Here is a 57671-nt window from a genome sequence, read left to right on the forward strand (position 1 = left end):
GAATAACGCTTGCTTACTATGACCGGAAAAGCCGTAGTATTATCCGGATAGACTAGGAAAGTGTTACCTATGTTCCCGGTCTGAAGTGTTACCTATGTATCCGGTCGTACATGCGCTCGCCCGGGCTACACTGAAACGCGTAGCCCGGCCAAGCGCAGCGCCGCTAACCCACCAGCGCCTTATCTTTGGCCAACATAAACGGCCGCAAATACCCCACGGCGTTGGACAGCGGCAATACGTCATCGCTCAACGCAATATTCAACGTCTCGCGGATATACGCTCGCCGCGCCTCAATGCGTGCCCACAGCGCCGGATACGCCTGCGCTATCTGCTGGCGCAACGCGGCATCGGCCAGCGCAATGCTCTCTTCTGCACTCGTCCCGGTATACCCCGGCACCGACGGAATAATATCAATCTGCATCACCATGCCGCTTTTCAGCGTTTCGACCGAGCCTGAATAAACCGGCGAAGACATCCACTCTTCATCGGCGCTCAAATGCCCCGGATTAAGATGCCAGCCGTACTGCGCTTTTGGCAGCACGCGTTCGACTAAATCGTACAGCTCGCCGCCCGGCATCCCGACCTTAATTTGCTCAAGCCACGCTGCCACCGCACCAAAATAGGGCTTCACCACCCGGTCCAGATAATCCCGCTGGTTTTCCGGCAGCTCGCTTTCCTCGGCAATCACAAAGCCAGTGCGGCTGGAAAGCCCGCCCTTAAACCCGGTGGTCATCGACAGCGGCTGGCCGCGTTCGACTTTTTTCCACGAAGGGTAGAGGTTTGCTTTCTCGAAGCGTTGCCCGGCTGCCGCGATGGTGACGACTGACGGTGCCTGCCCCTCGGCGGCGAGCAGGGCGCCCAGCTCCACTTCACGAACGCCCGGTTCAACGGCGTCCAGCGCCGCCAGCATGCAGCGGGAGGCGAGGTTGGCACCGTATTCGTAATGGGCAATTTCGTTGGCGTTATTGACCGTTCTCGCCCCTTTATCACCGCGAATAAACAAATGCGCGGCGTTGACCAGATCGGCATGGGTACTCTGTTTTATCGCTTCGACGATAAACCACGGCAGGTCAAACAGCTTCGCGTTATCGCTCCCGACGGTGGAAAACATCTTCCAGCCCACCAGCCCGACCTTGGACATCGCGCTCAGTCCGGTTTCGCTGAACAACTGCGCCAGCGACTTTTCGTTGTCCATAGGCTGATTAGGCAGCGAGAACAGCGGGCAGTGCTTTAGCGTCACCGGAATACGCGAATGAGCCGCCATCTTCAGGTTTTCGTTGCCGAGAATGGCGGTGGCGTGCCCGGATTTGTGCAGCACCAGAAGCCCCTCTTCAAAGCGCGGAATAAACCCGGTCAGGTACTCAAAGTTACCGCCGTGCTCTTTGTCGGCGTAAATCACCAGCGCATCAAAGCGTTCTTCCTGCATCCGTTCGAGCAGCTTGTTTTTACGCTCGAGCAGGGTGGCATCGGTCAGCGTGACCGGCGGCACGTCGCTGAAACCGCACGGCGGCTGGATGGTCTTTAGCTTAATATCCCTTGAATTCATCATTCACCTCCTGATGTGTTGACTGGCAGTGGAAAGCGGCATACTAAGACGTTACCATAGCGCCTCTTTTTTTTCCGGATAACGATATGCGTGTTTTACTGGCACCGATGGAAGGCGTGCTCGACTCGCTCGTTCGCGAGCTGCTGACCGAAGTGAATGATTATGATCTATGCATCACCGAATTTTTGCGCGTGGTGGATCAGCTGCTGCCGGTAAAATCGTTCCAGAAACTCTGCCCGGAGCTGCATAACGAAAGCCGCACGCCTTCCGGTACCCGTGTGCGCATTCAGCTTCTGGGGCAATACCCGCAGTGGTTGGCGGAGAACGCTGCCCGTGCGGTGGAGCTCGGCTCCTGGGGCGTAGACCTCAACTGCGGCTGCCCATCGAAAACGGTAAACGGTAGCGGCGGCGGCGCGACGTTGCTGAAAGACCCGGAGCTTATCTATCAGGGCGCGAAAGCGATGCGCGAAGCGGTACCCGCGCACCTGCCGGTCACGGTAAAAGTGCGTCTGGGCTGGGACAGCGGCGCGCGTCAGTTTGAAATCGCTGATGCGGTGCAGCAGGCGGGGGCGACCGAGCTTGCCGTTCACGGGCGCACCAAAGAAGATGGCTACAAGGCCGAGCGCATCAACTGGCAGGCGATTGCCGAGATTCGCCAGCGGCTCTCCATTCCCGTTATCGCCAACGGCGAAATCTGGGACTATGAAAGCGCACAGGCCTGCATGGCCGTCACCGGCTGCGACGCGGTGATGATCGGTCGCGGGGCGCTGAACGTGCCGAACCTCAGCCGGGTCATCAAATATAACGAACCACGTTTGCCCTGGCCGCAGGTGGTGGATCTGCTCAAGAAATATACCCATCTGGAAAAGCAGGGCGACACCGGGCTCTATCACGTGGCGCGTATCAAGCAGTGGCTGGGCTATCTGCGCAAAGAATATGCCGAAGCCACCGAACTGTTCACCGCCGTGCGCGCGCTACAGGAATCGAAGCTGATTGCCCGGGCGATAAACGACTGGCAGGCATAAAGTATCCGATCTGCATCACAATTTTCCGTTTGCTCCATTGAGCTTACGGCAGTGAAAATGAAATACTTCTTCTCGATTGTTACTGCTTCGGCAGGCAAAACCTGATGTTCTGGCTCCTGTCAGAAGTCAGGTTTTTTTGTTTCTGGGGTTCATAAATGCAGATCGCCAAAGTTCTTAATAATAATGTGGTGGTGGTTCTGGATGAACACCGGCGTGAGCAGGTTGTGATGGGGCGAGGGCTAGCCTTTCAGAAACGCGTCGGCGACTCATTGGATGAGACGAAAATCGAGAAAATTTTTGCCCTGCAAAGCGACGAGCTGTTAGGGCGTTTAAGTGAATTACTCAGTCAGATCCCGCTTGAGGTGATGACCACCTGCGACCGGATTATCGAACGGGCGCGCGAGCGGCTTGGCAGGCTACAGGAGAGCGTCTACATCACGCTAACCGACCACTGCCACTTTGCCATTGAACGGCAAAAAAAGGGCGTGGCGCTGCGCAATGTGCTGTTGTGGGACATTAAGCGGCTCTACCCGAAAGAGTTTTCGCTGGGGCAAGAAGCGCGGGCGCTGATTGAAAAGCGGCTCGGCGTGGCGCTGGCGGAAGATGAGGCCGGGTTTATCGCCCTGCATCTGGTGACGGCGCAGCTCAACAGCGAAATGCCGGAGGTGATGCACGTCACTCGGGTAATGCAGGAAATTTTGCAGTTGGTGAAGTATCAACTGCGGCTGGAGTACAACGAAGAGTCGCTAAGCTACCAGCGCTTTGTCACCCACCTGAAGTTTTTCGCCCAGCGGATGCTGACGCGAACGGTGGTGGAAGATGACGATGCTGAGCTGCACGGCGCGGTGAAAGACAACTACGCGAAAGCGTGGAAGTGTGCGGAAACCGTGGCGGTGCATTTGCAAAAAAGTTATCAGCGGTCGCTGACGACGGAAGAAATTATGTTTCTCGCCATTCATATCGAACGGGTGAGAAAAGAGGGGCGTTAATCCCCAAAGCACAATGGGATTGTTACTGCATAATGCAGGCAAAACCCGAGCGCGGTGCCATCTGGCGTCGTTCTCGGGTTTTTTTGTTTTTATATACTCGGTCAAGGAATTCAGCATGAAATATCAGGAACTCGCGCAGGATATTCTCCGCCACGTAGGCGGCAAGGAGAATATAGTGAGTCTGGTTCACTGCGCAACGCGACTGCGTTTTAAGCTTAAAGAGAGCGGCAAAGCAGACGCCGAGGCGCTGAAGGCGAACCCCGGCGTCATTATGGTGGTCGAAAGCGGCGGTCAGTTTCAGGTGGTGATCGGCAACCACGTCCATGACGTCTGGCTGGCGGTACGCGAGGCCGCAGGGATAACCGACGATAGCGAACCGGTGGCTGATAAAGGCGAGAAAACCTCGGTACTGGGCCAGATTATTGATGTGGTCTCCGGCATTTTTGCCCCGTTTATCGGGGTGATGGCGGCAACCGGTCTGCTGAAAGGGCTGCTGGCGCTGGCGGTGGCGTGCGGCTGGCTGGATACCGAGCAGGCGACCTACAAAATCTGGTTTGCGGCAAGCGACTCGCTGTTCTTCTTTTTCCCGCTGTTTCTCGGCTACACCGCGGGGAAAAAGTTTGGCGGCAATCCGTTTATCTCCATGGTTATCGGTGGGGCGCTAACCCATCCACTGATGATTCAGGCCTTTGAGGCAGCGCAGACGCCGGGAGCAAGTGCGGAGTATTTTCTCGGTATACCGGTCACCTTTATCAATTACAGTTCGTCGGTTATTCCCATCATTCTTGCCTCATGGGTAAGTTGCTGGATTGAACGGCGCAGTAACGCGCTGCTGCCGTCGGCGATGAAGAACTTTTTTACCCCCGCTATCTGCCTTGCCATCGTGGTGCCGCTGACGTTTCTGGCTATCGGGCCAGTTGCCACCTGGCTTAGCGTGATGCTGGCAAACGGCTACCAGGCGATTTATGTCGTCGCGCCATGGCTGGCGGGGGCTGCATTGGGCGGGTTGTGGCAGGTCTGCGTGATCTTCGGTCTGCACTGGGGATTGGTGCCACTGATGATCAATAACCTGAACGTGCTGGGCCACGATTCGATGCTGCCGATTATTCTGCCAGCGGTGTTGGCGCAGGTAGGGGCGGTGCTGGGGATTTTCCTCGCCACCCGCGATGTGCGCCAGAAAGTGCTGGCGGGGTCTGCATTTTCAGCCGGGCTTTTTGGTATCACTGAACCGGCGATTTATGGCCTGACGCTGCCGCTGCGTCGTCCGTTTATCTTTGGCTGCGTCTCGGGTGCCCTCGGCGGTGCAATTACCGCCTTTAGTTACAGCGCGACGTATTCTTTTGGCCTGCCGAATATCTTCTTCCCGGCGCAGATGATCCCGGCAAGCGGCATTGACGCCAGCGTTTGGGGCGGGCTGATCGGTACGGCGGTGGCCTTTATCCTCTCCGGCACGTTAACCTTCTTCTTCGGAATGCCTCGGCAGGCCGCAGAGCCCACCTCGGTGGCAAAGGCGTCAGAAAACGACGTGCTGGCGCCGATGACCGGTACCGTTCTGGCATTGGAAAATGTACCGGATAGCACCTTCGCGAGCGGACTGCTCGGCAAAGGGGTAGCGATAATTCCGAGCGAAGGCAAAGTGATTGCGCCGTTCAACGGTGAGGTCGCCTCGATTTTCCAAACCAAACACGCCATTGGTCTTGAGAGCGACAGCGGCATTGAGCTGCTGATCCACGTGGGCATTGATACCGTCAAGCTGGACGGCGTGCCGTTCACCGCTCACGTGAAAGAGGGGGATAAGGTGCAGGCGGGGGATCTGCTGCTCACCTTCGATCGTCAGGCCATTCTGGACGCCGGTTACGACCTGGCGACGCCAATTATTATCAGCAACAGCGACGATTACCCGGGGCTGGAAACCGTTGCAGGCAGTTCGGTTAGCGCCGGTCAGCCGCTGTTGACCATTACGCATTAATCACAGGAGAGAGAGATGAAAGCATTCCCGAAGGCGTTTTATTGGGGCGGCGCAACCGCAGCGAACCAGGTCGAAGGGGCATATCTGGAGGACGGCAAAGGATTGTCCACCTCGGATGTGCAGCCGCAGGGCGTTTTTGGCGATGTGGTTGAACGCATCCCGGGCGATTCCGGTTTAAAAGATATCGCTATCGATTTTTATCATCGCTATCCAGAAGATATTTCGCTGTTCGCTGAGATGGGCTTTAACTGTCTGCGCGTGTCGATTGCCTGGACGCGCATTTTCCCGAACGGCGATGACGCTGCGCCAAACGAAGCGGGTCTGGCTTTTTATGACAAGCTGTTTGATGAAATGGCCAAGCACGACATCACGCCACTGGTGACGCTGTCTCACTACGAGATGCCGTGGGCGCTGGTGAAAAACTACGGCGGCTGGGGCAATCGTAAGGTGATTGGCTTCTTCGAGCGCTATGCACGTACGGTGTTCGATCGCTACAAAGGCAAGGTCAAACTGTGGCTGACCTTTAACGAAATCAATATGTCGCTGCACGCGCCGATGACCGGCGTGGGTCTGCCGAGCGACAGCAGTAAAGCTGAGATTTATCAGGCTATTCACCATCAGCTGGTGGCGAGTGCGCTGGCGGTGAAAGCCTGTCATGAGATTGTGCCGGAAGGGAAAATCGGCAACATGCTGCTGGGCGGCCTGATGTACCCACTCAGCTGCAAGCCGGAAGATATCTTCAAAACCCTGCAGGAGAACCGCGGCTGGCAGTTCTTCGGTGACGTGCAGGCGCGCGGGGCGTATCCAGGCTATATGCTGCGCTATTTCCGCGACAACGGTTTTACGCTGGAGATAACCGACGCCGACCGCGAAGCGCTGAAATCCACGGTCGATTTTATCTCGTTTAGCTACTACATGACCGGCTGCGTTACCGCTGACGAGGCGTTGAACCAGAAAGCGCGTGGCAACATTCTTAACATGGTGCCAAACCCGCATCTGGAAAGCTCGGAGTGGGGCTGGCAGATTGACCCGCTGGGGCTGCGCACGCTGCTGAACGTGCTGTGGGATCGCTATCAGAAGCCGCTGTTTATTGTCGAAAACGGCCTCGGCGCGAAGGACAAAGTCGAAGCCGATGGCAGCATCAACGATGACTACCGTATCAGCTACCTGAATGACCATCTGGTGCAGGCGCGGGAAGCGATTGAAGACGGCGTTGAACTGATGGGCTTCACCAGCTGGGGGCCGATTGACCTGGTCAGCGCCTCGAAGGCAGAACTCTCCAAGCGCTACGGATTTATCTATGTTGACCGCCACGACGATGGCACCGGTACGCTGGCGCGCAGCAAGAAAAAGAGCTTCGACTGGTATAAAGAGGTGATTGCGACCAACGGCGCAAGTTTGAAAGCGTAAGCGTTGGTGAATTGCCGGATGGCGCTTTGCTTATCCGGCCTACAAGCAATATCACTCTCCTGTAGGCCGGATAAGGCGCAGCCGCCATCCGGCACTCACCCTACTCACACTGGCTTACGCGCGCGCAGAATAAAAATCATCGGCCGTTCTTTCTCTTCATCCAGCGCCGGGTTGGCGGCAATCTGCGCGGCCGTTGGCCCCCATTCGTTGAGGCACTCAATGATGAAACCGGCGGCCACCAGCGCGTTAATCCAGCTACCCAGCGTCCGGTGTTGCTTCTTCACGCCGTCGGCAAACCAATTGCTGATACGCTCGCCTTCCTGCTGATAATGGCTAACTGGCCAGCTTTTCTGTCCCTGTTCATCCTCATGCCAACCCTGCTTGAGCGGGGCGGTATATATGGGATGTTCGGCGGAAAATAATAGCGTGCCGCCCGGCGTCAGGGCCTGATAAACGCAGGCGAGCAGCGGGGCAATATCGGGCAAATAGTGCAGCGCCAGCGAACTGTAGGCGACGTCATAGCTATTGGCGGCAAGCGTGAGGGTTTGCAAATCCTCGCAGCGATATTCAATCTCCGCGCTGTCGGTCATCTCCCGTGCGCGTTCCAGCATTCGACTGGAAAGATCCAGACCCGTAATCTGCGTTGCGCCCTGGTCACGCGCCCAGCGGCAAAACCAGCCGTAGCCGCAACCCAGATCCACCACGCGCTTACCTGCCAGCACGGGCATCATTTGCTCTATGGTGCCCCATTCCGGCGCTCCGTCGAGCCCTTTAACCGAACGATCGAGCGTCGCGTAACCGGCGAAGAAATCAGGGTTGTCATAAATGTTCTGACTCATTTCTACTCCATGAATTTTAATAATTTTTAACTGTCACTAAGTATGTCAAATTATGTTCTCACACGCTTTACTAAAAGGATTTAATCCATTTAAATTAATATAACCCTCCTACTTTTGTTACCTGACTTCTCAAATGAACTTAATTCTGAAAAAAAGCGTGCTGTCTGGCTTACCCCTGCTCATCGCGCTGGCTGGCTGTGCGCCGTCGCATGATATTGGCAGTCCTGTTAAACAGCAGGTTCCGGCCTCGAACGTTTCTACGGATCTCCCTGCGGCGGTCAAAAATGGCTGGCCGCAGAATAACTGGTGGCAGGGTTACCACGACGCGCAGCTCAATAGCTTAATTAGCCGCGCGCTGGCGAACGCTCCGGATATGCAGATTGCCGACCAGCGAATCAAACTTGCCGAAGCGCAGGCGCGTATGTCGAAGTCGTCTCTGGGCCCGGAAGTGGATTTCGGCGGGAATCTTGAGCGTCAGAAAATGTCCTCTGAAGGCCTGATGGGGCCATTTGCGACCGATACGGACGGCAACACCGGCCCGTGGTATACCAACGGGACTTTTGGCCTGACTGCCGGATGGGATCTCGACCTGTGGGGTAAAAACCGGGCGCAGGTGAAGGCGCGTATTGGTGAAGTGAAGGCGCAGGTTGCCGAGCGGGCGCAAACCCAGGAACTGCTCTCCAGCAGCGTGGCGCGCCTGTACTGGCAGTGGCAAACCGAAGCGGCAATCCACGGCGTGTTAGAGCAGGTGAAAAGCGAACAGAATAATATCGTGACCGTGGATACCGAGCTTTACCAGCACGGGCTGACCAACTCCGCCGAAGGGGCAGAAAACGATATTAACGTCAGCAAAACCGACCAGCAGTTGGCCGACGTTGCCGGCAACATGAAAGAGATTGAAGCGCGTTTGATGGCGCTGACCAACAGCCAGAGTCAGTCGTTGAATTTACGTAAAGTTGATTTGCCTGCCGTCGCCACTAAAATGCCAGCTCGCTTAGGCTATGACCTGCTGGCGCGTCGCCCGGATCTGCAGGAAGCGCATTGGTATATTGAAGCGTCACTCAGCGAGATCGACGCGGCAAAAGCGGCATTCTACCCGGACATTAACCTGATGGCTTTCCTGCAACAGGATGCGCTGCACTTAAGCGACCTGTTCCGTAGCTCTGCCAACCAGATGGGCGTAACCGCTGGTCTGACGCTGCCTATCTTCGATAGCGGCCGTCTGAATGCCAACCTGGATATCGCCAACGCGCAGAACAATCTCTCCATCGCTAAATACAATAAAGCGGTGGTGGATGCGGTAAACCAGGTAGCGAAAACCGCAAGCCAGGTCGAAACGTTGATGGAGAAAAACCAGCAACAACAGCAGGTTGAGAAAGATGCGCAGCGCGTGGTTACGCTGGCGCAGGCGCGGATGACCGCCGGGATCATTCCAGGTTCTAAGGTCAGCCTCGCCAAGCTGCCCGCCCTGCAGGAGCGCGTGAATGCGTTACGTCTGCACGGTCAGTGGCTGGATGCCAGCATTCAGCTGACCTCAGCCTTGGGTGGCGGCTATCTTCAGTCGGAAAAATAAGCACGATTAATATCTCATTCCCCTCGGCCTTTCAGATGCAGAGGGGAATGAAAAATAAATACCGGAATAAAATAGTATTAGCTATTAATATATTTTTCAAATATCTAAATTTTATGTTTATTAAAAATAAACAACCCCGCATTCATAAAAATGCATCACCGATCACGTATTGGTATTTAAATGCATGACACGTGATGTCTCACCCCCTAATATCGCCAGCCATAAAATTAATATTTTTATTGGATAGGTTTTTAATCGTTGTTTTTTATATTTGTCATTTCAATATTATAGCCAGTTCCTCACTGTTTTTGTTAACGAGAAAAATAGAGGACGATTGCGTGAAAAAATTAATAACCTTTGGGATGCTGGCATTAGCCAGCGCTTCTGCAGGCGCGGTAACGATTGACCTGCGCCATGAATATACCGACACCTCACAGGGGCAGAAGGATAGGGTGCTGATCTCACACCGTTTCGCTAACGGCTTTGGTTTTTCCGTTGAAGCGAAAACCAAGTCAGGCGGTGAACATTCAGATAAAGCATTTAATGATGTTGTAGATAATGGCGATGAATATGTTATTAGCTATCAATTTAACGCCATGCCAAATATAACCGTTCAGCCTGGGTTTGCTTTAGAAACCTCATCGTCGAAAGCAATCTATAAACCGTATCTTCGTGGGCAGTATAATTTCGAAGGGGGTTTTTACGTTGCCGCACGTTATCGCTATGAATATACCCGTGATACATCGAGTGCTAAAGATGATGAACATGTTAATCGTGGTGATCTATGGCTGGGATATAAAACCGGGGCGTGGACGTTTGAAGGAAACTATTTGTATAAGAAAAGCGAAGATTATAATCGTTACAATAACGGAAAAGATGACTATGAGCTGGATCTCAAAGTGGCCTACAGCATCGATAAAAACTGGAAGCCGTATGCGCAGATCGGTAACGTTTCTGTGAGCAGCGATGAAGACGATCGCCAGACACGCTATCGCGTCGGTGTGCAATATACGTTCTGATAAACCCTCGGTAGCCCGTCGCTCGGGCTACCTTCACCGTGCTTATTCCTGCGGTTTTTTCGCTTCCCGATGCTTCATCCACCAGCGAACGGCGATCACCAGCACGACGACCAGAACCAGCCAGATGAGATGCTTCAGATGCTTATCCAGATGGTGCAGCCATGGGCCAATCGCTTCGCCGCCCAGATAGCCGAGCGTGGTGAACAGCAACGCCCAGATTAACGCACCCAGAATATTCAGCGGCAGAAAGATCTTCGGCGGTAGCCCGCTGGCACCAATCAACAGCGGCCCAATGACCCTGAAGCCGTACATAAAACGGGTGCCAATCACGAAAAGATAGGGACGACTTTTAATCAGCCGCTGTGCCTTGCGAATGCGCGCCTGATGGCGTGAAAAACGCTTAAGCAGCCGCCCACCAAAGCGTCGACCAAGCAGGTAAAGCAGTTGGTCGCCAATCATGCCGCCTAGCGCCACAGAAATGACCACTAGCGGAAATTTTAACAGACCCTGATGTGCCACCACCCCGCCGAGCAGCGTAATGGTCTCGCCTTCCGCCATACTGCCGATAATCAGCGCGGCATAACCGTAGTGGGAAATCAGGTTATTGATATCCATGCAAACACTCACTCCTTACTGCCTCAATCCTTTAATCATACACCCTCACGCAAGAAGTGCGGCTGCGTCTATTTTTTGCGTTGTACATAAAACAATCTATTCATGTGAATTATACTTAGTACAACGTGGTACGAAGCCGTGCTGAGGAGGCGTTATGAACCATGTATGGGGACTCTTCTCCCACCCTGATAAAGAGATGCATGTTATTCGCAGTGAGAATGAATCTGTCTCTCACCACTATGTGCATCATGTGCTGGTGATGGCGGCCATTCCGGTGGTGTGCGCGTTTATCGGTACCACCCAGCTTGGCTGGAACTTTGGCGAAGGCACCGTGGTGCGGCTTTCGCTGATGACCGGGATTGGGCTGGCGATACTCTTCTACGCCCTTATGCTGGCGGGCGTAGCGGTGATGGGCCGGGTTATCTGGTGGATGGCGCGTAACTACCCGCAGCGTCCTTCACTCAAACGCTGTATGGTGTTTGCCGGTTATGTGGCGACGCCTATTTTCCTGAGCGGTATTGTTGCGCTCTATCCGCTGGTGTGGCTGTGCGCGCTGGTTGGGACGGTGGCGCTGTTCTATACCGGGTATCTGCTCTATGTCGGCATTCCCACTTTCCTCAATATTAACCGGGAAGAGGGGCTGAGTTTTGCCAGCTCCACTCTGGCGATTGGGGTGCTGGTGCTGGAAGTGCTGCTGGCGCTGACCGTGGTGCTGTGGGGCTACGGGTACAGGCTGTTTTAACCCGCTGAATGCATTGCTGATGTGAATATGAATTCCGTCAGCAATGCAGCATTTATTCACTATTCTTTTCTGGTAGATTCCGCGCACTCCGCGCTATGATGAGCCATTCCGCTTCGTACCCCTTAGGTACGAGGCGGTTGTCTATCATAATGTGCATAAATAACCGCCAGAATACTCACCATGCAGAAATTTCGCGTTTCCCTGCTCAGCCTTGCCCTTGTGCTGGCTGTGCCTTTTGCGCCTCAGGCGAGTGCAAAAACGGCTGTGACCGCCGTTGCCTCGCAGCCGGAAATTGCTTCCGGTAGCGCGATGATTGTTGATCTTGAAACGAACAAAGTTATTTACGCCAACCAGCCAGATCTGGTACGCCCGATGGCCTCTATCACCAAGCTAATGACGGCAATGGTGGTGCTGGACGCGCATTTGCCGCTGGATGAAATCCTGACTGTGGATATCAGCCACACGCCAGAGATGAAAGGGATTTACTCTCGCGTGCGCCTGAACAGCCAGATTAGCCGTAAAAATATGCTGCTGCTGGCGCTGATGTCTTCAGAAAACCGCGCGGCGGCGAGCCTGGCTCACCACTATCCGGGCGGCTATGACGCGTTTATCCGTGCGATGAACGCCAAGGCAAAATCGTTGGGGATGACCAACACCCGCTACGTTGAGCCAACCGGGCTGTCGATTCATAACGTCTCGACCGCACGCGACCTGACGAAGCTGTTGATTGCCACCAAACAGTACCCGCTGATTGGCCAGCTCAGCACCACCAAAGAAGATACCGCAACCTTCGTCCATCCGGCTTATACGCTGCCGTTCCGCAATACCAACCATCTGGTGTATCGCGACAACTGGAGCATTCAGCTGACCAAAACCGGCTTTACCAACGCCGCGGGTCACTGCCTGGTGATGCGCACCGTGATGAACAAACGTCCGGTGGCGATGGTGGTGATGGATGCATTCGGCAAATATACCCATTTCGCCGACGCTAGCCGTCTGCGCACCTGGATTGAAACCGGGAAGGTGATGCCGGTGCCTGCGGCAGCGCTGAGCTATAAAAAGCAGAAGGAAGCCCAGGTGGAAGGCGATATCGCCAGAGCCCAACGTAGCGGGCAGACCACCCAGGACGATTAATTATTCTGGCAGCGTCCAGTCACCATCGTTGAGTGGACGCTGCATAATTACCGTATCCCGCCAGTCACCCATCTTGTAGCCTACGCTACGCAATTGACCGACCACCTCGAAACCGTGCTTTTTATGCAGGCGCAGCGACCCGGTATTGTTATTGCCGTCGCCAATCACCGCCAGCAGTTGCCGCCACGGGCCTTGCTCACAAATGGCAATCAGCGCCGTTAGCAGGCTGCTGCCAATACCGTGTGCCGTCATGGTGCTGTCGACGTAGATAGACTCTTCAAGGGTATAACGATAGGCCGGACGAGGGCGATATGGGCTGGCATAGCAGTAGCCGACCACTTCACCGCGATACAGTGCGACTAGCCACGGCAGGCCCTGCTCTTGAATGCTGCGCATGCGTTCATGCATTTCATCAATGGATGGCGGCACTTCTTCAAACGAGGCGCGGCCATTAAGAACGTGCCAGGCATACAGCGCGGCAATGGCTTGTACATCGTCAGCCTGCGCGTGACGGATTTCAACATCGCCGTCGCGGGTGACATCAAGCGTAGACATCATTGTATTCCTTATAGTGTTCGGAGAACTCCCGGCGTCGCTGCGCTCGGCCGGGCTACGATTCGAATGCAGCCCGGCCGAGGCGTTCACGCCGACGCCGGGAAACTCACCAACGTCGTATCACACGTCGGTTTTTTCGCCCCAATACTTGAGCTTGCTGGTTTTCCCGATCCCCGGGTTCATGCTGTTGGTTGGATCGTTCTCGCGATAATGACGCTTCAGGTTCTCATCCGCTTCATACAGGTGCCCGACGTTATGCTCCGCTGGGTACTGTGCGCCGCGTTCACGCAGCAGTGCCAGCATCTGCTCTTTGACTTCGTGCGGGTCGACCCCTTTCTTAACGATGTAATCCTGGTGGAAAACGTAACACATAAAGTGCCCGTAATAGAGCTTATGCACCAGCTTGCTGTCGATTTCTGCCGGCAGATGCTCGAACCACTCGGTATCGTTACGGCGCAGCGCGATGTCCAGCGCCAGGATATCTTCCACGTCATCGGCGTGAACCGCCTGGTAGCGGATAGCCGCGCCCGCTGCCGCAAAGCGATGCAGGAACGCCTTGCTGCCTTCTTCCGGCGTGCAGACGAAGAAGTCGCCTTCCGCTTCTTTGAAGTATTCGGTAAGCCAGGCCTGCGCTTCATCAATGCCGTCGCCGGACATTTTCAGCAGCAGGTGATGTTCGTATTTATCGCGCCAGGTTTTCATGCGTTCCGGCAGATGAGCCGGGAAAGCGTGCCCCAGTTTTTGCATAAAGCGGTCGGTGAAGTGCGGCTTGAACAGCGACACTTTCTCCAGCATGGCGTCGGCACGGCCCTTCAGGGTGAAGAAGAACGGCATTTTGTCAGTACCGAGTTTATCGATCATCAGGAAGGTGTCTTTGCCGTACTGCTCGGCAATATCGTAGATATCGCGGTGCATGTACTCGCCCGCCACCGGCAGGTTTTTGAATTCGGCCAGGATATGGCGACGAATCTCGGTCAGCACGTCAGGTTGGTTGGTGCCGATGTAAAACACCTGCTGGCGTTTTTCCGCCGGGAAGGTGTCGAGACGCACCGCAAACACCGCCAGCTTGCCCGCGCAGCCGGAGGATTCAAACAGACGTTCCGGGTCGGCGTTGTATCGCGCTGGGGTATCGGCATTCACGTCGCGCACGCGGTTCACGTAGTCGTAGTCATGGGCGTGGCGACCATCGTGCTGCACATCACCGTCTTTGACGCGCTCGTCATCGAGCTTGCTGAGGATCTGCTCCGGCGTTTCGCCAAGGTCAATGCCCAGATGGTTGACCAGCGTCAGCTTGCCCTGTTCATCAATGCGCGCAAACAGCGACATTTCGGTATAGGCCGGGCCGCGCTGCACCAGCGAACCGCCGGAGTTATTGCAGATACCGCCAATCACCGAGGCGCCGATACAGGAAGAACCAATCACCGAGTGTGGCTCGCGACCGAGCGGCTTCAGCGCTTTTTCCAGTGAATAAAGCGTGGTGCCCGGCCACGCCAGCACCTGCTCGCCGTTATCCAGCAGGTGCAGCTTATCGAGGCGCAGGGTGCTGATGATGACGATATCGCGGTCGTAGTCGTTACCGCTTGGGGTTGAACCTTCGGTCAGGCCGGTGTTAGCGGCCTGCATCAGAATAATTTTGTCGGCGTTGACGCAGGCGTTCAGCACGCGCCATAACTCTAGCAGGGAGCCGGGGAAGACCACGGCCAGCGCGTCGCCGTGACCGGAACGAAAGCCTTTGCGATAGCGAGCGGTTTTAGCGGGGTCGGTCAGCAGGTGGGCGTGACCAACCAGGCGGGAGAGTTCGTTAATCAGCGCATTATTATCAGTTGTGGTTTGAGAAGACATTCTCCACTCCTTGTGGCGAGACAATTTTGTCGTTTCTAAGAATAGCGCTTTGTATGATCATTTGGTGAGTGAATGTTTCTAAAAATCAGAGAATAACCTTAGCTTTCTGTACCGCCGTCATTTAAGTTTATGGCAAACTGCGGTTTTTCATTGATGCTAGCCGCGCTACCCGGCATGGAATAAAGAGATCACAATAATATGAAATGGCTACTTTCTGTTGGCGTCGCCGTGAGTCTGGCGCTGCAACCCGCTCTGGCGGAGGATCTGTTCGGCAATCACCCACTCACGCCGCAGGCGCGTGATGCCTTTGTGACCGGTCTGCTCAAGAAGATGACGGTCGATGAAAAAATCGGTCAGCTGCGTCTGATTAGCGTCGGGCCGGACAACCCGAAAGAAGCCATTCGCGACATGATTAAAGAAGGGCAGGTTGGGGCGATTTTTAACACCGTCACCCGCCAGGATATCCGCGCCATGCAGGATCAGGTGATGTCGCTGAGCCGCCTGAAAATTCCACTGTTCTTCGCCTATGATGTGGTGCACGGTCAGCGTACCGTCTTCCCGATTAGCTTAGGCCTGGCCTCCACCTTCAACCTCGATGCGGTGAAAACCGTGGGCCGCATTTCTGCCTATGAAGCGGCGGACGACGGTCTGAATATGACCTGGGCGCCGATGGTCGACGTGTCCCGCGACCCTCGCTGGGGCCGTGCCTCCGAAGGCTTTGGCGAAGATACCTGGTTAACCTCCATCATGGGTGAAACCATGGTTGAAGCAATGCAGGGCAAAAGCCCGGCGGATCGCTACTCGGTGATGACCAGCGTGAAGCACTTCGCCGCCTACGGCGCGGTGGAAGGCGGTAAAGAGTACAACACCGTCGATATGAGCCCGCAGCGTCTGTTCAACGACTACATGCCGCCTTATAAAGCGGGGTTGGATGCCGGCAGCGGCGCGGTGATGATCGGCCTGAACTCGCTGAACGGTACCCCGGCCACCGCCGATGCCTGGCTGATGAAAGACGTGCTGCGCAAGCAGTGGGGCTTTAAAGGCATTACCGTTTCCGACCATGGGGCCATCAAAGAGCTGATTAAACACGGCGTAGCCTCCGACCCGGAAGATGCGGTACGCGTGGCGCTGAAGGCCGGCATCGACATGAGCATGAGCGACGAGTTCTACAGCAAATACCTGCCGGGGCTGATTAAGTCGGGTAAGGTGACGATGGCAGAACTCGATGATGCCACGCGCCACGTGCTGAACGTCAAATATGACATGGGTCTGTTTAACGACCCGTACAGCCACTTAGGGCCGAAAGATTCCGACCCGCAGGACACCAACGCCGAAAGCCGTCTGCACCGTGCCGAAGCGCGTGAAGTCGCACGCCAGAGCCTGGTGCTGCTGAAAAACCGTCTGGAAACGCTGCCGCTGAAGAAAAATGCTACCGTTGCCGTCGTTGGCCCGCTGGCCGATAGCCAGCGTGACGTGATGGGCAGTTGGTCTGCCGCGGGCGTGGCCGCGCAGTCCGTCACCGTGCTGACCGGCATTAAGAATGTGATGGGCAATGAAGGCAAGGTGGTTTATGCCAAAGGCGCTAACGTCACTAATGACAAAGGCATCGTCGACTTCCTGAACCTGTACGAAGAGGCGGTGAAGGTTGACCCGCGTTCGCCGCAGGCGATGATTGATGAAGCGGTCACCGCGGCAAAACAGTCCGATGTTGTCGTTGCCGTGGTCGGCGAAGCGCAGGGCATGGCGCACGAAGCCTCCAGCCGTACCGAGCTTTCCATCCCGAAAAGCCAGCAGGATCTGATTGCTGCGCTGAAAGCCACCGGCAAGCCGTTGGTCTTAGTGCTGATGAACGGCCGTCCGCTGACCCTGGTGAAAGAAGATCAGCAGGCTGACGCCATTCTGGAAACCTGGTTCGCCGGTACCGAAGGCGGCAACGCCATCGCCGACGTGCTGTTTGGCGACTACAACCCGTCCGGTAAGCTGCCGATGTCCTTTCCGCGCTCCGTCGGGCAGATTCCGCAGTACTACAGCCATCTGAATACCGGTCGCCCGTACAATGCCGACAAGCCGAACAAGTACACCTCGCGCTACTTCGATGAAGCGAACGGCCCGCTGTATCCGTTTGGCTATGGCCTGAGCTACACCACGTTCTCGGTTTCCGACGTGAAGCTGTCTGCGCCAACCATGAAAGCGGACGGCAGCGTGACCGCCAGTGTGCAGGTGACCAACACCGGCAAGCGTGAAGGGGCAACGGTTATCCAGATGTACCTGCAGGATGTCACCGCCTCGATGAGCCGCCCGATTAAACAACTGAAAGGGTTCGAGAAAGTAACGCTGAAGCCGGGCGAAACCCAGACCGTCAGCTTCCCGATTGACGTTAACGCGCTGAAGTTCTGGAACCAGCAGATGCAGTACGCAGCGGAGCCGGGCAAGTTTAACGTCTTTATCGGCGTGGATTCGGCGCGCGTGAAGCAGGGCGAGTTCGAACTGCTGTAAGACGAAGCCTGATGGCGCTGCGCTTATCAGGCCTACAACGTACCAGGTAGGCCTGATAAGGAGTAGCCGCCATCCGGCACGGGGGAGGGGGCAATCCCCCAACCCTGACTCCCGCACCGCTTTGTGATCCCCCTCCCAATTTATCCCCCATCTCTTCCCTATCTGCGTCAACCCACCGCTTTTCTCCCACCAAACTCAATCAATATGTGACCTCCGTCACTCATCAAACTCCACCGCTTCGCCATTTTGTGCGCTTGCTCAAAAGCGATGACCGGGGGCCATAACAGGCGTGATGCCATTCACTAATACGTAAAAAAGCCCGTATCTGCCCGGCGAGAGAATCGGCGCAAGCGCGTTAAATGCAGCTATCTCAACATTCGCAGGTAGCCACATGAAGATTTCATTGCATAACACCACACTCGACCGCAGCGGCAAGACCCCGCTTACCGCACAGCTTCAGCAGTTGATTGATGAAATCGACCGCGCCGGTGGCGGCACGCTGGTGGTCTCTCCGGGCGACTGGATGACCGGCACGCTGGTCCTGCCGTCAAACTTTACCCTGCATCTGGAAGCCGGGGCGCGCCTGCTGGCGAGCCCCGATGCGGCAGATTATCCGGCTGAACTGACGCAAACCGTCGCCGAACTTTCCCGCATGGCGCTGATTTATGCGCGCAACGCTCACCACATTACGCTCAGCGGTGAAGGCTGCCTGGCGGGCGGGGCCAGCGCCTGGTTCTCGCAGGATGCCGATGCTCAGGGCTACCGCCAGCCGAAAACCATGCGCCCGCGCATGCTGGTGCTGGAAGGTTGCCAGCAGGTACGCGTTCGCGACATCACCATCAGCGACTCGCCGATGTGGACCGCGCATCTGGTGAGCTGCAACCAGGTGTTTATTCAGAACCTGACCATTGATAACGATCTGGCGCTTTCCAACACCGACGCGCTGGATATTGATAGCTGCCAGCACGTGCACATCAGCGACAGCTACTTCAGCGCCGCTGATGACGGCATCTGCGTGAAAACCACCCGCAAGCCAGAAGAGCTCCAGCAGCCAACGCGCCACGTGGTGGTCAGCAACTGCCTGATCCGCTCAAAAAGCTGCGCCATCAAAATTGGCACCGAAACGTTCGCCGACATCAGCCATATCGCGGTGCACAACTGCTCAATCTTTGAGTCCAACCGCGGCATTGGCCTGGTCTCCCGCGACGGCGGGCGGTTCAGCCAGATGATCTTCAGCAACATTCTGTTCGACTGCCGCCACGGCCACCCGTGCCACTGGGGCAAAGCCGACCCGGTGTTTATCTCCGTACGCCACCGCGACCCGCAGGTGGAGCCGGGAAGGGTAGAAGACATTACCTTTAGCCAGCTCTCCGGAGTGAGCGAAGGCGCTATCAACCTGCACGCTGAAACGCCGGGCGATATCCGCCATGTCACTTTCAACGGGCTCTCATTGCAGCAGCTTGCTGGCCCGTCTGATGAGCAGGGCTGCTACGACATTCGCCCGCCGTGCAACCCGGCAAGCCCAACCGGCATGGGGCTCGACAACGCCTACCGCGTGAATCCGCAAACTGGCCGCGCCTGGGGCGTGGATGCCTACCCGGGCGGCCTGCCCGCGCTGTACGCCAACGGGGTGAGGGATCTCACCCTCAACGACCTGCGTATTCGCCGCCCGCAGCCGCTACCGCAGGGCTGGGGTGAGAGCGCCATCGTGCAGGAAAACGCCGACGCCTGATGCTATTTGACGACGGCGCGGCTTGCGGCCTTGCCGTCCTGTTCTGTTCAAGGGGATGGAAAATGATAAAAAAAGTGCGGGAGATAAAACTCCACAATTATATCTGTTACGGCCTGGCCGATGTTATCGGTTCAGGGGCTTTTACTCTGGTGAGCGCCTGGCTGCTGTTCTTCCTGACCACCTTCTGCGGCCTGACGCCAATTGAAGCGGGGTCACTGTTTGCCGTGGCGCGTATTGTCGATGTGATCATGTGTCCGTGCATGGGCTACATCTCCGATAACTTCCACAAAACGCGCCTCGGTCGCCGTTTTGGCCGTCGCCGTTTCTTCCTGCTGCTGAGCATTCCGCTGGTGGCGGTCTACAGCCTGCTGTGGGTACAGGGCTTCAACTACTGGATGTACCTGCTGGTCTATATCCTGTTTGAAATTGTCTACTCAATGATTTTGATTCCGTACGACACGCTGTCGGCCGAGATGACCAATGATTTTACCAAGCGCTCTAAGCTGACCAGCGCCCGTATGTACATCGCCCAGTTCGCGGGTTTCACCGCCGCGTTCCTGCCGGGCCGCCTGCTGGCATACTTTGGTTCTGATTCAGCAATTTCGTTCTTCTACGCCGGGGCGATTTTCACCGTCGCCTTTATGGTGGTTCTGTTCTTCGTCTACTTCGGCACCTGGGAACGTTCGCTGGAAGAGATTGAGCAGAGCGAACGCAGCGTTGAGACCGAAGAGAAGCAGCCGTTCGCTAAACGTCTCTTCGATATCTACTACGATTTTGTCTCCACCCTGAAAATCAAAACCTTCCGTTCACACCTGGGCATGTATCTGGGCGGTTCGGTGGCGCAGGATATCTTCAACTCCGTCTTTACCTATTTCGTGGTCTTTGCGCTGGCGACCTCATCCGTCGTGGCCAGTAACCTGCTGAGCGTGATTAACGGCCTGCAGTTCTTCGGCGTTGGCGTGGCTACCTGGCTGACCCTGCGTTACTCGCCGTCTCGGGCGTTTGCGACTCAGGCGCTGATGGCGCTGGTGGCGTTTGCCCTGTTTGCGGTGACGTATCTCTACGGCTCGACCAGCATGTCGATGCTGTATCTGGCGGCGGGCGTTGCTGGCCTTGCACGTGGCGGCATCTATTCCATTCCATGGAATAACTACACCTTCGTTGCCGATGTGGATGAGATTCTGACCTGTAACCGCCGTGAGGGGATCTTCGCGGGCTTTATGAGCCTGCTGCGTAAAGCCTCACAGGCGTTCTCCATCTTCCTCGTTGGCGTGGCGCTGCAAATGTCCGGCTTTATCACCGGTCACACCAGCCAGCCGCAGTCGGCTATCAATATGATTCTCGCCATCATGATTATTCTGCCGGTTCTGCTGACCCTGTGGGGCATCTGGTCTGCCTTCCAGTTCAAAGTGAACAGCCGCACCCATGCGGTGCTGAACGATGAAGTGGCGCGCCTGAAACAGGGCGGCAGCAAAGCGGCCGTCACGGCAGAGACCAAAGAGGTTATCGAAAGCCTGACCGGGATGCCGTACGACCATTGCTGGGGTGATAACACCGTGGGCCACGTCAACCGCAGTCTGCTGAAAGCCAGGCAGCATCAGTTAGCGCAGTTGAAAAACGCGTAAACACCAAACATAAGCACCCTGTAGCCCGGCCAGGCGAAGCGCCGCCGGGAAACAAACCGCACGTTCCCCAGCTACGGCTGGGACGTTTTTTTGGATAACGGAAATGACCGATCAAAGTTTATATATTCAACAGGGCATTTGGGCGCGCCTCGGCCTGCCGCGCGAGCTGGCGTGGGGATTCGTTGGCGTCTTCCTGTTTATTACCGGGGCAACTATCGAACAGAGCTGGCTGGCCTCGCTGCTGCAACAGCGCGGGCTTGATGCCGTACATATCAGCCTGCTGTCATCGGTCTTTGGCCTATGCGTGGCGGCCATCTCGTGGTTTTCCGGGATTGGCGCGGGCGTACTTGGCATTCGTCGCCTGATGTGGCTAGCGACGCTGCTCTATTTTATCGGCTCAGTCCCGTTTGTTTTCGTCGCGCTGCCGGACGGCAACTATCCGCTGATGATGGTGAGCTACGCGGTGCGCGGCATGGCCTATCCGTTGTTTGCCTACTCGTTTCTGGTGTGGATCAACCAGCGCTGCGAAAGTCGGATTCTCGGTCGCGCCGTCTCCTGGTTCTGGATTGCCTTTGGCGTCGGCATGACCATCGTTGGGCCGTGGTTCTCCGGCTTTATGATCCCTCGTCTCGGTGAAACCACCACTTTGCTCTCCGGCTTCATTTTCGTGCTGGCGGGCTGCGGCTGCGCGCTGCTCCTCAACCGCGACAAACCGCAGTGGCAGCAGGACGGTGCGGTAGGGCAGGCGCTGGCGGAAGGGATTATCGTGCTGGTGCGAGAACCGAAAATGCGCCTGGCGGTGGTGGTCAAAACCATCAACGATATTGGCAAGTTCTCGCTGGTTATCCTGATGCCGGTCTACCTGCCGCGCTTTGGCTTCAGCATTGAAGAGTGGCTCACCATCTGGGGCCTGGTGAACGTGGTGAACATCTTCGCCAGCTACTTCTTCGGTTGGCTGGGCGATACCATCGGCTGGCGTAACACCGTAGTCTGGTTTGCCGGTACGCTCTGCGGTGCGGCGGCGCTGGCGGTGTGCTATGCGCCGGTACTGTTTGGCCATAGCAGCGTGGCGATGGTTATCGCGCTGGCAATTTATGCCATCGGCCTTGGCGCATTCGGGCCGCTGAGCGCGTTGATTCCTTCGCTGCTGCCGGAAAATAAAGGTGCGGCGATCTCTTGTCTGAATCTCGGCTCGGGTCTCAGTAACTTTGTCGGGCCGTTTATTGTGACGCTGTGCGTGAATCCGCTGGGCGTAGAGGGCACGCTGTGGGTGATTGCGCTGCTGTATTTCGCAGCAAGCTTGCTGACGATCCCGTTAACGATTCCGAAAAAGGGGTGATTGCTGAGATTTCGTCTACGCTTTTTGCTTAAGCGCCTGTTATATCTCGCGCAAAAATAAGAGGAAAGCGTATGACGATTTCAAGGGGATGGACGGCATCATTGGTACTGGTGGCAGCGGTTGCGCTGCCGTTGCAGGCGGCTGAACCGGTAAAAGTAGGGTCAAAAATTGATACCGAAGGGGCGCTGCTGGGTAACATTATTCTGCAGGTGCTGGAAAGCCACGGCGTTAAAACGGTGAATAAGGTTCAGCTCGGCACGACGTCTGTCGTGCGCGGCGCAATAACCTCCGGCGCGCTGGACATTTACCCGGAGTACACCGGCAACGGCGCGTTTTTCTTCAAAGATGAAACCGATGCGGCATGGAAAAACGCGACGGCGGGCTACGAGAAGGTGAAAAAGTTCGATGCTGAGAAAAATCATCTGATTTGGCTGACCCCAGCACCGGCGAATAACACCTGGACCATTGCGGTGCGCAACGATCTGGCGGAACAAAATAAACTCACCTCACTTGCCGACCTGAGCGGCTATCTGAAAAAAGGCGGCACCTTCAAGCTTGCCGCTTCTGCTGAATTTATCGAACGCCCGGACGCGCTGCCGGCGTTTGAAAAAGCCTACGATTTTAAACTGAGCCAGGACCAGTTGCTGTCGCTGGCGGGCGGGGATACTGCGGTCACCATTAAGGCGGCGGCGCAGCAAACGTCTGGCGTCAACGCGGCGATGGCCTATGGTACCGACGGCCCGGTGGCGGCGTTGGGGCTACAGACCCTGAGCGACCCGAAAGGCGTGCAGCCGATTTATGCGCCGACGCCGGTCGTGCGTGAAGCGGTGCTGAAAGCCTATCCGCAACTGGACGAATGGCTTAAACCGGTGTACGCGAGCCTCGATGAAAAGACCCTGCAAACGCTGAACGCGAAGATTGCGGTCGAAGGGCTGGACGCCAAAACCGTAGCGGCAGAATACCTGAAGCAAAAAGGGTGGGCGAAGTAATCGGTTAATCACATGCCTCGCTGTACTCATCGCGTGGTGGCGCTGCTGGCAATCCTGTTGCTTACCGCCGCCGCGCTGCCGTTCGTCAATTTCGCCCCGAACCGTCTGGTCTCGGGCGAAGGCCTTTGGTTATGGCAAATCTGGGCCTTTCCTCCGCTGATTCTGCTGTTTATTCCAGCGCTGTTTTTACTGCTTTGCTGGTTGCCTGGTCGGCTGCCGAGCCTGTTGATTCTGCTGCTTGCCGAAGCCAGCTTTGCGCTTTTGCTGTGGGCGAGCGGCGAGGCCGCACAGCAGCTGGCGCAGAATAGTAGCCCGCTGGCACGTACTTCGCCGGGAAGCGGGCTGTGGCTGGGATTACTGCTGATGCTGCTGATATGCAGTGAGGCCATCCGTCGTTTGACCTCGCGGGCGTTATGGCGCTGGCTGCTGAACGTGCAGCTGTGGCTGCTCCCTTGTTGGCTGCTGTGGATTGGACAGCTTGACGGTCTATCGCTGATGAAAGAGTACGCCAACCGGCAAGAGACTTTTAACGACGCGCTCAGCCAACATTTGATGCTGCTGTGGGGCACGCTGGTGCCGTCGCTGCTGCTTGGTGTGCCCATTGGCATGTGGTGTTGGCGGCGGCCGGGGCGGCAGTCGAGCGTGTTTACCGTCCTCAACATTATTCAGACCATCCCCTCGGTGGCGCTGTTTGGCCTGCTGATTGCGCCGCTTGCCGGGCTGGTGCAGCGTTTTCCGTGGCTGACAAATCTCGGCGTGGCGGGAACCGGGCTGGCTCCGGCGCTGATTGCGCTGGTGCTCTACGCGCTGTTGCCTATCGTACGCGGCGTGGTGGCGGGGATGCAGCAGGTTTCATCGCAGGTGCTGGAAAGCGCAGCGGCGATGGGGATGAGCCGCGCCCAGACGTTTCTGCGCGTGCAGTTGCCGCTGGCATTACCGGTGCTGCTGCGCAGTCTGCGGGTGGTGACCGTACAAACGCTCGGTATGGCAGTCGTCGCAGCGTTAATTGGTGCCGGTGGCTTTGGCGCGCTGGTGTTCCAGGGGCTGCTCAGTAGTGCGCTGGATCTGGTGCTGCTCGGGGTGATCCCGGTGATCGCGCTGGCGGTGATCGCCGATGCGCTGTTCAGCCTGGCAGGCACCTTACTAAAAGGAGAGACCGATGATTGAGTTTTCTGCGGTCAATAAATCGTTCGGCCAGCATCCTGCAGTGAAGGATCTCACGCTGCGGCTGGAAGAAGGGGCATTTTCGGTGCTGATTGGCACCTCAGGTTCGGGGAAATCGACCACGCTCAAAATGATTAACCGGCTGGTAGAGCCCGATAGCGGGAGCATCCGTTTTGCCGGACAGGATATCCGCGAGCAGCCGCTGCTCGCCCTGCGTCGTCGCATGGGCTACGCCATTCAGTCTATCGGTCTGTTCCCGCATTGGACGGTGGCGCAAAACATCGCCACCGTGCCGCAGCTGCTGAAATGGCCGAAGGCGAAGGTGGACGCGCGAATTGACGAACTGATGGCGCTACTGGGGCTGGAACCGGTGCTGCGCACGCGTTTCCCGCACCAGCTCTCCGGCGGCCAGCAGCAGCGCGTCGGCGTGGCGCGGGCGCTGGCGGGCGATCCGGAGGTATTGTTGATGGATGAACCTTTCGGCGCGCTGGATCCGGTCACCCGCGGGGCGCTTCAGCAAGAGATGCGCCGAATACATCAGTTACTGGGGCGAACTATCGTGCTGGTGACCCATGATATTGACGAAGCGCTGCGCCTGGCGGATAACCTGATTCTGATGGACGGCGGTGAAGTGGTACAGCAGGGCACGCCGCTACAAATGCTCAGCCAGCCGGGCAGCGAATTCGTCCGTACCTTTTTCGGACGCAGTGAACTCGGTGTGCGGTTGCTGTCGCTGCGTCAGGTGACGGACTACATGCGTCATGGTGAGTGCGCCGAAGGGGAGGCGATTACCGCCACCGCGTCGTTGCGCGATGCGCTCTCCGGTTTTATGGCACAGCGGCGCACCGTGTTACCGGTGGCGGATGCGGCAGGTCAGGTCTGCGGCACGCTGCATTTTGCCGACCTGCTACGCGAGGAGTTGAGCGATGCGCCTGCTTCGTGATCCGCTGCTGTGGCTGCTGGCGCTGTTTGTCGGGCTGCTCGTCGGCTTGCCTTACAGCGAGCCGCTGTTTCATTTTCTGTTTCCTGAACAGCCGCGCCCGCTCTACCAGCAGGCCGGATTTCTCTCGCTAACGCTGGCGCATGCCTGGCTGGTGGGGGTCTCGAGCCTGGCGGCGATAGTGATTGGGGTCAGTGCGGGTGTGCTGGTGACGCGCCCGGCGGGCAGTGAATTCCGGCCATTGGTCGAGACGTTAGCCGCGATGGGGCAAACTTTTCCCCCGGTCGCCGTGCTCGCGATGGCCGTTCCGGTGATGGGGTTTGGCGAAAAACCGGCGATTATTGCGCTGATATTGTACGGCATTCTGCCCGTATTACAGGGGACGCTAGCCGGGCTGGCGGCGGTTTCCGAGAGCGCATTGAGTGTTGCACAAGGGATGGGGATGTCGGGCTGGCAGCGGCTACGTCAGGTTGAGCTACCTTTAGCGGCACCGGTTATCGTAGCGGGGATTCGCACCTCGGTTATCGTTAATATCGGCACAGCAACGATTGCCTCAACGTTTGGGGCAAATACGCTGGGCACGCCAATTATCATTGGCCTGAGCGGATTTAATACGGCCTACGTGGTGCAGGGGGCCATTCTGGTGGCGCTGGCGGCGATTATCGTCGACCGCGCCTTTGAGCGGCTGAGTTTACGGCTCAGCCGACACCGCCACGCACAATAAACGAATATCCCGCGAGCATGACACCGCCAATACCGCTGATAGCCATCAGCCCAAAAATGATGATCGCGGCGAGTTTGCTTGACTTCATGGTGTACTCCTTTTGTTAACCAAAAGATTATACCGCGAAGCTCGTCTGTTAACGAACGATTAATTTGCGGGGAGCGGGAAGGCGACTCCCTCCTCCTGCCAGCGCGACATTTGCTGTAGCTGGACGGTACTCGGGGTGGTGCCACACCAGATTAATAGCGTCTGACCGGGGAACAGTTCCGGCTGAACGTGGGTGAGCGAATGGGCCATCACGTCAACCCGCCAGCCCTGCTCACAGGCCACCCACCCTTCAAGCCACAGGCGCGTCATGTCGGCGACGTTCCAGCCGATGACCAACGCGTGCGGCCCTGACTTACGGCGGCCGGAGGCCAAATTGAGCGCGATATCGTTAATCAATACCCCGTCAAGCAGGCCCAGCAGCGTTTGTAGCGCGAATTGCGCGCTTTGCAGACGCAGACGCAGCGGATTAAACAGGCAGTCGACCAGCGTGCGGGCGCTGTAGCTGCGACGCAGTTCTTTCACCCACAGGCGCAGCGGGTGCAGGTGACCGTTACGAAGATAGTTCAGCGCTTTTTCCTGCTGTTCGCGCCAGCCATCCTGCTGCTCGCTGAGCAGGCCTTTGACTTTGCTCACCTGAACGCCGTTTTCTATCCAGCGCTGAATTTCGCGGATGCGGTCGATATCGTCATCATTAAACAGGCGATGGCCGCCGTCGGTACGCTGCGGCTTCAGGAGGGCATATCGCCGCTGCCAGGCGCGAAGCGTTACTGGGTTAATATCACAGAGCTGTGCGACTTCGCCAATCGTGTAAAGCGCCATCTTTTCCTCCGGCATGCGATATCCCCTTTAACTTTAGACGGGGATTGCTGCGCTGACCTGCTCTGGTCGTTTTTTATCCACCCCATGTCAAATGTGTGCGATAAAATGTGATCGGTAGCATTTTTTGCACTTTTATTGCCAGGTTTCAAAGAAAGTTATGCCGACTATGTGTATGTTACGCAGTTTTATTTCTGTTGTGGTGACGTGGTATGTACGAGTTTAATCTGGTGTTGCTGCTGCTTCAGCAGATGTGTGTTTTCCTGGTTATCGCCTGGTTAATGAGCAAGACGCGCCTCTTCATTCCGTTGATGCAGGTCACCGTGCGCCTGCCGCACAAGCTGCTCTGCTACGTCACGTTTTCTATTTTCTGTATTCTCGGTACCTATTTTGGCCTGCATATTGAAGACTCCATTGCCAATACGCGCGCGATTGGCGCGGTGATGGGCGGGCTTCTGGGCGGCCCGCTGGTGGGAGGGCTGGTCGGGCTGACCGGCGGTCTGCATCGTTATTCGATGGGCGGCATGACCGCGTTGAGCTGCATGATTTCGACCATCGTCGAGGGGCTTCTCGGTGGTTTGGTGCACAGCCTGCTGATTCGCCGGGGTCGCCCGGATAAAGTCTTCAGCCCGTGGACGGCGGGTGCTATCACCCTGGTGGCGGAGCTGGTGCAGATGCTGATTATTCTGCTGATCGCCCGCCCGTTTGAAGACGCGCTGCATCTGGTGCAGAGCATCGCGGCGCCGATGATGGTGACCAACACTGTGGGCGCGGCGCTGTTTATGCGCATCCTGCTTGACAAACGGGCGATGTTCGAAAAGTACACCTCTGCATTTTCCGCCACCGCGCTGAAGCTTGCGGCCTCGACGGAAGGTATCCTGCGTCAGGGCTTTAACGAAGAGAACAGCATGAAGGTGGCGCAGGTGCTGATTCAGGAACTGGATATCGGTGCGGTGGCCATCACCGATCGCGAGAAGCTGCTGGCCTTTACCGGCATCGGTGAGGACCATCATCTGCCTGGCAAACCGATCTCTTCGCGCTACACGCAAAAAACGATTGAGACCGGCGAAGTGGTCTATGCCGACGGCAACGAAGTGCCGTACCGCTGCTCGATTCACCCCAACTGCAAGCTCGGCTCGACGCTGGTTATCCCGCTGCGCGGTGAGAACCAGCGGGTGATTGGCACTATCAAACTGTACGAAGCTAAAAATCGCCTGTTCAGCTCGATCAACCGTACCTTAGGCGAGGGGATTGCTCAGCTGCTGTCGGCGCAGATTCTTGCCGGGCAGTACGAGCGGCAGAAGGCGCTGCTGACCCAGTCGGAGATTAAACTGCTGCATGCCCAGGTGAATCCACACTTCCTGTTTAACGCCCTTAACACGCTGAAAGCAGTGATTCGCCGCGACAGCGAACAGGCAAGCCAACTGGTACAGTATCTGTCGACCTTTTTCCGTAAAAACCTCAAACGTCCGTCGGAGATTGTGACGTTGGCAGACGAGATTGAGCACGTGAACGCTTATCTGCAAATTGAGAAGGCGCGCTTTCAGTCGCGGCTACAGGTGCATCTGGATATTCCAGAGGTGCTGGCGCACCAGCAGCTTCCGGCGTTCACCCTCCAGCCCATTGTCGAAAATGCGATTAAGCACGGCACTTCGCAGCTGATGGACGTGGGCGAGATTACGCTGCGTGCCAGCCAGCAGGACAGGCATCTGGTGCTGGATATTGAAGATAACGCCGGGCTGTATCAGCCTGGCGCTCAGTCTAGCGGTCTGGGCATGAGCCTGGTGGATAAGCGTCTGCGGATGCGTTTTGGCGACGAATGCGGGATTGCCGTTGCCTGTGAACCTGACCGTTTTACCCGCGTCACTCTGCGGTTACCTCTGGAGGAGAGTGCATGATTAACGTGTTGGTTGTCGATGATGAACCGCTGGCGCGGGAGAATCTGCGCGTTCTGCTGCAGACGCACGAGGATGTGAACATCGTCGGAGAGTGTGCTAACGCGGTGGAAGCCATTGGCGCGCTGCATAAGCTACGACCGGATGTGCTGTTTCTGGATATCCAGATGCCGCGCATCAGCGGGCTTGAGATGGTGGGCATGCTCGACCCGGAACATCGCCCCTACATTGTCTTTCTGACCGCTTTTGATGAGTACGCGGTCAAGGCCTTTGAGGAGCATGCGTTTGACTATCTGCTTAAGCCGATTGAAGAAAAAAGGCTGGAAAAGACCCTGATGCGCCTGCGCCAGGAGCGGGCGGCGCAGGATATGTCGGTGCTGGGCGAAAATCAGCAGGCACTGAAGTTTATTCCCTGCACCGGGCACAGCCGAATTTACCTGCTACAAATGGACGACGTGGCGTTTGTCAGCAGCCGGATGAGCGGCGTTTACGTCACCAGCGGCGAGGGCAAAGAGGGCTTTACCGAGCTGACGCTGCGCACGCTGGAAAGCCGTACGCCGCTGATTCGCTGCCATCGCCAGCATCTGGTAAACATGGCGCACCTGAAGGAAATTCGTCTGGAGGACAATGGTCAGGCCGAACTGTTGCTGCGCAACGGGCAGACCGTGCCGGTAAGTCGTCGTTATTTGAAGACCCTGAAAGAGGCGTTGGGGCTATAATTCGTGTAGAATCAGCCATCATTTTTTCACTACCACCGTCGAAGGCACTATGGTCAGTAACGATATTTTACGCAGCGTCCGCTACATCCTGAAAATGAACAATAACGATCTGGTGCGTGTTTTCGCGCTGGGCGAAGCTGAAGTCAGCGTTGAACAGCTGGCGCCGTGGCTGCGCAAAGAGGATGAGGAAGGCTTCGTGCGTTGCCCGGACATTATGCTGTCGTGCTTCCTGAACGGCCTGATTTATGAAAAGCGCGGTCGTGACGAGTCTGCTCCGGCGCTGGCGGTGGAACGTCGTATCAACAACAACATCATGCTGAAAAAGCTGCGTATCGCGTTTGCGCTGAAAACCGACGATATTCTGGCTATCCTGACTCAGCAGCAGTTCCGCGTCTCTATGCCGGAAATTACTGCCATGATGCGCGCCCCGGATCATAAAAACTTCCGCGAATGCGGCGACCAGTTCCTGCGCTATTTCCTGCGCGGTCTGGCGATTCGTGAGCACGCGGCGAAGTAATCATCAGTAGTTCCCGGCCAAGCGAAGCGCCGCCGGGAATGCACGAAACTTAAAAAATACCCAAGCCTGATAAACGTCTCGCGATAAGTCATTCCGGTGTAGATTGCCTAACTTATTTTCGGCAGTTTGTAGCGAACGCTTCGTCCTCCAGCCCCTCCGGCTTGCAGAAAACCGAGTTCACACAATTGCGCCAGATGGCGCGTTGCCGTCGCCCGACTCACTCCAGCAACGGCCTTATACTGCGTGTTATTGATCCCCAATTCAAAATCACCGTCCAGCATCCGATTGAGTACTTTGACCTGCTCCGCGTTGAGCGAGGAGGCATCAAAAAAGCGCCAGTACTTTGCCTTAAAGACCGTCTGGGCGATAAGGTCCTGCGTCTGCCCAATAGAGGCCTTTAGCGTATTGAGGAACCAGGTCAGCCAGGCGGTGATATCCAGTTCACCTTTTTGCGTCTTTTCTATCACCTCATAGTACGCTTTACGTTGTTCATGAATGGTGCGCGACATAGCATAGAGGCGAACGGTGCGCTGTTCCGCCTGCGCGAGGGCCAAATCCATAATCAGCCGTCCAATCCTGCCATTCCCATCTTCGAAGGGGTGAATAGTTAAGAACCAGAGATGGGCGATGCCAGCACGTAACAGCGGGTCAAGGGTGGTATCCTGTCGGCTCTTGTTAAACCATGCCACAAAAGCGCTGATTTCCACGTTAATACGTGACGCTTCAGGGCCTTCAAAGTGAATAACCGGTTTGTCGATTCGACCTGAGACCACCTGCACAGGGCCATCACGGAACTTACCGCCGACAATCGTGTGTAGGATTGTGTGGCTTTCAGGAAAGAGAAGGCGATGCCAGTGCAGCAGTCGTGCCTCATTTAATGGGGCATCCAGATTGTTGATGGCATCCAGGGCTGATTCGACCAGACCTTTTGTTTTTTTATCGACCGGGTAGGGGAGGTCGGTTTGAACGCCAAGGTGAACGGCGAGCGATGAACGTACCGAGTGCGCATTGAGTTGTTCGCCCTCAATATCGCTGGAATAAATGATGTTGGCCAAAATTGCGTCAAGCGTGGTTTGCGCCGCGTCGGCGATTTGACTACTACCGTAGAGAGTGCCCTGTAGGAACTGCGTTTCGCGCAACAGCGGGGAGAGTTGTTGCCGATCCCAATGGAATGCGGGCCATGCTTTTTGCTGCCAAATCCACATATGTTTTCTCCCCTGAGTTAAATACCGATATTATTCGACTCATATTGTGAGTCGAATAATATGTGTAAATGACTCATAGGTCAATGCAACGAAAAGGGAGAGTATTTTTACGGACCAATAAAAAACGCTGCCGAAGCAGCGTTTTTTTATGCAGATTATTTCACCTGCTGGCCTGGTTTCGCACCGTCATCCGGGCTTAACAGGAAGATATCTTTCCCGCCAGGACCTGCCGCCATCACCATCCCTTCCGAGATGCCGAAGCGCATTTTACGCGGTGCCAGGTTCGCCACCATCACGGTCAGGCGACCGATCAACGGCTGTGGGTCCGGGTAAGCAGAGCGGATACCGGAGAAGACGTTACGCTTCTCGCCGCCGAGATCCAGCGTCAGGCGCAGCAGCTTGTCGGAGCCTTCCACGAACTCGGCGTTTTCAATCAGCGCCACGCGCAGGTCAATTTTGGCGAAATCATCAAAGGTGATGGTTTCCTGGATTGGGTCATCCGCCAGCGGGCCGGTAGCCGGGGCAGCGGCTGCTTTCACTTCTTCTTTAGACGCTTCCACCAGCGCTTCCACCTGTTTCATTTCAATACGGTTATACAGCGCCTTGAAGGTGTTGATCTTATGACCCACCAGCGGCGCGTTGATAGCATCCCAGTTCAGCTCGGTGTTGAGGAACGCTTCTGTACGTGCAGCCAGCTCAGGCAGAACCGGCTTCAGCCAGGTCATCAGCACGCGGAACATGTTCAGGCCCATGGTACAGATAGCCTGCAGGTCGGCATCGCGGCCTTCCTGTTTAGCGACAACCCACGGTGCCTGCTCGTCAACGTAGCGGTTAGCGACGTCGGCCAGCGCCATGATTTCACGAATGGCTTTACCGAATTCACGGCTTTCCCACGCTTCGCCAATGCTGGCAGCCGCGTCGGTGAAGGTTTTGTACAGTTCTGGGTCAGCCAGTTCCGCGGACAGCACGCCGTCGAAACGCTTAGCGATAAAGCCAGCGTTACGGGAAGCCAGGTTCACCACCTTGTTCACGATGTCGGCGTTGACGCGCTGGATGAAATCTTCCAGGTTCAGGTCGATATCGTCGATGCGGGAAGAGAGCTTCGCGGTGTAGTAGTAGCGCAGACTGTCGGCATCAAAGTGCTTGAGCCAGGTGCTGGCTTTAATAAAGGTACCGCGAGACTTGGACATCTTCGCCCCGTTCACCGTCACGTAGCCGTGCACGAACAGGTTGGTCGGCTTACGGAAGTTGCTGCCTTCCAGCATGGCAGGCCAGAACAGGCTGTGGAAGTAGACGATATCTTTGCCGATAAAGTGATACAGCTCGGCGGTAGAGTCTTTCTTCCAGTACTCGTCGAAGCTAATGGTGTCGCCGCGCTTGTCGCACAGGTTCTTGAAGGAGCCCATGTAGCCGATTGGCGCATCCAGCCAGACGTAGAAGTATTTGCCCGGCGCGTTCGGGATTTCAAAACCGAAGTAAGGCGCATCGCGGGAGATATCCCACTGCTGCAGGCCGGATTCAAACCATTCCTGCATTTTGTTCGCGACCTGCTCTTGCAGCGCGCCGCTGCGGGTCCATGCCTGCAGCATTTCGCTGAAGGACGGCAGGTCAAAGAAGAAGTGCTCAGACTCGCGCATCACCGGCGTGGCGCCAGAGACGACGGATTTCGGCTCGATAAGCTCGGTTGGGCTGTAGGTCGCGCCGCACACTTCGCAGTTATCGCCGTATTGATCCGGTGATTTACATTTCGGGCAGGTGCCTTTGACGAAACGGTCCGGCAGGAACATGCCTTTTTCCGGATCGTACAGCTGAGAGATGGTGCGGTTTTTAATAAACCCGTTCTCTTTCAGGCGACCATAAATCAGCTCGGACAGCTCGCGGTTCTCGTCGCTGTGCGTCGAGTGGTAGTTGTCGTAGCTGATGTTAAAGCCCGCAAAATCAGTCTGATGCTCCTGACTCATTTCGGCAATCATCTGCTCTGGGGTAATACCCAGCTGCTGTGCTTTCAGCATGATTGGCGTACCGTGGGCATCGTCCGCGCAGATGAAGTTAACCTCGTGGCCGCGCATTCGCTGGTAACGGACCCAGACATCAGCCTGGATGTGCTCCAGCATATGGCCGAGGTGGATGGAGCCGTTGGCGTACGGCAGCGCGCACGTTACCAGAATTTTCTTCGCGACTTGAGTCATAGTGGGTATTACTTCTTCTGTTTGAAAAAAGGGGGTTTGATATTACCAAAAGGGTAGAGGGTGTGCCATACATGCTTGAGCGTACCTGTGGTAGACTTAGGCGTACTGAAAGCAATTGAAAACAACAAAGGAGTCGGGATGAACTCAGAATCCCAGGCCAAATCACCTGAACGTCTACGTGCGATGGTCGCCGGCACGCTGGCAAACTTCCAGCACCCCACCCTGAAGCACAACTTAACGACGCTAAAAGCGCTGCACCACGTCGCCTGGCTTGACGATACCGTGCACATCGAACTGCAGATGCCGTTTGTCTGGCACAGCGCCTTTGAAGAATTAAAAGAGCAAACCAGCGCTGAACTGCTGCGGGTGACCGGGGCGAAAGCCATCGACTGGAAGCTGTCGCACAGCATCGCCACGCTGAAACGCGTGAAAAACCAGCCGGGCGTCACCGGCGTGAAGAATATTATTGCCGTCAGCTCCGGCAAAGGCGGGGTGGGTAAATCGTCCACCGCCGTGAACCTGGCGCTGGCGCTGGCCGCGGAAGGGGCGAAAGTGGGCATCCTCGATGCCGACATCTACGGCCCGTCTATCCCGAACATGCTGGGCGCGGAAAACCAGCGTCCAACCTCACCAGACGGCACCCATATGGCGCCGATTATGGCACACGGCCTGGCAACCAACTCCATCGGCTATCTGGTCACTGACGACAACGCCATGGTGTGGCGTGGCCCAATGGCCAGCAAAGCGTTGATGCAGATGCTGCAGGAGACCATGTGGCCGGATCTCGATTACCTCGTGCTGGACATGCCGCCGGGTACCGGTGATATCCAGCTGACGCTGGCGCAAAACATTCCGGTGACCGGGGCCGTTGTGGTCACTACGCCGCAGGATATCGCGTTGATCGATGCCAAAAAAGGCATTGTGATGTTCGAAAAAGTGGAAGTGCCGGTGCTGGGTATCGTGGAGAACATGAGCATGCACATCTGCAGCAACTGCGGTCATCACGAGCCGATTTTTGGCACCGGTGGCGCAGAGAAGCTGGCAGAGAAGTATCATACCCAACTGCTGGGCCAGATGCCGCTGCACATCAATCTGCGTGAAGACCTGGATAACGGTACGCCGACGGTGGTTGCGCGCCCGGAAAGTGAATTTACCGAGATTTATCGTCGACTGGCGGGGCGCGTAGCGGCGCAGCTCTACTGGCAGGGCGAAGTGATCCCTGGCGACATCGCGTTCCGCGCGGTGTAACACAGGTAAAAAGAGGCCGGGCGCATCACTGATGCGCCCGGCCTTTATTCATTAACGGTGATAGAAAATTTCGCCGTCGTAGACTTTGCTAATGGTGCCGTCGGCATCGCTAATTTGCACATAGTTACCGCCCATGTACGTCCAGCGGGTGCCTGCGTCCGGCGCTGGCAGGTTACGCTGCTGCCATTGCGTGATGTTGTACTCTGGTGTCAGGTACATGGCTGGCGCTTTGTCGCCAATCTTGAACTGCGTGAAGTCGGCAGTGAACTCTTTCAGCTCATACTGCTGAATACCGGTAGCCGGAGCAGCCCACGCCGCGCCCGCCGTTGCCAACAGTACGCCCAGAAGCATCATTTTTGTTTTACGCATACTATCCCCATATTATCCTGGATATAAAATTGCAGCTCCGTATGATTCCTGATGCGCGCCCTCAATGGCAAGCGCTGGTTTCTTAAAAAGTGTAAGCAAACAGCGACGACCTCTCATTTGAGGATAATTCTGGCACCCGCCTCTAAGGACCCTTATGTTCAGGCTGGAAGACTTATCACTGTTCGTACGCGCCGCCGCGTTGAACAGCTTTAGCGATGCGGCGCGAGAAGCGGGCATACCCCCGGCGCAGGTTAGTTCAGCGATTAAACGGCTGGAGACAGCGCTAAACGTGCGCCTGTTCGCGCGTTCCACGCGCAGCCTGCGTCTGACGGTAGAAGGTGAGGCCTGGCTGCCGTATGCCTTACAGATGCTGGACGCGCTGCAAAATGGGCTACAAAAAATCCACACGCCGGATGATGAGGTGCGCGGTACGCTGCAAATCGCCGTGCCGTCAGATCTCGGCCGTAACCTGCTGCTGAACGTGTTTCGTCGTTTCCGCGAGCGCCACCCGGCGCTGCGGCTGCGCATTCTGTTTTCCGATCATCTCACCGATGTCTTCAAAGACCCGGTAGACGTGGCGTTTCGCTACGGCGAAAACCACGATGCCTCATTTGTGTCGCTCCCCGTCGCGCCGGATAACCGCCGCGTGGTGGTGGCATCACCCGACTGGATCGCACGTCACGGCGAACCGCAGACGCTCGCCGACCTCGAAAAATGCAATGCGCTGACTTACGTGCTGCGCGGCAGAGCGTTTGACCGCTGGCCGCTCAGCCAGGATGGCGTTGAGTACAGCGTCCAGGTCAGCGGCAGCATTACCAGCGACGATGCCGAGGTGATTCGTCGCCTGGCGATTGCGGGAGAGGGCGTAGCGTTTAAATCGATGCTGGATGCCTGCGACGACCTGCGCGAAGGGCGGCTCAAGGTGCTGCTGCCGCAGTATCAAGGTGATGTAGTGCCGCTCAATATGATCTGTCCACACCGCAAGCAGCTTTCTGCGGCGGTGCGGTTGCTGTATGAGGCGGTGAAAGCGGAATGTGCGACAAAGCAGCTTTAGCCGCCGTTACGCTGGACTGGACCGGCGGAGGACGCTATTGCGCCGTCGGTTTCAGTAGCCCGCCCGTCGACTTGTTATGTTCTAAATACTGATGCTGGAAAATACACATTCGTATCGTGTTGCGGTATTCACCGTTAACGAAGAACTCATGAATTAATTCGCCTTCCTGGATAAACCCAAGCTTACGATAAATATGAATCGCTTTGGCGTTCTCTTTATCCACGATGAGATAGAGCTTATAGAGATTCAGTACCGTAAAACCGTAATCCATTGCCAGCTTAGCGGCGCGTGTCGCCAGGCCTTTGCCCTGGTATTCCGGCGAGATGATAATCTGAAACTCGGCTCGGCGGTGAATATGGTTTATTTCAACCAGTTCCACCAGGCCTGCGTTATTGCCATTAAACGAAATGACAAAACGGCGTTCGCTCTGATCGTGAATATGTTTATCGTAAAGGTCGCTCAGCTCAACGAAGGCCTCATAAGGTTCTTCGAACCAATAACGCATTACGCTTGCGTTATTATCGAGTTGATGCACAAAGCGCAAATCTTCGCGTTCAAGGGGTCTTAGTTTAATGTCTGATGGTTCTGGCATAATATTTTCAGCCTCTTGGGAAACTGGAAATATATTATCTGTTTGCGGTGGGCGTCATCAAGATTTGAAAAAAATTACAATTAATTCAGCAAGGTAAGACAACCTATTTTAGGCCCTCATCAAGCGGAGGCGCTCGCCTGATGAGGGTAGGGGAATTAGTGCTTCACCAGCGTGGCAAAGTAGTACACCAGCGGCACCGCCAGTACCCACAGCCCGATGGGAATTTCACGCCATTTTCCGGCGATGGTTTTAATCACGATAAAGAACAGTAGACCGCCGGCAATCCCGGTGCCGAAGCTGTTGGCGATCAGGGTGATCATTACCATCATCAGTACCGGCAACCCGTCGGTGAAGTTACCGAGGTCAACCTTACGCAGGCCGCTGAACATATTCAGCCCAATCAGCATCAGCGCGGGCGCGGTGGCTTCTTTTGGGATCATTAGCGCTACCGGGGTGAACAACAGCATCAGCAAGAACATCATTGCCGCCGCCAGCGCCGTCAGGCCAGTTTTACCACCGGCTTCCGCCGCCGCCGAGGATTCAATCAGCGCGGTTGCTGCCGGAATACCGAGCCACGGGCCGATAGCGGCGGCAATCGAATCGACCATAAACGGACGGTTGATGTGCGGCATATTGCCTTCTTTATCCAGCAGCCCGGCTTCACCGCCTACGGCGAGCGTGGTACCCATCGTGGAGAAAAACTCAGAGGCAAAAAAGACGAACAGGAACGGCAGGAAAGCGATATTGAGCGCGCCCAGCATATCGACGTGACCGAGCACCGGCGTCAGCGAGTGCGGCATATCGATAAAGCTGGCGGGTAAATGCGTCACGCCAGCGGGAATACCGACCAGGGTAGCGAATAAAATCGCCCATAAAATGGCCCCCGGAATGCGACGGGCTTGTAGCGCTATCGCGAGGAATAAACCGCACAGTGCGACCAGCGCACCTGGTGCCATAAAGTCGCCCAGCATCAGTGAATTGGTTTTGGCGTTGGCCAGCACCAGCCCGGCGTTACGAAAACCTAATACCGCCACGAACAGACCGATAGACGCGGTTAACCCTAGCTTGATTGACTGTGGCACCGAGCGGGTAACCACTTCCCGCAGGCCGAATTTGGTCAGCAGGAAGAAGAGAATGCCCGACCAGCAGGCGATGCCGAGACCAATCTGCCAGCCTATGCCTTCGCTGCCTGCGAGCGTCACGCCCACCAGCACTGAACCACCGATGCCAGGGCCAACGATAAACGGCAGGTTAGCGTAGAACGCCATCAGCAGCGTACCGCCAACGAACACCAAAATCGTGCCCGTTGTCGCCGCGCCTTTATCCATACCGCCAACGGCCAGTAAACCGGGGATCACCACCAGCAGATAGGCCGCGGCAAGGAACCCGGTGACCCCTGCCAGGCATTCGGTGCGCAGTGAACTGCCGCGTGAAGACAACGAAAAACGTCGCTCAAGCCAACTCCCAGCGGTTGGCGTTTGAAGGGTATTATCGGCCATTGTGTGGCGCTCCCATGATTATTGTTGTGTTGTGTGTTCCGGGGTTTCCCGGCTATCAAGTACCGGGTCGACTATCTGGCGCGTGGTGCCATCGGTCAGCCCTAAATCGGTTAAATGCGGCCCGGCGTTGCAGGCAAGACAGGTGCCTTCAATCGCTTTAAAGACGCGATACGGCGGCTCCCAGTCGGCCACCATGGCGCTCAGGTCGCGCAGGTTGCGAAACTCGGCGGCCAGCGTTTCGGCCGGTTTGTCGGAGAGCATCCCGGCAATCGGCATGGCAACGTGTGCCAGAATGTCGCCATTTTGCGCCAGCGCCATGCCGCCACCGGAGGCGATAAGCTGATTAGCGGCCAGCGCCATATCTTCAGCGTTGCGGCCGAGCACCACCAGGTTGTGCGAGTCGTGCGAGTAGCTGGTGGCAATCGCGCCGCGCAGCTCACCCCAGCCTTCCAGCAGGGCAATCTGCGGTTTGGCTTCGTGACGGCCGTGGCGGTGCTTCACCCAGATAAGGCTGAAGCCTGCGGGGATTTGGACCTCGCCGTTACGAATCTGAACGTCGACTTCACCCCACTGGGTAAAGCGTGCACCGCGGATGTGGCGCAGACGGGCGGTACCGTGCTGAATATCGTTGACGCGCAGCGCAAAATCGGTGGCCTGAAGCGGGGAGAGTTGCAGGGTATTGCGCGGTGGCGTCACCCCAACGGCAGCGGAGAGCGCGTTCAGCAGTTTACCGTCGCGGGCAATTTGCCGTCCGGCAACATACACCGCGCGGGCTTCTAATTTTTCCAGTGAGTCGAATACCACGAGGTCTGCACGACGCCCGGCGGCAATCAGCCCCAGGTCGTGACGCTGCAAACGAATAGCGGCGTTCAGCGTGGCAAAACGCAGGGCATCGGTTGCGGGCAGGCCATGTTCAATCAGCAGGTTCAGCAGGGCGATAATGCCGCCTTTTTCCAGCAGCATGTCCGGCGGCACGTCATCGGTGCAGACGGTAATCTGCGAAGAGAGATGCGGCAAAGATTTCAACGCCTTGACGATATCCGGCAGCAGGTAAGGGTGTGAACCACGAATTTCCAGCGTCAGCCCGGCGCGCAGTTTTTCCAGCGCGTCGTCGGCGGAGGTCAGCTCGTGGTCGGAGGTTACGCCTGCGGCAAGATAGGCCTGTAGATCGGCACCGCTCAGCCCGCGGGCATGGCCTTCAATCAGCTTGCCGCTGTTGAGCCCCGCCTGCACGATTTCCTGCATCCGACAGCTACCGTGCAGTACGCCGTGCATGTCCATCACCTCCGCCACGCCGCGGACTTCCGGCCAGCCGAGCATGGTTTCCATTTCGGCACCGGCAAAATCGGCCCCGGACATTTCTAAACCCGGCGTAGACGGTACGCTTGACGGCGCGGCAACCATCACCTGCAGGGGCAGATGGCGGCTGGCTTCTACGGCGTAGCGCACGCCCGCCACGCCCAGCACGTTTGCCAGCTCATGCGGGTCCCAGAATACGGCGGTAGTGCCCTGTGCCAGCACGATTTCGGCGTAGCGTTCCGGCGGCAGGTGCGAACTTTCGAGGTGAACGTGGGTGTCCATCAGGCCGGGAGAGAGGTAAACGCCGGGCAGAGAGTGGCGTTCCAGCGTGTCGCTGCGGCTGCCGCGTGGGTGCACGCTGGCAATCATATCGCCAACGATACCAACATCAGCTTCGCGAACTTCGCCGGTCGCCATATCAACAATAGCGGCATCGGTGAGCAAAAGATCAAACGGGGACTCGCCTCGTGCGGCCTGAACGGCGCGGCGGCGGTTTTCAGCATTGCTGGACATAACAACTCCGGCACAGGGATAATGCGTGCTACTTTAAGGGCAGAGCAAACGGTTGCCCATATGATTAAATTTATCACCTGATAACTTCAGCTTATCCTGCGTGATAGCCACGAGTGAAGCACATCATGACCGACCCCTGGCAGCGATTGCCTGCGCTCTCGCTTAAACAGTTGCAGTATTTTGTCACGCTGGCGCAGCTGCGTCACTTTACCGATACCGCTAACCGGCTGGCGATTAGCCAACCGGCGTTGAGTAGCGCCCTGCGCCAGATTGAAACGGTGCTGGGCGGTAAGCTGGTTAACCGCACCGCCTCGTCGGTCACGCTCACTGAGCTGGGGGCGGCCATATTGCCTCACGCCCAGCGTGTGCTGAGCGTCGCGCAGATGGCATTTCACGATATGCAGCAGATAGTCGAAGCGGGCGGTGACGGCACCGTGCGCATCGGGCTGGTGCCGTCGGTGAGTTCGCTGCTGTTTCCGCTGCTGCCTGAAGCGCTGGCCCTGGCGTTTCCGCGTCTGCGGGTAGAATTTCTTGACCGTACCAACGATGCGCTAGCGCGTGACTTGCAAAGCGGGCAGGTTGATTTTGGCGTTGGCGCTATCGACAGTTCGTTGCCGGCGGAGCTACAGGTCTTTCCGCTGCGTGAAGACCCGTTGGTGGCCGTGCTGCATGCAGATGACCCGCTGGCAGGCCAGACACATCTGCCGTGGAAGCAGTTGGCAGGGCGCGATATTGCGGTGTTCTCTAAAGGTAATATTCAGCGTCTGGTTGGGGCATTAGTTGAGAGCCAGCGTCTGACGCTCAATACCCGCTATCAGGTCGATTATATTGAAACGTTGTATGGGCTGGTGCGCTCACGGCTGGCGGTGGGGATCCTTCCACAGCTGTATACCACGCATTTACAGGATGAGGCGCTTCGGGTTGCGCAACTCCAACAACCAGCGTTAACCCGCACCGTTGCGCTGATGCGTGGCCCACAGACGCTGCCACCGCTTATCGAAGCGTGCTTCACATTACTGCTAAAAGAACTCCGCGAAACCAGCACCGTATAATAGCCGCCCGGCCGAGCAAAGCGACGCCGGGTCAATCTAAATGCTTAATCAGCACATCCACCGTTAAATGATTAATGTATTCCAGCGAATGTGAGGCTAGCACGCCCAACAGCCGGTTATGGTGACCCGCAATAATCAGGTCGATATTGTTGTGCTGTACACAAGCTTCAACATCTTCAAATCGTCGTGCCGTCACCAGCGCCAGCGTTTGCACGGGTAAAGAGACGGTTGCCGCCAGCTCGCTAAGCAGTGCTTTTGCCTGAATGACTTCCTGCGACACATCGTCGTCCATCAGGCTATCGGAGACATAGTTCAGCGCCCGGTAATCGGTACTGATATGGGCAATAGTAATTTTCATTGCGCTTTCTTGCGCCATCCTGGCTGCATGCTGTAACAACGGAACGCCATCAAGGCTATTGTTAATCAATACCAGCGTATGATGATAGACAGGCATCGCAATACCTCATTATGCAGGACAATCTTAGCAACTATTATGTGCCGATTGCGCGAGGAAGGAAAATGAAGCGCCAGGTGGGCAAAAAGAAAGGCAGCGGAAACCTCCATGTCCAAATATGACTACGTTTTTTAGCACCGTGGCGTGACGCTTTTTGATTGTATAGTAAACTCTCACTGTACTATATTTAACCATTGCTGTAGCGCTTATGGGCGACGGTTTTCAATGGTTGTCGCACTCATTCTTATATTCAGGCCTGACTTTCTCTATGGAATCGAATTCTCACGCACCGTTGAGCAGTTTTATCGATCTCATGATGGACGCTGTTTTTGCCGTTGATGCCCACGCCAATATCATTTTTGCCAGTGCGTCCTGCGAGCGTATTTTTGGCTATACGCCGAAAGAACTGATTGGCCGTAACATGTTCGAAATAATGTTGCCGGAAGACCGGGAATTAACCCGGAATTCGATAGTCGACGTGATGTCGGGTAACCCGCAATTTCATTTTGAAAACCGTTATGTCCACAAAAATGGCCAGGTCTTGAATATCATGTGGTCAGCGCGCTGGTCTCCGGCCGATCAATTACGTATTGGTGTTGCCCGCGATATCACCGAGCGTAAACGTTCAGAACAGCTGCAAACTGTTCTTTATGCTATTTCTGAAGCTGCGCATACCGCTGAGGATCTGCTCAAGCTATTCCAGCGTATTCATCAGATTGTCGGTACACTGCTGCCCGCCGATAACTTTTCGGTAACGCTCTACGATGATGAAACGGGCCAACTGAGCTTTCCGTACCACGTCGATGAGTATCAGGATACCCCCGCACCGTTTACCCTGATCCCAGCGACGTTTTACGCAGAAGTGATTCACACCGGTCAACCGCTGCTGCTCACGCCTGAGACGATGGCGAGCCGTATGGAAGAACTGCGTTTTTCTTTTGGTATTAACCCATTCTGTTGGCTGGGCGTTCCGCTAAAATCGCATAAAGGCACGATTGGCGCGCTGGTGCTCAAAAGCTATCCGGGCGGCGTGTGCTACAACGTACAGGATCAGGAACTGCTGCAGTTTGTCTCGACGCAAATTGCGACGGTTATTGAACGCCAGCAGATGCAGGCCCGATTGCAACATATGGCGCAATACGATCAGCTCACCGACCTGCCGAATCGCGGCCTATTGTACGATCGCCTGAAAACGGCGCTGGCGATTGCCCGCCATGAGCTAAGCCAACTGGCGCTGCTGTTTATCGATCTCGATAAATTTAAACAGGTTAACGATACGCTGGGTCATGGGATGGGCGATCTCTTGCTACAAGAGACCGCCGTGCGCCTGAAGCGCTGCATACGAGAATCGGATACCGTCGCCCGTATTGGCGGCGATGAGTTTGTCGTTTTGCTTCAAAGACCGTTATTGCCTGAACACGCGGAGCTCGTCGCCAAAAAAATTGATGATGCGTTCCGTTTGCCTTTTAGCCTTGATGGCTACGCGGTGACGGTTGCCCCTAGTATCGGGATCGCGTGTTATCCTGAACATGGCAGCAATGAACAACAGCTTCTCGACTATGCCGACAAGGCGATGTATGTAGCCAAACAGGGTAAAACACGGCGGCAAAATTACGGATAAGCCATCGTCCAATGCCTGGGTTTGACGTACGGGCTTGTTTGTCGGATTGCCTGCTGGCATTATTGCGGGCAGCGATTAATAACATGTTAATCGCTAAAAATTGATTCAAATGACTCGGGGTGCCCTTCCTTGTGAAGGCTGAGAAAAACCCGTACCACCTGATCTGGATAATGCCAGCGTAGGGAAGTCAGAGGCCGTTTGGTCATTGCTTCTTCGCGTTTTGGCAGGAGCAAACCATGCAAGCCGACCTGCTAAGTCCCGCGCAATCAGCGCACACCGCATACTTTCTGCATCAACATTCCCCGCTGGTTCACTGTATGACCAATGACGTCGTACAGACCTTTACCGCAAACGTCCTGCTTGCGCTTGGCGCATCGCCAGCGATGGTGATTGACGCGGGTGAAGCCGCCCAGTTTTCGTCTATTGCCAGCGCGCTGCTGATTAACGTCGGCACGTTAACTCAACCACGTGCTCAGGCCATGCGGGCGGCGGTAGAAAGTGCGAACCGTGCCGGAACCCCGTGGGCGCTCGATCCGGTGGCGGTGGGGGCGCTGACGCTGCGTACTGATTTCTGTCGTGAACTGGTGCGGATGGCCCCGGCGGCAATTCGTGGCAATGCCTCTGAAATTATGGCTCTGGCGGGCGAAAGTCAGGGCGGGCGCGGCGTAGACACTACCGATACCGCCGCGACGGCGCTACCGGCGGCACAGAAACTGGCACGAGAAAGCGGCGCGATTGTTGCTGTAACCGGTGAAGTTGATTACATCACCGACGGTGAACGTACGCTGGCGGTAAACGGCGGTTCTCCGTTGATGACCCGCGTGGTGGGAACCGGCTGTGCGCTTTCGGCGGTGGTGGCGGCAAGCTGTGCCTTACCGGGTGACCGATTACTGAACGTGGCGGGCGCATGTGCCGTGATGAAACTGGCGGGGCAGCGCGCGGCGCAGGGACGAGGACCGGGAAGTTTTGTTCCCGCATTCCTCGACGCGCTGTATGCGATGCACGGGGAGGTGAAGGCATGAAGCGCATCAACGCATTAACTATCGCTGGCACCGATCCAAGCGGCGGCGCAGGCATTCAGGCCGACCTGAAAACCTTCTCGGCGCTTGGCGCCTATGGCTGCTCGGTGATTACCGCGCTGGTGGCGCAAAATACCCGCGGCGTGCAGTCGGTTTACCGAATTGAACCTGATTTCGTGGCCGCGCAGCTTGATTCCGTGTTCAGCGATGTACGCATCGACACCACCAAAATTGGCATGCTGGCGGAGACAGATATTGTGGAAGCGGTCGCCGAACGTCTGCAACGCTATCGCATTAAGAACGTGGTGCTGGATACGGTAATGCTGGCGAAAAGCGGCGATCCGCTGCTGTCGGCATCGGCGGTTGAGACGCTGCGCCAGCGCCTGCTGCCTCAGGTCTCTCTGATTACGCCAAATCTACCGGAAGCGGCAGCGCTGCTTGACGCGCCGCATGCCCGTAATGAGCGCGAAATGCTGGAGCAGGGCAGGGCGCTGCGGGCACTCGGCTGTGAAGCGGTGCTGATGAAGGGCGGGCATCTGGACGACGCTGAAAGCCCGGACTGGCTGTTTACCGCTGAAGGGGAAATGCGTTTTACCGCGCCGCGCGTGGCGACCAAAAATACCCACGGTACAGGCTGTACGCTGTCGGCGGCGCTGGCGGCCTTAAGGCCGCGCCATGCCAGCTGGCAGGAAACCGTGCCGGTGGCAAAAGCGTGGTTGTCGCAGGCGTTGGCCCAGGCCGATACTTTGCAGGTAGGTGAAGGTATCGGGCCGGTGCATCATTTCCACGAATGGTGGTAACTGTCCGGCTGACGTGCCAGCAGGTTGTGCTTAAAATCTGTCAAAAGTTGGACATTCCACACTCCCGGTACCAGGCTTATCCTGCTCAAAAGTGTTGAGCAGGACAACCAGCCGACATGATGTCGGCGCTTACGGGAGCATAGCTATGACTGATATTGCGCAGTTGCTTGGCAAAGACGCCGACAGCCTTTTACAGCATCGTTGTATGACCATTCCAGCCGACCAGCTCTATCTGCCTGGCCACGACTACGTTGACCGGGTAATGACGGATAACAACCGTCCACCTGCCGTGCTACGAAATATGCAGACTCTCTACAATACCGGGCGCTTAGCTGGGACGGGTTATCTGTCGATTCTGCCAGTGGACCAGGGCGTTGAGCACTCTGCCGGAGCCTCGTTTGCCGCCAACCCGCTCTATTTTGACCCGAAAAATATCGTTGAACTGGCGATTGAAGCAGGCTGCAACTGCGTGGCTTCCACCTATGGGGTGCTGGCTTCAGTATCCCGCCGCTACGCGCACCGCATTCCGTTCCTCGTCAAGCTCAACCATAACGAGACCCTGAGCTACCCGAACACCTTTGACCAGACGCTGTATGCCAGCGTCGAGCAGGCGTTCAATTTGGGTGCGGTGGCGGTCGGGGCGACCATCTATTTTGGTTCAGAAGAGTCGCGCCGCCAGATTGAAGAAATCTCAGCGGCCTTTGAACGCGCGCATGAGCTGGGGCTGGTCACCGTACTGTGGGCCTATTTGCGTAACCCGGCGTTTAAAAAAGATGGCGTTGATTACCACGTGTCTGCGGACCTGACCGGTCAGGCCAACCATCTGGCAGCCACCATCGGCGCGGATATTGTGAAGCAGAAAATGGCCGAGAATAACGGCGGCTATAAAGCGGTGAACTTCGGCTATACCGACGAACGTGTGTATACCAAGCTGACCACCGATAACCCTATCGATCTGGTGCGCTACCAGCTGGCGAACTGCTATATGGGCCGTGCCGGGTTGATTAACTCCGGCGGTGCTGCGGGCGGCGAAACTGACCTTTCCGATGCGGTACGTACGGCGGTTATCAACAAACGTGCGGGCGGTATGGGGCTGATTCTTGGCCGTAAAGCCTTCAAAAAATCGATGGCCGACGGTGTGGAATTAATCAACGCCGTTCAGGATGTTTACCTCGATAGCAAAATCACCTTCGCCTGATTTTTGTTCATCCTCTCCCGCCCGGGAGGGGATGACGATCCCCCTCACATTTCCCCATCCTTTTGTGAAAAACGTCACGCACTCTCGTGCGCATGCCCAAAAAACAGCCCGGTGTTAGCGGAAATTGTCCGTGGAAGTGGTGCTATTTTGTGCTTAGATTAGTGATGAAACGCCTTTTCAATTCGCTAAAACCGTATTACCGGAACCGTGTATTACACAGAACCGTGGCGAAGTAATCGCCATGTAGCATGTTGTATTAAGGACACTTAATGAAAATTGAATCTGTAAATGTCACCGTTTTCCAGCACCCTACGCGCCGCGTCTCCGACAGCGCCGGACATTCTCATCCGGGGCCAGAAAGCATGGCCAAGATGGCGATGCTGACCATTACCGCCGACGACGGTAGCAAGGGCTATTCCTTTGCGCCGCCGGAAATCGTGCGTCCGTTCGTGGTGAATACCTTCTTTCGCAAGGTGCTGGTAGGGCAAGACCCGTTCGACCGTGAGCGTATCTGGCAGGATCTGGTGCATTGGCAGCGCGGCAGCGCGCATCAGCTGACCGAACGTGCGCTCTCTTTCGTGGAGCAGGCATTGTGGGATCTCATTGGGCGTAAGCTCAATATGCCGGTTTACAAGCTGCTGGGTGGCTATCGCGATAAAGTCCCGGCCTACGGCAGCACCATGTGCGGCGATGACCTTGAAGGCGGCCTGTCAACGCCGGAAGAGTACGCTGCCTTTGCCGAAACGCTGGTGGCGCGCGGTTATAAAGCTATTAAGCTGCACACCTGGATGCCGCCGGTATCGTTCGCGCCAAACCCAAAAATGGATATCAAAGCTTGCGCCGCGGTGCGTGAGGCCGTGGGTCCGGATATCGACCTGATGATCGACGGCTACCACTGGTATAGCCGTACTGAAGCGCTGTGGATTGGTAAAGAGCTGGAAAAACTCAACTTCGCCTGGTTTGAAGAGCCGATGGAAGAGGACAGCATGTCCTCTTACGCCTGGCTTGCTGAAAACCTCTCGATTCCGATTATCGGGCCGGAAAGCTTCGGCGGTAAGCACCATAGCCGTGCCGACTGGGTGAAAGCGGGGGCGTGCGACATCCTGCGCGCAGGGGCCAACGGCGTGGGCGGTATTACGCCAACCATGAAGGTGGCGGCACTGGCGGAGTCGTTTGGTATGGACTGCGAAGTGCACGGTAACGGCGCGGCGAGCCTGGCGGTGATTGGCGCCATTCGCAACTGTCGCTGGTACGAGCGTGGCCTGCTGCATCCGTTCCTCGACTACGATCAGCCAGCGGCCTACCTGAACAGTATCGTCGATCCAATGGACGCCGATGGTTACGTTCACCTGTCTCAACGCCCTGGACTGGGCGAAGACATCAATTTTGCCTTTATCGAAGCCAACACCGTCAGCCACGACTGACACATAACAAATAAAAGACAGGCACGGACGGATTCGTCGCCTGTCGTACCCTACAGGCGATAGATAGATGAAAAAATCCTCCTTGCTGGGAGCGTGTTTGCTCGCGCTTACCATGACGATGGGGAGCGGGGCGGCGTTGGCAAAAACGCCGCCGGATCAGCTCATCATCGGCATGAACATGAATAACCTTCTCACCCTCGACCCGGCAGCAATGACCGGCAACGAAGTGGTGGGGATTGTGGTGAATCTCTATGACTCACTGGTGGAGCTTGACCCTGAACAGCTCACCAACGTTAAACCGGCGCTCGCCAAATCCTGGGATATCAGCCCGGACGGCAAAACGCTGACCTTCCATCTGCAAAATAACGTCAAGTTTCACTCCGGCAACCCGCTGACCGCCGCTGATGTGGTGTGGTCGATGCGCCGCATACTGCACCTTAACCTGGCGCAGGCGTCGGTGTGGAAGTCCTACGGCTTCAGCAAGAAGAACGTCGACAAGCAGGTAACGGCGCTGGACGACGAGACGGTGCAAATTGTCCTGCCCAAAGATAACGACCCGCAGCTGGTGATTTATTCGCTGGCGGCACTGGGTAACCTCGGCGTACTCGATAGCAAAACCGTGCAAAGCCATGAGCAGAATAACGACTGGGGCAATAAGTGGCTGACCACCCACGAAGCCGGTTCCGGGCCGTTTACGCTGGAAACCTGGCAGGCAAAAGACGTGCTGCGCATGAAGCGCAACCCGGACTACTGGCGCGGCGAGGCGAAGATGAACCGCGTGGTGCTGCGTCACTTCCAGGAGTCGCAGACCCTGCGTCTGATGATTGAGAAAGGCGACCTCGATATTGCCAGCAACATGGCAGTGTCGGACATCAACGCCCTGCGTAAAGACCCGCAGCTCACCGTCGATGCGGTACAGCGCGGCACCATGTATTACGTGTCGATGAGCATGAAAGAGCCGCACTTCGCTAACCCGAAAGTCCGTGAAGCGGTGCGCTACCTGATTGATTATCAGGGCATCAACAAAGCGCTGATGCCGGGCTACGGCGTGTTACACCAGCGCCCGATCAAAGCCGGAATGCCGTCAACGCTGCCCGATCCGGGCTACACCTTCGATCTCGCGCGGGCAAAAAAGCTGCTGGCGGAGGCCGGATATCCTGACGGCTTTGACACTACGCTGCGCGTGCTCGCCGACCAGCCGTTCCTCAATATCGCCATTGCCGTGCAGTCCACGCTGATGCAGGCGGGCATTAACGCCAAAATTATTACCGGTACCGGCAACCAGATTTACGGTGCCATGCGTGAGCGTAAGTTCGACATGCTGGTCGGGCGCGGCGGCAGCGGTATGGAGCCCCATCCGCACTCCAGCCTGCGCGCGCTGGTCTACAACCCGGACAACAGCGACGAAGCGCGCCTGACTAACTTTCAGGGCTGGCGCACAGGGTTCTATGACAAGCAGCTTAACGAGATGATCGACGGCGCGCTGCTCGAGCGTAACCCGCAAAAACAGATTGCCGATTATCAGGCCATTCAGACCCGCTTTGATGCGCTGATCCCGGCGATGATCCCGGTGTCGCAGATGGTCGACTCGGTGGTGGTGCGTAACGAGGTGAAAGACTACAAACCGCACCCATCGGCCACTACGTTCCTGCGTGAAGTCTACAAAGTCAGCGAAGGAGATAAAGGATGAGTACGGCAATTCTTGCGCCCGGCTCCCGGACCCGGCGCTTCTCAAAACGGTTGATGCAGGTGGCGATTACGCTGTTTGGCCTGCTGCTGTTGACCTTCTTTATTGGCCGCGTGATGCCTATCGACCCGGTGCTGGCGATTGTCGGCCCGGATGCCGACCAGAGTACCTATCAGCAGGTCTATCACCAGTTGGGCTTTGACCAGTCGCTGATGACCCAGTTTGGTATCTATTTCGTCAATCTGCTGCACGGCGACCTGGGTAACGCGCTGCTGACCGGCAAGCCGGTAACCGACGATATTATTCGCGTCTTCCCGGCCACCATGGAGCTGGCGACGATGGCGATTATCGTCGGCGCAGGCCTCGGCATTCCGTTGGGCGTACTGGCGGCGGCGCGTCGCAACAGTATTTCTGATTACGTGGTGCGCATTATCAGCCTCGCCGGTTATTCCACGCCGATTTTCTGGGTGGGGATGATGGGGCTGCTGGTGTTCTACGCCTGGCTAGGCTGGGTGGGCGGTGCGGGGCGCGTTGACCTCGGGCTCGACGGCATTGTACCGCGTCGTACCGGGCTGATGACCGTTGATGCGCTGCTGGCCGGAAACAGCGACGTGTTCTGGAACGCCATTAATCACCTGATCCTGCCAGCGGCGCTGCTGGGCTTTCACTCGCTCGCCTACATCAGCCGTATGACCCGCAGCTTTATGCTGGCGCAGCTGTCGCAGGAGTTCATCATCACCGCGCGCGTCAAAGGGCTGACCGAGCGTCAGGTTATCTGGAATCACGCGTTCCGTAACATCCTCGTCCAGCTGCTGACGGTGGTGGCGCTGGCCTACGGGTCATTGCTGGAAGGGGCGGTGTTAATTGAAACCGTCTTCTCTTGGCCGGGCTTTGGTTCTTATCTCACCGGCAGCCTGCTGCTGGGCGACATGAACGCGGTGATGGGCTGTGTGCTGCTGGTGGGGGTGATCTTCGTGATGCTTAACCTGCTCTCCGACATGCTGTATCAATTCTTCGACCCGAGGACAAAATCATGACGGTTTCTCTCGATAGTCGACTCTCCGGCACCGCCGGTGAAGGCCGCCAGCGCCTGCTGCGCGGGCTGGCCAGAGCCGGGGGATTTATTGGCAAGATGGCGCGTAACCCGCTGACCGCTATCGGCGGCGGGATTATCTTCCTGCTGCTGGTGGTGGCGATATTTGCGCCGCTGATTGCCCCTTACAACCCGCTGGTGCAGGACCTCAGCAACGCGCTGAGCGCGCCGAGCGCCCAGCACTGGTTTGGCACCGACGAATTTGGCCGCGATATCTTCAGCCGCCTGGTATACGGCGCGCGCATAACGCTCTACATCGTGCTGCTGGTCTCGGTCACCGTCGGCCCGCTGGGGCTGCTGCTCGGTGTCTGTGCGGGCTACTTCGGCGGTAAGGTCGATATGGTGCTGATGCGCGTGACCGATATCTTTATTTCCTTCCCAAGCCTGGTGCTGGCGCTGGCGTTCGTCGCCGCCTTAGGCCCGGGGCTTGAGCACGTGGTCATTGCCATCACGCTCACCGCCTGGCCACCGATTGCGCGTCTGGCGCGCGCGGAAACGCTGTCGCTGCGTCAGGCGGACTTTATTTCTGCTGTCCGTTTGCAGGGTGCCTCGCCGGCCCGCGTGCTGTGGCGCCACATTGTGCCGCTGTGCCTGCCGTCGGTGATTATTCGTATCACCATGAACATGGCGGGGATCATCCTGACCGCCGCCGGTCTGGGCTTCCTTGGCCTCGGCGCACAGCCGCCGGATCCAGAGTGGGGGGCGATGATTTCCAGCGGCCGTACCTACATGATGGAGTGCTGGTGGGTAGTAACGATCCCGGGGCTGGCGATTTTGATCAACAGCTTAGCGTTCAACTTCTTAGGAGATGGCCTACGTGACATCCTCGATCCTCGCAGCGAATAGCGCTGCACCGCTGCTCGACGTACGCGATTTAAGCGTGGATTTCGTCAACGGCAGCGCGGTAACCCATGCGGTGCGCGGCATCTCCTTCCAACTCGGGCAGGAGAAGCTGGCGATAGTGGGTGAATCCGGTTCCGGTAAATCCACCGTGGGCCGTGCGCTGCTGCACCTGCACCCAAAAAAAGCGCGCATTGACGCCAGCCGGATGCAGTTCGGTGATATCGATCTGTTAAACGCCAGCGAGGCGCAGATGCGTGCCATTCGCGGCAAGCGTATTTCGATGATTATGCAGGACCCGAAATATTCGCTGAACCCGGTAGTGCGCGTCGGCGACCAGATTGCCGAAGCCTGGCTGACTCACCATCCGGGCTATAAAACCGAGGCAAAAACTAAGGCGATGGAGATGCTCGACGTGGTGCGTATTCGCCAACCGGAACGCGTCTACAACCTTTATCCGCACGAGATTTCCGGTGGGCAGGGGCAGCGCATCATGATTGCGATGATGCTGATTACCGACCCGGAGCTGGTGATTGCCGATGAGCCGACCTCGGCGCTCGACGTGTCGGTACGTTTGCAGGTCCTGGGGTTGCTGGATGATCTGGTGAAATCCCGCGGGCTGGGGCTGATTTTTATAAGCCACGATATCAACCTGGTGCGCAGCTTCTGTGACCGCGTGCTGGTGATGTACGCCGGGCGCGTGGTGGAGTCGATTGCCGCCTGCGATCTTGATAACGCCACCCATCCGTACACGCAGGGGCTGATTAGCGCCTTGCCGGATATGCACCATCGCCGCCCGGTTCTCCCGGTGCTACAGCGTCAGACCAACTGGCTGACCGATTAAGGAGCGCACAATGATTGAAGTGAACAACTTAAGCCTGGTGTTTGGTGAGGGTGAAAAGCGCAACCAGGTGCTGTTTGATGTCAATTTCCACGTTAAGCCGGGCGAGATTTATGGCCTGGTGGGGGAGTCTGGCTCCGGGAAAACCACGGTGCTGAAGTGTCTCGCCGGGCTGTTTAATCACTGGCAGGGCGAGCTGGCGATTAGCGGCCAGCGGCTCTCGCATAAGATTAGCCGCGAGCGCTGCCGTCAGGTGCAGATGGTGTTTCAGGACCCCTACGGGTCGCTGCATCCACGTCATACCATTGGCGACATCCTGGAGGAGCCGCTGCAAATTCACGGCATCGGCGAGCGCGACCGGCGCATCAATACGCTGCTAGACCGCGTGGGGCTGAACCGCGCTTTCCGCGACCGTTATCCGCACCAGCTCTCCGGCGGCCAGCGCCAGCGCGTGGCGATTGCCCGGGCGCTGATCCTCGAGCCGCAGGTGCTGTTGCTGGATGAGCCAACCTCGGCGCTGGACGTGTCGGTGCAGGCGGAAATCCTCAACCTGCTGGCTGAGCTGCAAAAAGAGTCGAATCTCACGTACCTGATGGTGACGCACGATCTGGGCGTGATTGCCCATCTCTGCCAGAAGGTAGCGGTGATGCAGTACGGCAAGATTCTCGAAACGCTCACCGTTGATGCCTTGGTCAACGGTGAAGCGCAAACGCCGTACACGCAGATGTTGGTCAACGCCAGCCGTCAATACACGCGAGAAATGGCCCGTGAGGTGGCTGCATATTAACTGTAGGCCCGATAAGCGTAGCGCCATCGGGCAGTTCGGCTCAGGTGCCGGATGGCGGCGTAAACGCCTTATCCGGCCTACCCCATCAATTTGCCTCTGGGAATAATAAAAATGCATAAAAAATCTTTCCGTCTTGCCCTACCGCTCGTCCTCTGTGCCTGTACTGCGTCCGCGCTGGCAGCAGAACCCGTCGATCTACGCATGTCCTGGTGGGGCGGCAACGGCCGCCATCAGGTGACGCTGAAGGCGCTGGAAGCTTTTCATCAGCAGTATCCGGATATCAACGTCAAAGCCGAATACACCGGCTGGGACGGGCACACTTCGCGCCTGACTACGCAGTTAGCGGGCGGTACCGAGCCGGACGTGATGCAGACCAACTGGAACTGGCTAGCGCTGTTTTCTAAAGACGGTAACGGCTTTTACGATCTCAACAAGGTCAAAGCGGAGATTGGTCTCGACCAGTTTACCGCCAAAGATCTCCAGCCGGTCACGGTTAAAGGCAAGCTGAACGGGATCCCGGTCGCCATGACCGCACGTATCTTCTACTACAACGATCAAACCTGGAAAAAGGCCGGTATCAGCTACCCGAAAAACTGGGATGAGCTGATAAGCGCCGGGAAAACCTTTGAGAGCAAGCTTGGTAAGCCGTATTACCCGGTGGCTCCGGAAAGCCTCGGCGTGCTGGCGCTGCTCAACTCCTATATGGTGCAGAAATACAATATCCCGGCCATTGATGAGCAGAGCAAAAAATTCACCTACAGCGATGCGCAATGGGTCGAGTTTTTCCAGCTGTATAAAACGCTTATCGACAACCACGTGATTCCGGATATGAAGTATTACGCTTCGTTCGGCAAGGGCAATATGTATGAGATGAAGCCGTGGATTGAAGGGGAGTGGGGCGGCGTTTATATGTGGAACACCGCCGTCACCAAATACTCGGACAACCTCAAGCCACCGGCGAAGCTGGAGCTGGGTGACTACCCAATGCTGTCAGGCGCTACCGATGCGGGGCTGTTTATTAAACCGTCGATGATGCTGTCGATTGGCAAGACCACTAAACACCCAGAAGAAGCGGCGAAGCTGATTAACTTCCTGCTGAACAGCAAAGAGGGCGTAACCCTGCTGGGGCTTGAGCGCGGCGTACCGCTGAGTAAAAGTGCGGTGGCAACGTTGACGCAGGCCGGGGTGATTAACGATAAAGACCCGTCGGTTGCCGGTATCAAACAGGCGCTTGCGCTGCCGACCACACTTTCCGTTTCGCCATATCTGGAAGACCCGCAGCTGGTGCAGGAGTTTGATAGCGCGTTGCAGTCCATCGATTACGGTAAGAAAACCGTCGCCGAAGTGGCAACGGATTTCAAACGCCAGTCGGAGCGTATCCTGAAACGCGCAATGCGTTAACGTAACAGCGGACAGTCCGGCGGTAGGCGACAGCGCAGCGCCGCCGGTAAAATCTCCATACGGAAAGTTTTGCCACTGAGCGGCTCGCCGTCGAGGTTAAAGGTCATCTCGTGTGACGCGGTGACTTCAAACCACGGCGAGACGCTATCCACCAGATTCTCCGCGCCATCGTTGCTGGCGAGCGTATTAAATAGCGCCGGAATGAGTTCCTCTCCGGTGAAAATACGCAGGTGCAGCAAACCGTCGTTAATCAATGCGTCCGGACACAGCTGCTGCCCGCCGCCCGCCTGACGGCCGTTACCAATACCGATAACCAGCGCATCGCCCTGCCAGCTAAAGTTCTCGCCGCGAATTTCGCAGCGGTCTGGCTTCAGCGTATCCATCCGCATCAGCCCATGAATCAGGTACGACACGCCGCCCAGCGCGGCTTTGAGTTTTTCTGGCGTTTCGGTGGTGATGCGCGTGCCGAAGCCGCCGGTGGCCATATTGATAAAACAGGTTTTGTGGTTCACCTGGGCGATATCGACCGGCACGTCGCGACCGGCAATGGCGAGTTTCAGCGCATTAGCCAGATCCGCTGGAATATTGACGCTGGTGGCAAAATCGTTGGCGGTACCGAGCGGCAAAATGCCGAGCGCCGGTACCTCGCGGCTTTCACTGTGGATCAGCGCCGTCGCGACTTCGTTAATCGTCCCGTCGCCGCCGCCCGCGATCACCGTCTCGACGTTCAGGCGAATGGCCTCTTCCACATAACGCACCGCATCGCCTTTCTCCCAGGTGACGCGAACATGAATGGTCACCCCTTCATCGCGCAGCAGTTCAACCGCCTCGCGGAGCTGGGGGGTATTGGCACCCTTGCCGTTTAAAATCAATAAGCTTGCAGGAAAATCGGACATCCGTGGTACCTCTTTGTGGGGTATGCAAAGAGTGTAACAAATGATACGCAGATATGCCTGTTGTCTCTTATAGGTGACAAACATCTTGCCAGCTTGTCTCTTATAAGTGACAATTGAACTCGGGAAAAGGAATGAGGGTAAAGGGATGTACAAATCTCAATTTTATCAGGATGAAAACGGTGATAAGCCTTTTTGTGAGTGGTTAGCCCGACTAAAAAAGAAGGACCTCCTCGCCGCCGTAAAGATTGATACCAGACTAGACCGGGCTGAATCAGGAAACTTTGGTGATCACAAGTTTGAAAGGGATGGCGTCTGGGCGTTACGTATTGATTATGGCCCCGGCTATCGAGTGTACTACTCCTTAGAAGACGGCGAGATTATCCTTTTGCATATCGGCGGTACGAAGAAAACGCAGGCCGCGGATATCGATAAGGCAATTGAATATCTTAGAGATTTTAAAGCGAGGGCTAAATGACAATAGCGACTAAAAAAGTGGAAACCATTGCCCCAGCGGTGGATCGTGACAAGCTCATGATTGAAGCATTTCGAGCCGATCCTGAGTATGCGGACCTTTATCTCAAAACCGCGCTTGAAAATATTAATGAAGAAGGCGGTTTAGGGGGGTTCCTTATTGCATTACGCCGCGTGCTAGAAGCGCGTGGTGGTATCGCCGAGGCGGCGAAAAAGACGGGACTGGCGCGTCAGAGCATTTATCGTGCTTTATCTGAGAAGGGAAACCCGACGGTCACAACGCTTGCTCAGCTTGCTGCGGTAGCGGGTTTACAGCTTACGTTAAGCAAAGCACAACACTGAACTTTTGCTGCCAGACAAAAAAATAAGCCCGTGTAAGGGAGATTACACAGGCTAAGGAGGTGGTTCCTAGGTACAGCTAGCATTTATGGATTATGTTTTTCAGCGAAGCGAATGATACCTAGAATCGATTATTACGTCTGTGATCCATTTCTAAGAATCTTTGCTATTGAAAAACAATATAAATGTACTAGCTGGTATGCGGATTCCGAGTCGATTCTCCTGCGAAGTTACGCATCAGCAGGCCATACTCCAGCGCCACGTCTTCCGGTACGGGTAACCATACGGTGTGGCCATCGCCAGGTGCGACGGAAGTGGCTTCGCCTTTGAGGTTTTCCATGTGCTCAAGGGTGAAGTTGACGTTACCCTGCGGGGTCATCATTTCCAGGCTGTCGCCGACGGTGAATTTGTTTTTGACCGCGACGGCGGCCAGATTGCCTTTACGCTCGCCGGTAAATTCGCCGACAAACTGCTGGCGCTCGGAGACGGAGTAACCGTGCTCGTAGTTCTGGTAGTCGTCGTGGGTGTGGCGACGCAGGAAGCCTTCGGTGTAGCCGCGGTGCGCGAGGTTTTCCAGCGTTTCCAGCAGAGAGGCATCGAACGGTTTGCCCGAGGCGGCGTCATCAATGGCCTTGCGGTAAACCTGCGCAGTACGGGCGCAGTAGTAATGCGATTTGGTACGGCCTTCGATTTTCAGCGAGTGCACGCCCATCTGGGTCAGTCGCTCAACGTGAGCGATGGCGCGCAGGTCTTTGGAGTTCATGATGTAGGTGCCGTGTTCGTCTTCGAAGGCGGTCATGTACTCGCCCGGACGTTTGGCTTCTTCAATCATAAAGACTTTATCGGTTGGCGCGCCGATGCCTAATGTTGGCTCAACGTTCTGCACTGGAATCGGCTCGAATTTGTGGACGATGTTGCCCACGTCGTCTTCTTTGCCTTCCTGAACGTTGTATTCCCAGCGGCAGGCGTTGGTGCAGGTGCCCTGGTTCGGGTCGCGTTTGTTGATGTAGCCAGATAGCAGGCAGCGGCCAGAGTAGGCCATACACAGCGCGCCGTGAACGAAGATCTCAATCTCCATATCCGGCACCTGAGTGCGGACTTCTTCAATCTCTTCCAGCGACAGTTCGCGGGAGAGAATCACGCGGGTCAGCCCCATCTGTTTCCAGAATTTCACCGTTGCCCAGTTTACGGCATTTGCCTGAACGGACAGGTGGATGTCCATCTCCGGGAAGTTTTCGCGGACCAGCATAATCAGGCCTGGATCAGACATAATCAGCGCATCCGGCCCCATATCCACTACCGGCTTCAGGTCACGAATAAAGGTCTTCAGCTTGGCGTTATGCGGGGCGATGTTCACTACCACATAGAATTTTTTACCGAGCGCATGGGCTTCGTTGATGCCGAGCTGCAGATTTTCGTGATTGAATTCGTTGTTACGGACGCGCAGAGAGTAGCGTGGCTGGCCAGCGTATACTGCATCGGCACCGTAAGCGAAAGCGTAACGCATATTTTTCAGCG

Annotated in this window: 49 protein-coding genes, 2 pseudogenes and 1 riboswitch (1 of these 52 running past the window's edge); of the genes and pseudogenes, 35 read left to right on the top strand and 16 right to left on the bottom strand. The window is 56.4% G+C overall.

The window, feature by feature from the left end; genetic code table 11:
* Window positions 1-163: 163 nt before the first annotated feature.
* Window positions 164-1546 (bottom strand): M24 family metallopeptidase, encoded by a 1383-nt coding sequence (locus RDN66_RS01495; RefSeq protein WP_308537485.1) that lies wholly within the window; start codon window positions 1544-1546, stop codon window positions 164-166.
* 86 nt (window positions 1547-1632) lie between these two features.
* On the opposite strand from RDN66_RS01495, the gene dusC reads away from it, so the two are divergent.
* From dusC to RDN66_RS01515, 4 genes and pseudogenes are all read left to right on the top strand, one after another.
* Window positions 1633-2571: a tRNA dihydrouridine(16) synthase DusC gene (gene dusC, locus RDN66_RS01500; protein WP_123652684.1), complete on the top strand. Its 939-nt coding sequence runs from the start codon at window positions 1633-1635 to the stop codon at window positions 2569-2571.
* A gap of 155 nt (window positions 2572-2726) precedes the next feature.
* Window positions 2727-3560 carry a transcriptional antiterminator BglG gene (bglG, locus tag RDN66_RS01505; RefSeq protein ID WP_202217595.1) on the top strand — a complete coding sequence of 278 codons (834 nt, stop codon included), beginning with the start codon at window positions 2727-2729 and terminating at the stop codon, window positions 3558-3560.
* A 29-nt stretch (window positions 3561-3589) separates the two neighbouring features.
* Window positions 3590-5529: pseudogene (bglF, locus tag RDN66_RS01510) on the top strand (PTS beta-glucoside transporter subunit IIABC).
* A gap of 15 nt (window positions 5530-5544) precedes the next feature.
* A complete protein-coding gene (locus RDN66_RS01515) occupies window positions 5545-6939 on the top strand; it encodes a glycoside hydrolase family 1 protein (protein ID WP_202217597.1) in 1395 nt (464 codons plus the stop codon).
* 104 nt (window positions 6940-7043) lie between these two features.
* Here RDN66_RS01515 and RDN66_RS01520 read toward each other — a convergent pair whose 3' ends face one another.
* Complete coding sequence (locus RDN66_RS01520; protein ID WP_202217598.1) at window positions 7044-7778, bottom strand: bifunctional 2-polyprenyl-6-hydroxyphenol methylase/3-demethylubiquinol 3-O-methyltransferase UbiG; 735 nt, start codon at window positions 7776-7778, stop codon at window positions 7044-7046.
* A 133-nt stretch (window positions 7779-7911) separates the two neighbouring features.
* Between RDN66_RS01520 and mdtQ the strand changes: the two genes are divergently transcribed.
* Window positions 7912-9351, top strand: a complete 1440-nt coding sequence (gene mdtQ, locus RDN66_RS01525; RefSeq protein ID WP_202217599.1) for a multidrug resistance outer membrane protein MdtQ — start codon at window positions 7912-7914, stop codon at window positions 9349-9351.
* A 362-nt stretch (window positions 9352-9713) separates the two neighbouring features.
* Window positions 9714-10370 carry an oligogalacturonate-specific porin KdgM family protein gene (locus tag RDN66_RS01530; RefSeq protein ID WP_202218085.1) on the top strand — a complete coding sequence of 219 codons (657 nt, stop codon included), beginning with the start codon at window positions 9714-9716 and terminating at the stop codon, window positions 10368-10370.
* A gap of 42 nt (window positions 10371-10412) precedes the next feature.
* Here RDN66_RS01530 and RDN66_RS01535 read toward each other — a convergent pair whose 3' ends face one another.
* Window positions 10413-10985 (bottom strand): DedA family protein, encoded by a 573-nt coding sequence (locus RDN66_RS01535; protein WP_123652679.1) that lies wholly within the window; start codon window positions 10983-10985, stop codon window positions 10413-10415.
* 154 nt (window positions 10986-11139) lie between these two features.
* Between RDN66_RS01535 and RDN66_RS01540 the strand changes: the two genes are divergently transcribed.
* Complete coding sequence (locus tag RDN66_RS01540) at window positions 11140-11727, top strand: Yip1 family protein (RefSeq protein ID WP_035895657.1); 588 nt, start codon at window positions 11140-11142, stop codon at window positions 11725-11727.
* Between the two features lie 180 nt (window positions 11728-11907).
* Complete coding sequence (gene pbpG, locus RDN66_RS01545) at window positions 11908-12861, top strand: D-alanyl-D-alanine endopeptidase (RefSeq protein WP_202217600.1); 954 nt, start codon at window positions 11908-11910, stop codon at window positions 12859-12861.
* On the opposite strand, the gene RDN66_RS01550 is transcribed toward pbpG, so the two are convergent.
* Entirely contained in the window at window positions 12862-13416 is a 555-nt protein-coding gene (locus RDN66_RS01550; RefSeq protein WP_248538916.1) for a GNAT family N-acetyltransferase, read from the bottom strand.
* 120 nt (window positions 13417-13536) lie between these two features.
* The gene (dld, locus tag RDN66_RS01555; protein ID WP_035895663.1) at window positions 13537-15258 is read right to left on the bottom strand and encodes a D-lactate dehydrogenase; all 1722 of its coding nucleotides are present in this window, start codon (window positions 15256-15258) and stop codon (window positions 13537-13539) included.
* A gap of 198 nt (window positions 15259-15456) precedes the next feature.
* Between dld and bglX the strand changes: the two genes are divergently transcribed.
* From bglX to RDN66_RS01595, 8 genes are all read left to right on the top strand, one after another.
* Window positions 15457-17754, top strand: coding sequence for a beta-glucosidase BglX (gene bglX, locus RDN66_RS01560; protein WP_308537480.1), 2298 nt, complete (start codon window positions 15457-15459; stop codon window positions 17752-17754).
* Between the two features lie 391 nt (window positions 17755-18145).
* Window positions 18146-19486 (top strand): glycoside hydrolase family 28 protein, encoded by a 1341-nt coding sequence (locus RDN66_RS01565; protein ID WP_202217603.1) that lies wholly within the window; start codon window positions 18146-18148, stop codon window positions 19484-19486.
* 62 nt (window positions 19487-19548) lie between these two features.
* Window positions 19549-21111: an MFS transporter gene (locus tag RDN66_RS01570; RefSeq protein ID WP_202217604.1), complete on the top strand. Its 1563-nt coding sequence runs from the start codon at window positions 19549-19551 to the stop codon at window positions 21109-21111.
* Between the two features lie 103 nt (window positions 21112-21214).
* Window positions 21215-22450 (top strand): MFS transporter, encoded by a 1236-nt coding sequence (locus RDN66_RS01575; RefSeq protein WP_202217605.1) that lies wholly within the window; start codon window positions 21215-21217, stop codon window positions 22448-22450.
* Window positions 22451-22521: 71 nt separating this feature from the next.
* Window positions 22522-23439, top strand: coding sequence for an ABC transporter substrate-binding protein (locus RDN66_RS01580; protein WP_202217606.1), 918 nt, complete (start codon window positions 22522-22524; stop codon window positions 23437-23439).
* A 12-nt stretch (window positions 23440-23451) separates the two neighbouring features.
* A complete protein-coding gene (locus tag RDN66_RS01585) occupies window positions 23452-24606 on the top strand; it encodes an ABC transporter permease (RefSeq protein ID WP_202217607.1) in 1155 nt (384 codons plus the stop codon).
* Window positions 24599-25546: an ABC transporter ATP-binding protein gene (locus RDN66_RS01590; RefSeq protein WP_202217608.1), complete on the top strand. Its 948-nt coding sequence runs from the start codon at window positions 24599-24601 to the stop codon at window positions 25544-25546. The genes RDN66_RS01585 and RDN66_RS01590 overlap by 8 nt, the downstream gene beginning before the upstream one ends.
* Complete coding sequence (locus tag RDN66_RS01595) at window positions 25530-26267, top strand: ABC transporter permease (protein ID WP_308537482.1); 738 nt, start codon at window positions 25530-25532, stop codon at window positions 26265-26267. Before RDN66_RS01590 ends, RDN66_RS01595 begins: the two co-directional genes overlap by 17 nt.
* Here the strand turns inward: RDN66_RS01595 and RDN66_RS01600 are convergent.
* Both RDN66_RS01600 and RDN66_RS01605 read right to left on the bottom strand, forming a co-directional pair.
* The gene (locus RDN66_RS01600; RefSeq protein ID WP_115073879.1) at window positions 26242-26355 is read right to left on the bottom strand and encodes a protein YohO; all 114 of its coding nucleotides are present in this window, start codon (window positions 26353-26355) and stop codon (window positions 26242-26244) included. The genes RDN66_RS01595 and RDN66_RS01600 overlap by 26 nt on opposite strands.
* Before the next feature lie 59 nt (window positions 26356-26414).
* Window positions 26415-27134, bottom strand: a complete 720-nt coding sequence (locus RDN66_RS01605) for a MerR family transcriptional regulator (protein WP_202217609.1) — start codon at window positions 27132-27134, stop codon at window positions 26415-26417.
* 209 nt (window positions 27135-27343) lie between these two features.
* On the opposite strand from RDN66_RS01605, the gene RDN66_RS01610 reads away from it, so the two are divergent.
* From RDN66_RS01610 to RDN66_RS01620, 3 genes are read left to right on the top strand one after another with little or no spacing between them, the layout of a single operon-like run.
* Window positions 27344-29029: a sensor histidine kinase gene (locus RDN66_RS01610; RefSeq protein WP_035894900.1), complete on the top strand. Its 1686-nt coding sequence runs from the start codon at window positions 27344-27346 to the stop codon at window positions 29027-29029.
* Window positions 29026-29745 carry a two-component system response regulator BtsR gene (btsR, locus tag RDN66_RS01615; protein ID WP_308537483.1) on the top strand — a complete coding sequence of 240 codons (720 nt, stop codon included), beginning with the start codon at window positions 29026-29028 and terminating at the stop codon, window positions 29743-29745. Before RDN66_RS01610 ends, btsR begins: the two co-directional genes overlap by 4 nt.
* 49 nt (window positions 29746-29794) lie before the next feature.
* Entirely contained in the window at window positions 29795-30262 is a 468-nt protein-coding gene (locus RDN66_RS01620; RefSeq protein ID WP_035894898.1) for a DUF1456 family protein, read from the top strand.
* Window positions 30263-30369: 107 nt separating this feature from the next.
* Here the strand turns inward: RDN66_RS01620 and RDN66_RS01625 are convergent, their stop codons facing one another.
* The gene (locus RDN66_RS01625; RefSeq protein ID WP_202217611.1) at window positions 30370-31467 is read right to left on the bottom strand and encodes a Fic family protein; all 1098 of its coding nucleotides are present in this window, start codon (window positions 31465-31467) and stop codon (window positions 30370-30372) included.
* Between the two features lie 155 nt (window positions 31468-31622).
* Window positions 31623-33656 carry a methionine--tRNA ligase gene (gene metG, locus RDN66_RS01630; protein ID WP_202217612.1) on the bottom strand — a complete coding sequence of 678 codons (2034 nt, stop codon included), beginning with the start codon at window positions 33654-33656 and terminating at the stop codon, window positions 31623-31625.
* 138 nt (window positions 33657-33794) lie between these two features.
* Between metG and apbC the strand changes: the two genes are divergently transcribed.
* Window positions 33795-34904, top strand: coding sequence for an iron-sulfur cluster carrier protein ApbC (apbC, locus tag RDN66_RS01635; RefSeq protein ID WP_035894896.1), 1110 nt, complete (start codon window positions 33795-33797; stop codon window positions 34902-34904).
* A gap of 51 nt (window positions 34905-34955) precedes the next feature.
* Here apbC and RDN66_RS01640 read toward each other — a convergent pair whose 3' ends face one another.
* On the bottom strand, window positions 34956-35273 hold the full coding sequence (locus tag RDN66_RS01640) for an RcnB family protein (protein ID WP_123651850.1): 318 nt from the start codon (window positions 35271-35273) through the stop codon (window positions 34956-34958).
* A gap of 154 nt (window positions 35274-35427) precedes the next feature.
* Here RDN66_RS01640 and RDN66_RS01645 point away from each other — a divergent pair, with 154 nt between their 5' ends.
* Entirely contained in the window at window positions 35428-36327 is a 900-nt protein-coding gene (locus tag RDN66_RS01645; RefSeq protein WP_035894894.1) for a LysR family transcriptional regulator, read from the top strand.
* 34 nt (window positions 36328-36361) lie between these two features.
* Here the strand turns inward: RDN66_RS01645 and speG are convergent, their stop codons facing one another.
* From speG to RDN66_RS01660, 3 genes and pseudogenes are all read right to left on the bottom strand, one after another.
* Complete coding sequence (gene speG, locus RDN66_RS01650; RefSeq protein ID WP_035894893.1) at window positions 36362-36919, bottom strand: spermidine N1-acetyltransferase; 558 nt, start codon at window positions 36917-36919, stop codon at window positions 36362-36364.
* A gap of 155 nt (window positions 36920-37074) precedes the next feature.
* Complete coding sequence (locus RDN66_RS01655; protein ID WP_202217613.1) at window positions 37075-38418, bottom strand: NCS2 family permease; 1344 nt, start codon at window positions 38416-38418, stop codon at window positions 37075-37077.
* A gap of 17 nt (window positions 38419-38435) precedes the next feature.
* A pseudogene (locus tag RDN66_RS01660) lies at window positions 38436-40230 on the bottom strand (adenine deaminase); the annotation flags it as partial.
* 125 nt (window positions 40231-40355) lie between these two features.
* On the opposite strand from RDN66_RS01660, the gene RDN66_RS01665 reads away from it, so the two are divergent.
* Entirely contained in the window at window positions 40356-41282 is a 927-nt protein-coding gene (locus tag RDN66_RS01665; RefSeq protein WP_035894890.1) for a LysR family transcriptional regulator, read from the top strand.
* Between the two features lie 31 nt (window positions 41283-41313).
* Here RDN66_RS01665 and RDN66_RS01670 read toward each other — a convergent pair whose 3' ends face one another.
* Window positions 41314-41736, bottom strand: coding sequence for a universal stress protein (locus tag RDN66_RS01670; protein ID WP_035894889.1), 423 nt, complete (start codon window positions 41734-41736; stop codon window positions 41314-41316).
* Window positions 41737-42004: 268 nt separating this feature from the next.
* On the opposite strand from RDN66_RS01670, the gene RDN66_RS01675 reads away from it, so the two are divergent.
* From RDN66_RS01675 to RDN66_RS01725, 11 genes are all read left to right on the top strand, one after another.
* Window positions 42005-43357 (top strand): bifunctional diguanylate cyclase/phosphodiesterase, encoded by a 1353-nt coding sequence (locus RDN66_RS01675; RefSeq protein WP_202217615.1) that lies wholly within the window; start codon window positions 42005-42007, stop codon window positions 43355-43357.
* A 105-nt stretch (window positions 43358-43462) separates the two neighbouring features.
* A riboswitch (TPP riboswitch) is annotated at window positions 43463-43559 on the top strand.
* A 34-nt stretch (window positions 43560-43593) separates the two neighbouring features.
* Entirely contained in the window at window positions 43594-44379 is a 786-nt protein-coding gene (gene thiM / locus RDN66_RS01680; RefSeq protein ID WP_035894887.1) for a hydroxyethylthiazole kinase, read from the top strand.
* Entirely contained in the window at window positions 44376-45176 is an 801-nt protein-coding gene (thiD, locus tag RDN66_RS01685) for a bifunctional hydroxymethylpyrimidine kinase/phosphomethylpyrimidine kinase (protein ID WP_202217616.1), read from the top strand. The genes thiM and thiD overlap by 4 nt, the downstream gene beginning before the upstream one ends.
* A 145-nt stretch (window positions 45177-45321) precedes the next feature.
* On the top strand, window positions 45322-46374 hold the full coding sequence (gene fbaB, locus RDN66_RS01690) for a class I fructose-bisphosphate aldolase (protein ID WP_035894885.1): 1053 nt from the start codon (window positions 45322-45324) through the stop codon (window positions 46372-46374).
* A gap of 269 nt (window positions 46375-46643) precedes the next feature.
* The gene (locus RDN66_RS01695; RefSeq protein WP_035894884.1) at window positions 46644-47798 is read left to right on the top strand and encodes a mandelate racemase family protein; all 1155 of its coding nucleotides are present in this window, start codon (window positions 46644-46646) and stop codon (window positions 47796-47798) included.
* A 67-nt stretch (window positions 47799-47865) separates the two neighbouring features.
* Window positions 47866-49488, top strand: a complete 1623-nt coding sequence (locus RDN66_RS01700; protein WP_035894883.1) for an ABC transporter substrate-binding protein — start codon at window positions 47866-47868, stop codon at window positions 49486-49488.
* Window positions 49485-50522 carry an ABC transporter permease gene (locus RDN66_RS01705; protein ID WP_115073885.1) on the top strand — a complete coding sequence of 346 codons (1038 nt, stop codon included), beginning with the start codon at window positions 49485-49487 and terminating at the stop codon, window positions 50520-50522. The genes RDN66_RS01700 and RDN66_RS01705 overlap by 4 nt, the downstream gene beginning before the upstream one ends.
* The gene (locus RDN66_RS01710) at window positions 50519-51424 is read left to right on the top strand and encodes an ABC transporter permease (RefSeq protein ID WP_035894881.1); all 906 of its coding nucleotides are present in this window, start codon (window positions 50519-50521) and stop codon (window positions 51422-51424) included. Before RDN66_RS01705 ends, RDN66_RS01710 begins: the two co-directional genes overlap by 4 nt.
* Complete coding sequence (locus RDN66_RS01715) at window positions 51396-52262, top strand: ABC transporter ATP-binding protein (protein WP_202217617.1); 867 nt, start codon at window positions 51396-51398, stop codon at window positions 52260-52262. Before RDN66_RS01710 ends, RDN66_RS01715 begins: the two co-directional genes overlap by 29 nt.
* 10 nt (window positions 52263-52272) lie before the next feature.
* Entirely contained in the window at window positions 52273-53046 is a 774-nt protein-coding gene (locus RDN66_RS01720; RefSeq protein ID WP_035894880.1) for an ABC transporter ATP-binding protein, read from the top strand.
* A gap of 111 nt (window positions 53047-53157) precedes the next feature.
* The gene (locus RDN66_RS01725) at window positions 53158-54447 is read left to right on the top strand and encodes an ABC transporter substrate-binding protein (RefSeq protein WP_227675145.1); all 1290 of its coding nucleotides are present in this window, start codon (window positions 53158-53160) and stop codon (window positions 54445-54447) included.
* Here RDN66_RS01725 and yegS read toward each other — a convergent pair.
* The gene (yegS, locus tag RDN66_RS01730; RefSeq protein ID WP_270501755.1) at window positions 54444-55343 is read right to left on the bottom strand and encodes a lipid kinase YegS; all 900 of its coding nucleotides are present in this window, start codon (window positions 55341-55343) and stop codon (window positions 54444-54446) included. The genes RDN66_RS01725 and yegS overlap by 4 nt on opposite strands.
* 145 nt (window positions 55344-55488) lie before the next feature.
* Between yegS and RDN66_RS01735 the strand changes: the two genes are divergently transcribed.
* Both RDN66_RS01735 and RDN66_RS01740 read left to right on the top strand, forming a co-directional pair.
* Window positions 55489-55818: a type II toxin-antitoxin system RelE/ParE family toxin gene (locus RDN66_RS01735; protein ID WP_202217619.1), complete on the top strand. Its 330-nt coding sequence runs from the start codon at window positions 55489-55491 to the stop codon at window positions 55816-55818.
* Window positions 55815-56156: a DNA-binding protein gene (locus RDN66_RS01740; RefSeq protein WP_202217620.1), complete on the top strand. Its 342-nt coding sequence runs from the start codon at window positions 55815-55817 to the stop codon at window positions 56154-56156. The genes RDN66_RS01735 and RDN66_RS01740 overlap by 4 nt, the downstream gene beginning before the upstream one ends.
* A 187-nt stretch (window positions 56157-56343) precedes the next feature.
* Here the strand turns inward: RDN66_RS01740 and yegQ are convergent, their stop codons facing one another.
* Window positions 56344-57671 carry the 3' portion of a tRNA 5-hydroxyuridine modification protein YegQ gene (gene yegQ / locus RDN66_RS01745; protein WP_202217621.1) on the bottom strand. It continues 34 nt past the right edge of the window, so only the last 1328 of its 1362 coding nucleotides appear in the window; its start codon lies off the right edge, out of view; its stop codon occupies window positions 56344-56346.

Origin of the sequence: uncultured Kluyvera sp. (genome assembly GCF_902485085.1) — a bacterium.
Classification (GTDB): Bacteria; Pseudomonadota; Gammaproteobacteria; order Enterobacterales; family Enterobacteriaceae; genus Kluyvera; species Kluyvera ascorbata.

Coding starts and splice junctions, on each gene's coding strand:
- bglX (WP_308537480.1), top strand. CDS start 15,457: ATGAAATGGCTACTTTCTGTTGGCGTCGCCGTGAGTCTGGCGCTGCAA.
- metG (WP_202217612.1), bottom strand. CDS start 33,656: ATGACTCAAGTCGCGAAGAAAATTCTGGTAACGTGCGCGCTGCCGTAC.
- RDN66_RS01585 (WP_202217607.1), top strand. CDS start 23,452: ATGCCTCGCTGTACTCATCGCGTGGTGGCGCTGCTGGCAATCCTGTTG.
- RDN66_RS01575 (WP_202217605.1), top strand. CDS start 21,215: ATGACCGATCAAAGTTTATATATTCAACAGGGCATTTGGGCGCGCCTC.
- thiM (WP_035894887.1), top strand. CDS start 43,594: ATGCAAGCCGACCTGCTAAGTCCCGCGCAATCAGCGCACACCGCATAC.
- RDN66_RS01720 (WP_035894880.1), top strand. CDS start 52,273: ATGATTGAAGTGAACAACTTAAGCCTGGTGTTTGGTGAGGGTGAAAAG.
- RDN66_RS01655 (WP_202217613.1), bottom strand. CDS start 38,418: ATGGCCGATAATACCCTTCAAACGCCAACCGCTGGGAGTTGGCTTGAG.
- RDN66_RS01530 (WP_202218085.1), top strand. CDS start 9,714: ATGCTGGCATTAGCCAGCGCTTCTGCAGGCGCGGTAACGATTGACCTG.
- RDN66_RS01725 (WP_227675145.1), top strand. CDS start 53,158: ATGCATAAAAAATCTTTCCGTCTTGCCCTACCGCTCGTCCTCTGTGCC.
- RDN66_RS01595 (WP_308537482.1), top strand. CDS start 25,530: ATGCGCCTGCTTCGTGATCCGCTGCTGTGGCTGCTGGCGCTGTTTGTC.
- pbpG (WP_202217600.1), top strand. CDS start 11,908: ATGCAGAAATTTCGCGTTTCCCTGCTCAGCCTTGCCCTTGTGCTGGCT.
- apbC (WP_035894896.1), top strand. CDS start 33,795: ATGAACTCAGAATCCCAGGCCAAATCACCTGAACGTCTACGTGCGATG.
- RDN66_RS01625 (WP_202217611.1), bottom strand. CDS start 31,467: ATGTGGATTTGGCAGCAAAAAGCATGGCCCGCATTCCATTGGGATCGG.
- RDN66_RS01610 (WP_035894900.1), top strand. CDS start 27,344: ATGTACGAGTTTAATCTGGTGTTGCTGCTGCTTCAGCAGATGTGTGTT.
- RDN66_RS01670 (WP_035894889.1), bottom strand. CDS start 41,736: ATGCCTGTCTATCATCATACGCTGGTATTGATTAACAATAGCCTTGAT.
- thiD (WP_202217616.1), top strand. CDS start 44,376: ATGAAGCGCATCAACGCATTAACTATCGCTGGCACCGATCCAAGCGGC.
- RDN66_RS01600 (WP_115073879.1), bottom strand. CDS start 26,355: ATGAAGTCAAGCAAACTCGCCGCGATCATCATTTTTGGGCTGATGGCT.
- RDN66_RS01620 (WP_035894898.1), top strand. CDS start 29,795: ATGGTCAGTAACGATATTTTACGCAGCGTCCGCTACATCCTGAAAATG.
- yegS (WP_270501755.1), bottom strand. CDS start 55,343: ATGTCCGATTTTCCTGCAAGCTTATTGATTTTAAACGGCAAGGGTGCC.
- RDN66_RS01645 (WP_035894894.1), top strand. CDS start 35,428: ATGTTCAGGCTGGAAGACTTATCACTGTTCGTACGCGCCGCCGCGTTG.
- RDN66_RS01700 (WP_035894883.1), top strand. CDS start 47,866: ATGAAAAAATCCTCCTTGCTGGGAGCGTGTTTGCTCGCGCTTACCATG.
- RDN66_RS01675 (WP_202217615.1), top strand. CDS start 42,005: ATGGAATCGAATTCTCACGCACCGTTGAGCAGTTTTATCGATCTCATG.
- dusC (WP_123652684.1), top strand. CDS start 1,633: ATGCGTGTTTTACTGGCACCGATGGAAGGCGTGCTCGACTCGCTCGTT.
- RDN66_RS01695 (WP_035894884.1), top strand. CDS start 46,644: ATGAAAATTGAATCTGTAAATGTCACCGTTTTCCAGCACCCTACGCGC.
- RDN66_RS01590 (WP_202217608.1), top strand. CDS start 24,599: ATGATTGAGTTTTCTGCGGTCAATAAATCGTTCGGCCAGCATCCTGCA.
- RDN66_RS01515 (WP_202217597.1), top strand. CDS start 5,545: ATGAAAGCATTCCCGAAGGCGTTTTATTGGGGCGGCGCAACCGCAGCG.
- RDN66_RS01640 (WP_123651850.1), bottom strand. CDS start 35,273: ATGCGTAAAACAAAAATGATGCTTCTGGGCGTACTGTTGGCAACGGCG.
- RDN66_RS01540 (WP_035895657.1), top strand. CDS start 11,140: ATGAACCATGTATGGGGACTCTTCTCCCACCCTGATAAAGAGATGCAT.
- mdtQ (WP_202217599.1), top strand. CDS start 7,912: ATGAACTTAATTCTGAAAAAAAGCGTGCTGTCTGGCTTACCCCTGCTC.
- fbaB (WP_035894885.1), top strand. CDS start 45,322: ATGACTGATATTGCGCAGTTGCTTGGCAAAGACGCCGACAGCCTTTTA.
- RDN66_RS01550 (WP_248538916.1), bottom strand. CDS start 13,416: ATGTCTACGCTTGATGTCACCCGCGACGGCGATGTTGAAATCCGTCAC.
- RDN66_RS01665 (WP_035894890.1), top strand. CDS start 40,356: ATGACCGACCCCTGGCAGCGATTGCCTGCGCTCTCGCTTAAACAGTTG.
- RDN66_RS01535 (WP_123652679.1), bottom strand. CDS start 10,985: ATGGATATCAATAACCTGATTTCCCACTACGGTTATGCCGCGCTGATT.
- btsR (WP_308537483.1), top strand. CDS start 29,026: ATGATTAACGTGTTGGTTGTCGATGATGAACCGCTGGCGCGGGAGAAT.
- RDN66_RS01565 (WP_202217603.1), top strand. CDS start 18,146: ATGAAGATTTCATTGCATAACACCACACTCGACCGCAGCGGCAAGACC.
- speG (WP_035894893.1), bottom strand. CDS start 36,919: ATGCCAGAACCATCAGACATTAAACTAAGACCCCTTGAACGCGAAGAT.
- RDN66_RS01495 (WP_308537485.1), bottom strand. CDS start 1,546: ATGAATTCAAGGGATATTAAGCTAAAGACCATCCAGCCGCCGTGCGGT.
- RDN66_RS01570 (WP_202217604.1), top strand. CDS start 19,549: ATGATAAAAAAAGTGCGGGAGATAAAACTCCACAATTATATCTGTTAC.
- bglG (WP_202217595.1), top strand. CDS start 2,727: ATGCAGATCGCCAAAGTTCTTAATAATAATGTGGTGGTGGTTCTGGAT.
- RDN66_RS01735 (WP_202217619.1), top strand. CDS start 55,489: ATGTACAAATCTCAATTTTATCAGGATGAAAACGGTGATAAGCCTTTT.
- RDN66_RS01740 (WP_202217620.1), top strand. CDS start 55,815: ATGACAATAGCGACTAAAAAAGTGGAAACCATTGCCCCAGCGGTGGAT.
- RDN66_RS01710 (WP_035894881.1), top strand. CDS start 50,519: ATGACGGTTTCTCTCGATAGTCGACTCTCCGGCACCGCCGGTGAAGGC.
- RDN66_RS01705 (WP_115073885.1), top strand. CDS start 49,485: ATGAGTACGGCAATTCTTGCGCCCGGCTCCCGGACCCGGCGCTTCTCA.
- RDN66_RS01605 (WP_202217609.1), bottom strand. CDS start 27,134: ATGGCGCTTTACACGATTGGCGAAGTCGCACAGCTCTGTGATATTAAC.
- RDN66_RS01580 (WP_202217606.1), top strand. CDS start 22,522: ATGACGATTTCAAGGGGATGGACGGCATCATTGGTACTGGTGGCAGCG.
- dld (WP_035895663.1), bottom strand. CDS start 15,258: ATGTCTTCTCAAACCACAACTGATAATAATGCGCTGATTAACGAACTC.
- RDN66_RS01520 (WP_202217598.1), bottom strand. CDS start 7,778: ATGAGTCAGAACATTTATGACAACCCTGATTTCTTCGCCGGTTACGCG.